Source organism: Frankia torreyi, from assembly GCF_000948395.1.
Taxonomy (GTDB): domain Bacteria; phylum Actinomycetota; class Actinomycetes; order Frankiales; family Frankiaceae; genus Frankia; species Frankia torreyi.
In genome coordinates, this window is the sequence record NZ_JYFN01000057.1 from 1 (window position 1) to 45,770 (window position 45,770).

39 protein-coding genes and 4 pseudogenes are annotated in these 45,770 nt (G+C 72.1%); 16 read left to right on the forward strand and 27 right to left on the reverse strand.

Annotated elements, in window-relative coordinates:
- The 6 genes and pseudogenes from FF36_RS24975 to FF36_RS24995 all read right to left on the reverse strand — a co-directional run.
- A partial coding sequence (locus tag FF36_RS24975; protein WP_277912989.1) for a TCP-1/cpn60 chaperonin family protein occupies positions 1 to 558 on the reverse strand: 558 nt, incomplete at its 3' end.
- A gap of 300 nt (positions 559 to 858) precedes the next feature.
- Positions 859 to 1,347 carry a universal stress protein gene (locus tag FF36_RS24980; protein WP_044887621.1) on the reverse strand — a complete coding sequence of 163 codons (489 nt, stop codon included), beginning with the start codon at positions 1,345 to 1,347 and terminating at the stop codon, positions 859 to 861.
- A 1-nt stretch (position 1,348) separates the two neighbouring features.
- Positions 1,349 to 2,365 (reverse strand): MFS transporter (locus FF36_RS24985; RefSeq protein ID WP_242422830.1); only part of this gene is annotated, 1,017 nt, incomplete at its 5' end.
- A gap of 1 nt (position 2,366) precedes the next feature.
- Positions 2,367 to 2,848, reverse strand: a pseudogene (locus FF36_RS38965) (MFS transporter); the annotation flags it as partial.
- 818 nt (positions 2,849 to 3,666) lie between these two features.
- The gene (locus tag FF36_RS24990) at positions 3,667 to 4,281 is read right to left on the reverse strand and encodes a class I SAM-dependent methyltransferase (RefSeq protein ID WP_044887623.1); all 615 of its coding nucleotides are present in this window, start codon (positions 4,279 to 4,281) and stop codon (positions 3,667 to 3,669) included.
- Between the two features lie 193 nt (positions 4,282 to 4,474).
- Positions 4,475 to 5,137 carry a TetR/AcrR family transcriptional regulator gene (locus tag FF36_RS24995; protein ID WP_044887648.1) on the reverse strand — a complete coding sequence of 221 codons (663 nt, stop codon included), beginning with the start codon at positions 5,135 to 5,137 and terminating at the stop codon, positions 4,475 to 4,477.
- Positions 5,138 to 5,233: 96 nt separating this feature from the next.
- Here FF36_RS24995 and FF36_RS25000 point away from each other — a divergent pair, with 96 nt between their 5' ends.
- Positions 5,234 to 5,599, forward strand: coding sequence for a DsrE family protein (locus FF36_RS25000; RefSeq protein WP_044887624.1), 366 nt, complete (start codon positions 5,234 to 5,236; stop codon positions 5,597 to 5,599).
- Between the two features lie 73 nt (positions 5,600 to 5,672).
- Here FF36_RS25000 and FF36_RS25005 read toward each other — a convergent pair whose 3' ends face one another.
- The 3 genes and pseudogenes from FF36_RS25005 to FF36_RS25015 all read right to left on the reverse strand — a co-directional run bounded on the left by FF36_RS25005 (position 5,673) and on the right by FF36_RS25015 (position 7,032).
- Complete coding sequence (locus tag FF36_RS25005; RefSeq protein WP_044887625.1) at positions 5,673 to 5,975, reverse strand: type II toxin-antitoxin system PemK/MazF family toxin; 303 nt, start codon at positions 5,973 to 5,975, stop codon at positions 5,673 to 5,675.
- 80 nt (positions 5,976 to 6,055) lie between these two features.
- A pseudogene (locus FF36_RS25010) lies at positions 6,056 to 6,346 on the reverse strand (class I SAM-dependent methyltransferase); the annotation flags it as partial.
- Positions 6,346 to 7,032, reverse strand: a complete 687-nt coding sequence (locus FF36_RS25015) for a TetR/AcrR family transcriptional regulator (RefSeq protein ID WP_044887626.1) — start codon at positions 7,030 to 7,032, stop codon at positions 6,346 to 6,348. The gene FF36_RS25015 and the pseudogene FF36_RS25010, both read right to left, overlap by 1 nt.
- A 56-nt stretch (positions 7,033 to 7,088) precedes the next feature.
- Between FF36_RS25015 and FF36_RS25020 the strand changes: the two genes are divergently transcribed.
- From FF36_RS25020 to FF36_RS34485, 3 genes are all read left to right on the forward strand, one after another.
- Positions 7,089 to 7,328: a VOC family protein gene (locus FF36_RS25020; RefSeq protein ID WP_082122200.1), complete on the forward strand. Its 240-nt coding sequence runs from the start codon at positions 7,089 to 7,091 to the stop codon at positions 7,326 to 7,328.
- Positions 7,329 to 7,701: 373 nt separating this feature from the next.
- Entirely contained in the window at positions 7,702 to 8,922 is a 1,221-nt protein-coding gene (locus tag FF36_RS31745) for a GDSL-type esterase/lipase family protein (RefSeq protein WP_052681404.1), read from the forward strand.
- A 517-nt stretch (positions 8,923 to 9,439) separates the two neighbouring features.
- Positions 9,440 to 10,756, forward strand: a complete 1,317-nt coding sequence (locus FF36_RS34485; RefSeq protein ID WP_128423628.1) for an effector-associated domain EAD1-containing protein — start codon at positions 9,440 to 9,442, stop codon at positions 10,754 to 10,756.
- Positions 10,757 to 10,853: 97 nt separating this feature from the next.
- Here the strand turns inward: FF36_RS34485 and FF36_RS25035 are convergent, their stop codons facing one another.
- Positions 10,854 to 12,221: a phosphotransferase family protein gene (locus FF36_RS25035; protein WP_044887627.1), complete on the reverse strand. Its 1,368-nt coding sequence runs from the start codon at positions 12,219 to 12,221 to the stop codon at positions 10,854 to 10,856.
- 195 nt (positions 12,222 to 12,416) lie between these two features.
- Here FF36_RS25035 and FF36_RS31755 point away from each other — a divergent pair, with 195 nt between their 5' ends.
- The 3 genes from FF36_RS31755 to FF36_RS25050 all read left to right on the forward strand — a co-directional run bounded on the left by FF36_RS31755 (position 12,417) and on the right by FF36_RS25050 (position 14,607).
- Complete coding sequence (locus FF36_RS31755; protein WP_161849188.1) at positions 12,417 to 13,004, forward strand: TetR/AcrR family transcriptional regulator; 588 nt, start codon at positions 12,417 to 12,419, stop codon at positions 13,002 to 13,004.
- Positions 13,001 to 13,945 (forward strand): HEAT repeat domain-containing protein, encoded by a 945-nt coding sequence (locus tag FF36_RS25045; RefSeq protein WP_128423384.1) that lies wholly within the window; start codon positions 13,001 to 13,003, stop codon positions 13,943 to 13,945. The genes FF36_RS31755 and FF36_RS25045 overlap by 4 nt, the downstream gene beginning before the upstream one ends.
- Before the next feature lie 296 nt (positions 13,946 to 14,241).
- Positions 14,242 to 14,607 (forward strand): hypothetical protein, encoded by a 366-nt coding sequence (locus tag FF36_RS25050; RefSeq protein WP_128423385.1) that lies wholly within the window; start codon positions 14,242 to 14,244, stop codon positions 14,605 to 14,607.
- 87 nt (positions 14,608 to 14,694) lie between these two features.
- Here the strand turns inward: FF36_RS25050 and FF36_RS25055 are convergent, their stop codons facing one another.
- Positions 14,695 to 15,606: an LLM class flavin-dependent oxidoreductase gene (locus tag FF36_RS25055; RefSeq protein ID WP_052681407.1), complete on the reverse strand. Its 912-nt coding sequence runs from the start codon at positions 15,604 to 15,606 to the stop codon at positions 14,695 to 14,697.
- A 246-nt stretch (positions 15,607 to 15,852) separates the two neighbouring features.
- On the opposite strand from FF36_RS25055, the gene FF36_RS25060 reads away from it, so the two are divergent.
- Positions 15,853 to 16,203, forward strand: coding sequence for a MarR family winged helix-turn-helix transcriptional regulator (locus tag FF36_RS25060; protein ID WP_277912990.1), 351 nt, complete (start codon positions 15,853 to 15,855; stop codon positions 16,201 to 16,203).
- Positions 16,204 to 16,511: 308 nt separating this feature from the next.
- A complete protein-coding gene (locus tag FF36_RS25065) occupies positions 16,512 to 17,321 on the forward strand; it encodes an SAM-dependent methyltransferase (RefSeq protein ID WP_236705542.1) in 810 nt (269 codons plus the stop codon).
- Between the two features lie 609 nt (positions 17,322 to 17,930).
- Here the strand turns inward: FF36_RS25065 and FF36_RS38970 are convergent.
- The 3 genes and pseudogenes from FF36_RS38970 to FF36_RS25080 all read right to left on the reverse strand — a co-directional run.
- Positions 17,931 to 18,983 (reverse strand): annotated as a pseudogene (locus FF36_RS38970) (glycoside hydrolase family 3 protein); the annotation flags it as partial.
- A gap of 496 nt (positions 18,984 to 19,479) precedes the next feature.
- Complete coding sequence (locus tag FF36_RS25075; protein WP_044887631.1) at positions 19,480 to 20,268, reverse strand: SDR family NAD(P)-dependent oxidoreductase; 789 nt, start codon at positions 20,266 to 20,268, stop codon at positions 19,480 to 19,482.
- Positions 20,269 to 20,485: 217 nt separating this feature from the next.
- Complete coding sequence (locus FF36_RS25080) at positions 20,486 to 21,331, reverse strand: enoyl-CoA hydratase-related protein (RefSeq protein WP_044887632.1); 846 nt, start codon at positions 21,329 to 21,331, stop codon at positions 20,486 to 20,488.
- 338 nt (positions 21,332 to 21,669) lie between these two features.
- On the opposite strand from FF36_RS25080, the gene FF36_RS35575 reads away from it, so the two are divergent.
- Positions 21,670 to 23,331: a DMT family transporter gene (locus FF36_RS35575; RefSeq protein WP_157866987.1), complete on the forward strand. Its 1,662-nt coding sequence runs from the start codon at positions 21,670 to 21,672 to the stop codon at positions 23,329 to 23,331.
- Here the strand turns inward: FF36_RS35575 and FF36_RS25090 are convergent.
- The gene (locus tag FF36_RS25090; protein WP_044887633.1) at positions 23,328 to 23,924 is read right to left on the reverse strand and encodes a dihydrofolate reductase family protein; all 597 of its coding nucleotides are present in this window, start codon (positions 23,922 to 23,924) and stop codon (positions 23,328 to 23,330) included. The two genes, FF36_RS35575 and FF36_RS25090, sit on opposite strands and share 4 nt — an antisense overlap.
- A 16-nt stretch (positions 23,925 to 23,940) precedes the next feature.
- Entirely contained in the window at positions 23,941 to 24,504 is a 564-nt protein-coding gene (locus FF36_RS25095) for a metallophosphoesterase family protein (RefSeq protein WP_044887634.1), read from the reverse strand.
- A gap of 154 nt (positions 24,505 to 24,658) precedes the next feature.
- On the opposite strand from FF36_RS25095, the gene FF36_RS25100 reads away from it, so the two are divergent.
- On the forward strand, positions 24,659 to 25,957 hold the full coding sequence (locus FF36_RS25100; protein WP_242419570.1) for an MFS transporter: 1,299 nt from the start codon (positions 24,659 to 24,661) through the stop codon (positions 25,955 to 25,957).
- Between the two features lie 12 nt (positions 25,958 to 25,969).
- Here the strand turns inward: FF36_RS25100 and FF36_RS25105 are convergent, their stop codons facing one another.
- Positions 25,970 to 30,577, reverse strand: a complete 4,608-nt coding sequence (locus FF36_RS25105; protein ID WP_242422832.1) for an AfsR/SARP family transcriptional regulator — start codon at positions 30,575 to 30,577, stop codon at positions 25,970 to 25,972.
- An 821-nt stretch (positions 30,578 to 31,398) separates the two neighbouring features.
- Between FF36_RS25105 and FF36_RS25110 the strand changes: the two genes are divergently transcribed.
- A complete protein-coding gene (locus FF36_RS25110) occupies positions 31,399 to 31,959 on the forward strand; it encodes a hypothetical protein (RefSeq protein ID WP_236705530.1) in 561 nt (186 codons plus the stop codon).
- Between the two features lie 185 nt (positions 31,960 to 32,144).
- On the opposite strand, the gene FF36_RS25115 is transcribed toward FF36_RS25110, so the two are convergent.
- The 5 genes from FF36_RS25115 to FF36_RS25135 all read right to left on the reverse strand — a co-directional run bounded on the left by FF36_RS25115 (position 32,145) and on the right by FF36_RS25135 (position 39,751).
- Complete coding sequence (locus FF36_RS25115; protein ID WP_044887638.1) at positions 32,145 to 32,432, reverse strand: hypothetical protein; 288 nt, start codon at positions 32,430 to 32,432, stop codon at positions 32,145 to 32,147.
- A 71-nt stretch (positions 32,433 to 32,503) separates the two neighbouring features.
- Positions 32,504 to 32,773, reverse strand: coding sequence for a hypothetical protein (locus tag FF36_RS25120; protein ID WP_044887639.1), 270 nt, complete (start codon positions 32,771 to 32,773; stop codon positions 32,504 to 32,506).
- Between the two features lie 13 nt (positions 32,774 to 32,786).
- Positions 32,787 to 36,776 carry an FtsK/SpoIIIE domain-containing protein gene (locus FF36_RS25125; RefSeq protein ID WP_242422835.1) on the reverse strand — a complete coding sequence of 1,330 codons (3,990 nt, stop codon included), beginning with the start codon at positions 36,774 to 36,776 and terminating at the stop codon, positions 32,787 to 32,789.
- Positions 36,777 to 37,599: 823 nt separating this feature from the next.
- Positions 37,600 to 38,730: a GGDEF domain-containing protein gene (locus FF36_RS25130; protein WP_044887641.1), complete on the reverse strand. Its 1,131-nt coding sequence runs from the start codon at positions 38,728 to 38,730 to the stop codon at positions 37,600 to 37,602.
- Between the two features lie 367 nt (positions 38,731 to 39,097).
- Positions 39,098 to 39,751: a DUF305 domain-containing protein gene (locus FF36_RS25135; protein ID WP_242419565.1), complete on the reverse strand. Its 654-nt coding sequence runs from the start codon at positions 39,749 to 39,751 to the stop codon at positions 39,098 to 39,100.
- 1,378 nt (positions 39,752 to 41,129) lie between these two features.
- Here FF36_RS25135 and FF36_RS38975 point away from each other — a divergent pair.
- The gene (locus FF36_RS38975) at positions 41,130 to 41,561 is read left to right on the forward strand and encodes a hypothetical protein (protein ID WP_242422836.1); all 432 of its coding nucleotides are present in this window, start codon (positions 41,130 to 41,132) and stop codon (positions 41,559 to 41,561) included.
- Positions 41,562 to 41,754: 193 nt separating this feature from the next.
- Here FF36_RS38975 and FF36_RS41155 read toward each other — a convergent pair.
- Positions 41,755 to 42,021: pseudogene (locus tag FF36_RS41155) on the reverse strand (pentapeptide repeat-containing protein); the annotation flags it as partial.
- Positions 42,022 to 42,249: 228 nt separating this feature from the next.
- Between FF36_RS41155 and FF36_RS25150 the strand changes: the two are divergent.
- Positions 42,250 to 42,630, forward strand: a complete 381-nt coding sequence (locus FF36_RS25150; protein WP_044887644.1) for a DUF2255 family protein — start codon at positions 42,250 to 42,252, stop codon at positions 42,628 to 42,630.
- 902 nt (positions 42,631 to 43,532) lie between these two features.
- On the opposite strand, the gene FF36_RS25155 is transcribed toward FF36_RS25150, so the two are convergent.
- Complete coding sequence (locus FF36_RS25155; protein WP_044887645.1) at positions 43,533 to 43,787, reverse strand: hypothetical protein; 255 nt, start codon at positions 43,785 to 43,787, stop codon at positions 43,533 to 43,535.
- A 117-nt stretch (positions 43,788 to 43,904) separates the two neighbouring features.
- Between FF36_RS25155 and FF36_RS31775 the strand changes: the two genes are divergently transcribed.
- Entirely contained in the window at positions 43,905 to 44,426 is a 522-nt protein-coding gene (locus FF36_RS31775; protein WP_052681413.1) for a hypothetical protein, read from the forward strand.
- Between the two features lie 178 nt (positions 44,427 to 44,604).
- On the opposite strand, the gene FF36_RS25165 is transcribed toward FF36_RS31775, so the two are convergent.
- Both FF36_RS25165 and FF36_RS35580 read right to left on the reverse strand, forming a co-directional pair.
- Positions 44,605 to 44,829 carry a hypothetical protein gene (locus FF36_RS25165; RefSeq protein WP_044887646.1) on the reverse strand — a complete coding sequence of 75 codons (225 nt, stop codon included), beginning with the start codon at positions 44,827 to 44,829 and terminating at the stop codon, positions 44,605 to 44,607.
- A 228-nt stretch (positions 44,830 to 45,057) separates the two neighbouring features.
- Entirely contained in the window at positions 45,058 to 45,243 is a 186-nt protein-coding gene (locus tag FF36_RS35580) for a hypothetical protein (protein WP_044887647.1), read from the reverse strand.
- Positions 45,244 to 45,284: 41 nt separating this feature from the next.
- On the opposite strand from FF36_RS35580, the gene FF36_RS35585 reads away from it, so the two are divergent.
- Positions 45,285 to 45,434, forward strand: a complete 150-nt coding sequence (locus FF36_RS35585; protein WP_157866986.1) for a hypothetical protein — start codon at positions 45,285 to 45,287, stop codon at positions 45,432 to 45,434.
- Here FF36_RS35585 and FF36_RS25175 read toward each other — a convergent pair.
- A partial coding sequence (locus FF36_RS25175; RefSeq protein ID WP_044887660.1) for a transposase occupies positions 45,431 to 45,770 on the reverse strand: 340 nt, incomplete at its 5' end. The genes FF36_RS35585 and FF36_RS25175 overlap by 4 nt on opposite strands.

The following is a 45,770-nucleotide window of genomic DNA, read 5'->3' on the forward strand; positions in this document are numbered from 1 at the left end:
CTCAAGCTCCAGGCCGAAGGTGTTGCTCTCCTCGACGGTGACAACACCTTCCTTACCGACCTTGTCCAGCGCCTCGGCGATCAGACCACCGATCGCCGAGTCACCGGCCGAGATCGAGGCGGTGGAGGCGATCTGCTCCTTGGTCTCGACCTCCTTGGCCTGCTTCGACAGCTCCTCGGAGACCCGCTCGACCGCGACCTCGATGCCCTTCTTCAGGCCCAGCGGGTTCGCGCCGGCGGCCACGTTGCGCAGACCCTCCCGCACCAGCGCCTGAGCCAGGATCGTCGCGGTCGTGGTGCCGTCACCCGCGACGTCGTTGGTCTTCTTCGCGACTTCCTTGACGAGCTCCGCACCGATCCGTTCGTAGGAGTTCTCCAGCTCGATCTCTCTGGCGATGCTCACCCCGTCGTTGGTGATCGTGGGGAGACCGAACTTGCTCGCCAGAACGACGTTGCGACCCTTCGGACCGAGCGTGACCTTGACCGCATCGGCCAGCTGGTTCATGCCGCGCTCCAGGCCGCGCCGAGCCTCCTCATCGAAGGCGATCATCTTTGCCATGCGTGATGGGTCCTCTCAGGGGGGCAAGCCTGCGCGGAGAGGTACCAGTCATCGATGGGGTGCCCGGCACCGCGGATGGTGCTCCCGTTTCTGCAGGCACCCGTCGCACCGAGGATTGGCACTCGACCTCGCTGAGTGCCAGCCACTGTATAGCGCGCAGAACCCCCGAAAACGAGGTCACCACCACGTCGGAGCCGGGTCCGCCGTCATCTCACCCCGAAGTGGGGCCTTCCTGCGGAGGCCGATCCGCGGCTGCGGGAAGCCTGCCTGGCCTGACCTGCCTGGCCTGACCGGCCTGGATCAGTCGCGCTGGTGGACGACCAGCACGGCGCCGGGGGCATGGGCGACGACGGAGCTGGCCACGCTGCCGAGCAGGTGGCCGGCCAGCCGGGAGTGCCGATGGGCGCCGACAACGATGAGCTCCGCCTGGCGCTCGGTGGCGGTGGCGACGATGCCCTTCCAGGTCGGTGCCGCCTGGACGGTGGCGCTCTGGGCGCGGAATCCGGCGGCGTCCGCGAGGTGGGCACCGTGCGCGGCGATGTCGGCCGCGGCCTTCTCGACCTCGGCGGCACTGTTCGCGTCGAAATGCTGCGAGCCGACCGGGGTGAATCCGACATCGGCCGGCTGCCAGGCGCACAGGATGAGCGCCTCGCGTCCGGGCGGAAGCTGCGTTGCGGCGTACTGGATGGCGTGGCCGGCGACGTCACTGCCGTCATACGCGAACAGCACCAGGCCGGTGTGGCCAGCTCGGGCATCGGGCTGCACGGCGTCAGTGTGGGGTGAGGTCATGTCAGTCGACGCTTTCCGGGACGGGGAGGGCGAGGTCCAGATCATCCAGGTGGGTTCGGCGGACTCTGGCCAGCAGCGGGGGAGAGTACCAGGCCGGACGCAGCGCACCCAGGAACGTGTCGACGTCGGGGGCCTGCGGGCGGGCACCGCTCAGGGCGTAGATCGCGACGCCGATGGCGCCGCCGACGAGGGCCAGGCCAAGGCCGATCCACAGGGCGATGTTCGTTCCCTCGTTGAGATCGCCGGTCACCGTGGCCGCGAAATGAGCGAAGATCGGTGCGATCATGAAGGCGGCGACCGCACGTAGCAGTTCGACCAGGGCGAACACGCGCTGAAGGTTGGCGGACGGCAGGGAGAAACCGGCCACGAACAACGCCGGAGCGACCGTGGCGCCGAGGGCGAGCCCGGTCAGTGCCGAGCCGACCAGCGCCAGCGGCTGGCTCGCCGGCATCGCGAACCAGAAGACCAGGATTCCGGCGGCAAGCAGGACCATGCCCACGAGCGGCATGTAGTGCACGGAACGCCGGGTGATGACGAAGCCGAACGCGATCGCGGCGATCACCGCGCCGCCGAGTTCGGGCAGGTAGAGCAGCCCGACGCGCACCGGGCCGTATTTCTCCGCGAGCACCGCGGCGGTCAGTCCCGTCGCGGACACCGACGCCGCCGCAGCGAACAGCGCGATCACCACGCCCGCGACCGGGATCGAGCTGGTGAGCATCTCCCGGACCATCAGCAGCGGCTGCGCGGCCCGGTACTGGTAGACGACGAGAATGACGATCAGTGCCAGCCCGCCGAGCAGCGGCGCGATCACCTCGACGTCCAGGAAGCTGTGGCTGGTCAGTTCGGACGCGCCCAGGAAGGCCGCCAGGCTGCCGACCGCGGACAGCGCGATCGCCGGCAGGTCGCGCGGGGCGTCGGGGTTCGCCGGCGGTGCGTCCTCGAAGGTGAGCACGACCAGCAGCAGCGCCAGCACCGAGACCCCGGTGACGACCCAGAACAGCGGTCGCCAGGCGTTGGCNTCAGCCTGCAGACCACCGATGAACGGCCCGAGCGCGACCGCGCCGAAGATACCCATATTCATGATCATGACGGTGGTGCGCAGCTTCTCGCGCGGGTAGCCGATCGCCAGCGCAGGGGCCGCAGCGATCAGCAGCATGCTGGTGGCCAGGCCCTGCAACAGGTGGCCGACGATGAACATGGCGGCGTCCTGCGCCGCCGCCGTCAGCACTGATCCGACGACGAGCACGACCGCGTAGACGAGCAGCATCCGCCGTTGCGGCAGGTGCAGACCCAGCTGGACGGCGAGCACCGTCCCCAGCGCGTAGGCCGCGTTGCCCAGGCCCGAGCTGATGCTCATCGTCTGCGCGCTCATGTGCAGTTGCTTGGCGACGATCGGCGCCAACGGCTCCAGCGCGGCCGACAGAGCCAGGTAGGGAATAAGTGCGAATATCACCATGGCTGCGGAAGCAGCGTATCTGCCAGCAAGAGGACCTTGACGCATCAATACCTTCTGATTTTAGGCGTGCGGGATCCAGGGGAAAGATCGGGATGCGAAAACGGGGACTTTCCCCCTAATACCCTTACTCGTCCTCGGCCGGACGAACAGAGGGGCGGGCGGACTGTGAGAATCGTTACCATCGGCTAAAGGCTGGCTTTGTCAGGAATACCCGACGCGCCTCCGGCATTCGCCTCTCGCCGCCGGCCCGGGCCTCGGCTTCGGTCCTCGCTCTGGTCGGTCCGGGCCTCGGTCCATGGCCCGGCTCTGGTCTCAGCTCAGGATCGGGCTGCGACCTCGGCCTTCGCTCGGCCGTGTCGTCGCTTGGCGGGACGGGGGTCGTCCGGCTGGGCGGTTGGTGGGCGGGGTGGGTGCCGTGTGCATCCGCCAGCGCGGTGACGGCGGACCGAGTGGTCCCGGCCAGCCGGGCCGTTGTCGCCCGGAGCGGAGTCCACGCACGTGGCGCACGGATGGTGGTTATTTAGTGACTTACTGAGACGGTGGTCCGTGGTGTGGAGCGACCACCGCGTCGTCGGGCAGGTCGTAGTTTGCCCAGTGCAGTGCGGCCATCGGTACAACCAGTCCCGCGAACACCGGCAGTCCCGCGAACACCGGCCGACATCAGCGGACCGCGGTTGACCTGGCCGCACGATCGGTGCCGCCTGCGCCGGTCGTGGGTCTATCCCCAAACCCCCGGCCCGCCGGGTAGGGGCGCCGGGCATTGCTGGGATGCTGAACGCCGAGGCTGATGTTCTGCATTGTGGGGTCTCGACCATTGTCTTTGCGTCCGCGGGCGGCGCCTCCGTAGCCCCGCGCTCGGGGCATCAGGTCGGTTTCGACGCGATGCCCTCGTAGGCGAAGCCGAGTTGGGCCGTCCCGCGCATCGGATAGGTGCTGGCCGACTGCAGGGCCAGTCCGGACTTCTCGACCAGGTCGTCGATCTGGCGGTTGAGGCGGCAGCCTCCGGCGATCCTGCTCCAGATGGGTGTGAGCCGGTCCTGCCAGTGGGCGACGGTGGGCCGGGGCGAGCGGCCGTGCTCGGTGAAGTGCAGGGTGCCGCCGGGCCGCAGCACGCGATGGATCTCGCGTAGTGCCCGTTCGGTGTCGGGGATGGTGCACAGTGTCCAGGTGGTCAGGACGTGGTCGACCGACGCGTCCGGAAGGTGCAGCGCCTGACCATCGTCGCCGACGAACTCGACCGTGACGGGTGCGGCGGCGATGCGGGGTGCGGCGAGTGTGCGTCCGGCGGCGGCGGGCTCGACCGCGAGCAGGCGGGTGACTGTCGCCGGAAGGTGCGCGATGTTGCGTCCCGACCCGAAGCCGATCTCCAGGATCTCGCCGGACAGCCCGGCCGTGACGCGCGCCCTGGCCTTCTCCACCGGCCGGCCGAGGACGAGATCGACGATGCGGGGCAGCACCTGGTCGTCATAGAAGCCCATCACGACTCCTTATCGGGGGCCTGGGCGGCCGTTGCGCCGAGCAGTGCCGGTAGGAGGGATCATGCCGGACCTCGCAGCTCCCGCCGGGTCGATCGTAAGAAGCCGGGTTTCGACCCGTGAGCTGGCCTTGTGTGGTCAAGGTGATCTTCTGGGGAAGTAGTCGGGCGGCGATGCGGTACTCGTCACCGAATACTTACTGCGGATTACTGGCTTCCTCTGGTGATTCGTTTCGTCTCGCCTCGGTGAGGCCCAGGCGACGGCGCACCACGCGGCGGCCCAGGTCCAGTACCGAGGGATCGTCGTACATCACGAAGCTCGCGTCGGTGGCCAGGAGCGTGCCGTTGAGCTCCAGGGCGAGCCCCGCCGGGTCCTCGTCGAGCGGCAGTTGCCGAAGTCCGATCGCCGTTCGCACGAAGTCGCGGATGAGCTGGACGAATCCGGAGTGGAACTCGGCGACCTTCTCCTGTACCGGTCCGCGGTGCGTCCCCATCTCCAGCGCGGCGCCCGCGAAGAAGCACCCGCCGGGGAAGACCCGCCGTTCGAGATGATCGAAGAAGGCGTCGCAGAACGCGAGCAGCTGCGGCACCCCCGGGTCGGCCACCACCGCCGGCGCGATGACCTCCGACTGGAAGACGGCGCCGGCCGCGTCGACGGTGGCGAGCTGCAGGTCCTGCTTGGAGTCGAAGTGGGCGTAGACGCCGCCCTTGCTCATGCCCAGGTCCTTGGCGAGGTTGCCGATGCTCAGGCCCTCGAGGCCGTCGACGGTCGACAGCCGCATCGCCGCGTCGAGGATCGCGGCGCGGGTGCGCTCCCCGTCGGCTCGCCGCTGGCGTGTGTGCGCTGCCCTCTCCGCCATGACCCACATCCTAGTTGACGTGCAAGACGATCGTTCGTACTCTAATCTAGTAAACACGAACGTTCGTTCTGACTCTTCCTGAAGGAGGGTTCGCCGATGGCGAGCAAGGCGGTTATCAGCCTGACCACGGGTCTCGAGGACCTGGAGAAGGTCACCGTCGCGTTTCTCGTGGCGGTCGGCGCCGCGGAGACCGGCAAGGAGACGCTCATGTTCCTGACCCAGGAGGCGGTCCGGCTCGCCCTGCCCGGCGACGCGAAGGGTGAGGGGTGTGCTGGCTGCCCACCGCTGGAGTCGCTTGTCGAGCGCTACCGGATCGCCGGTGGCCGCTACTTCGTGTGCCCGATCTGCGTCGACGCCCGCAAGATCGACGCCAGCGTGCTGATCGAGGGCGCGGAGCTGAACGGCACGGTCCCGATGTGGAACTGGATCGGCGACGACGGCGCGACGACCTTCAGCTACTGAGCCGTCGGCCGCGACGGCCACCTCATCGCCCTGTGGGTAGTCGGCGGCGGAGACTGGCGCGGCCTGGCCTGCGTCAGTGACCGAGGAGGCGGCGCAGGACCTGGTCGGCGCGTTGCCAGGCTTCGGGCGGGACGGCGCCGAGCCGGTGCGACAGGCCTGAGGTCGGCATCCAGGCCACGAGCTCGGGCAGCACCGTGCCCGAGACGGGAACCGTGATCCCGACGTCGGCGGCGTGGTTGTCGAACGGCAGCGGCTCACCCGGCACGACGGGGCAGACCACGACTCGGCCGGTGTTGGCGTTGTTGTACAGGTCGGCGGACACGATCAGCGCGTGCGCGGGAGCGTCGGCCCGCGCCCACACCTCACCCTGCCGCACGGCGCCGCAGTTCCTCGAGTCGGGCGAACTCGCCGTTCAGGTACTCGGCGGTGACCCCTAGGGCGGCGTTGCGTTCCTGCCGACGCGTCCGGAAGGTGCAGTGCCTGGCCGTCGTCGCCGACGAACTCGACCGTGACGGGTGCGGCGGCGATGCGGGGTGCGGCGAGTGTGCGTCCGACGGCGGCGGGCTCGACCGCGAGCAGGCGGGTGACTGTCGCTGGAAGGTGCGCGATGTTGCGTCCCGACCCGAAGCCGATCTCCAGGATCTCGCCGGACAGCCCGGCCGTGACGCGCGCCCTGGCCTGCGCCACCGGCCGGCCGAGGACGAGATCGACGATGCGGGGCAGCACCTGGTCGTCATAGAAGCCCATCACGACTCCTTATCGGGGGCCTGGGCGGCCGTTGCGCCGAGCAGCTCCCAGACGAGCAGCGTGACCGTGGCGCTCTGCCAGCGTTCCGGCGACCAGCCGAGGGTACCCGTGGCGACGATGTAGTTCTCGGCGCTGGTGATCAGGAAGGCCAGATCGGCGGCGTCCTCGACGGTGAGCCCCGGGCGGAGGGCCGCGCGGTCGGCGAGCAGGTCGGCGAGAGCGCGGAACGCGACGCGGCGCTGGCCCTCGTTCACGCCCCACTGCGCCGCGAGGTCCGGATCGGTGCCGACGGTGCCGCGAACTACGGCGAGCAGCGGCGCCACCCGCCCCATGATCTCGCGGCTGCCGTTCGTCCAGAGCTCGATCACACGGACTGGGTCGGGCTCGGCGGTCAGCTCCTCGAGCCACGGCCGGTCAAGTAGCGCGACCGGCTCGTCGTCGCCGACGGCGGCCACGTCGAGCGCTTCCTTGAGCAGCGTCGCCTTGTTCCCGAAGTGGAAGTAGACGGTCTGCACGGCGACGCCCGCGCGCGCCGCGACCTGGTCGAGCGTCGTCGCGCCGTAGCCCTGGTCGAGGAACAGGTCCGCCGCCGCGGCGATGATCCGTCGCCTGGTCAGCCTGGTCTTCTCGGCCCGACTCGGCCTGTTCTTGACCCGACTCGGCCTGTCCTTGACGGGATCACTCACTCGCTAGAGACTACTCCAGTAACTCGCTAGAGTCGGCTCTAGCTAAAGGAGGGATCATGCCCGACCTCGCACCGATCCACCACGTGAAGATCCCGATCAGCGACGTCCGCGCCAGCAGCGAGTGGTACCTACGGGTGCTCGGGCTGGAGGTGGCGATCGAGTTCACCGAGGACGGTGAGCTCCGTGGCGTCGCCCTCAAGGCCCCGGACGGCACGACCCAGATCGCGCTTCGGCACGACCCCAAGCGCGCCGCCGCCCTCGCCACCGTCCTTCCCACCCCGACCCCCACCTTCTGACCGGTCCGACCGCGCGGTGCGCGGTCCCTCGACGAGCACTCGGTGACCGCGCCTGCGCCCGCACCGCCCGCACTGCTCACTCCGTATGCAGTCCCCGCCGGCGCGCAACCGATCATGGTGCGGCTGTGCGCCCCGGATCGCTCGACCAGACCGGCTTCACGGGATTCGAACGGTTCGGGCTGGAGCATTCCGCCGTGCTACCCGGCCGAACGCCGTAGGGACCAGGATTTTCCCGCTTGGACGCCGGGTATTACCCGGCCTTTCGGGTGATCTGGCTCGCCTGCTATCATTCTTCCCGCAACGGACTCTGTGCCGGGTCCGCTGGGAGCCGGGGGAAAGCGTGAGAAGCGCGAGAACACGCCGGCATGGCCGAATGCGCCGGTACGCCCTCGTCGCTGCCGTGGCGGCGGGGCTCAGCTGTCTGTCCACGACGGCTGCCACGGCCGCGCCCACGGCGCTGGCCGGCAGCGAGACGCTGTGGCCGAGGCAGAGCATTCATTCGCCGGACGGCGTCTGGGAACTCACGATGCAGGACGACGGAAATGCCGTCCTGTTTGGCCGCGGGCACGTCGCCAGATGGTCGACCGAAACCGATGGAAATACCGGCTCCACGCTGGAGATGCAGCCGGACGGCAATCTCGTCGTCTACGCGCCGGGCCACCGGGCCATCTGGAGTACGGGTACGGACGACCACCGCGGCGGGCAGCTGGAGCTTCAGAACGACGGCAATCTCGTCCTGTACGCGCCTGGCCATGTCGCCGTCTGGGCGACCGACACGCACGCTCCTACGACCTATGTCGCCCTCGGCGACTCCTATTCCTCTGGCGAGGGCAACCCACCGTTCGACGACGGCACCGCGACCACGAAGGATGACTGCCACCGCAGCCCGCAGGCGTGGCCCCGTCTGCTCGGCGTCGACGGCTCCGGCAGCATCGCCGGGAATGGTCATCTCGCCTGCTCGGGGGCCGAGATCGACGATGTCCTGTTCCGCGGCCAGCACCCGGGCGGACTCGACTCCACCTCCCAGGTGTCCCGGCTCGAGAAGATCAACCGGGATAAGCCGGTGGGCGTGGTGACCGTGACCATCGGTGGAAACGACCTCGGATTCAGCTCCACGCTGGAGACCTGCTTCGTGTGGCAGTGCGTACAGCAGCCGGAGAAGGAGGAGCGCAAGATCGACGACGTGGCCGCCCGTGTTCAGCAGGAGGTGATTCCCGCCATCCATAAGGCCGCGCCGCAGGCCCGCGTCGTCGTGGTCGGCTATCCGCGGCTCTTTCCGCGGCTCATCGCGGACACGACGCGCTGCGGGTGGCTGACGCCCACCGAGCTGACCCATCTGAACCAGGTGCAGGACTACCTCGACGGCCGCCTTCGGGTCGCCGCGACCACCGGCGAAGCCACCTACGTCTCCGTGGCGGACGCGCTGAACGGCCACGAGCTGTGCAGCCGCGATCCGTGGATCTACGACCTCGGCCGCAACGGCGGCAACCTGCGCGGCCACCCTCTCGCGGACGGCCAGCGCGCGATAGCCGCCGTCGTGGGTGCCAGCGCCGGCGCGCCGCTCCGCCCGCCCCCGGTGGTCCCGACCTTCTAAATCGTTCGTGCCAACCCTGATCGAATCATGGTTCGAGTGAGTTCCGTGGACCAGATCGTGTCGGCGCGACGTCGCCGGCGGCCGGGACGTCCGCACCGGACTGGCGTCCGTCGACCCCTCGACATCCGAGACGGGTAGCCCGAGAGCCGTGCCAGTGGCTGGCCCGGGAAGGCCGGCGAAGATCAGCCTGGAGACGGTCGGCAGGGCCCCTTCAAGATCCCTAACGTGATGGTTGTCCGATGACGACGCCCTGGGCCCGCTCCACGGTTCGGCGTCGACGGCGAGCCCCGCCAGCCGAGGCGATCCGGACGGCCCGTCGCTCATGTCGTCCGGATAGGGATGACGACATTCGTGGGAAAGCAGCATGACAACCCCGCTGCCAGGTGTCGTTTCCCTATCTTCCGACCGCGTACGATCGGCGGGCATGGTCCGTCCGGGAGGGGCGATGGTGCGCGGCATCCACCGTCGCGGGCGTTCCACGTGACGGCCTGGTCTCGGGGGAATGGTGACGGACAGGTTGACTGAACAGGAGGTGCGGGAGCTCGCGCGTGCTTTCCACCTTCCGGAAAACGCCAGGTCCCTGCTCGAGCAGGCCGGGTTGGAGCGGTCGCAGCAACCGGTGTGGACCTCGCAGCGTCCGCTGGACTATTGGCGTGAGATCAACGTGCGCCTTGGCTGCGGGGCAGTCGTTGACGGACGGCGCCAGATCCTCCTCGCCGCCAGCCGGGTCTACCCCGCCAACAAGGTCTTCGCCGCCATAGCTGCCAAGGCCCGCGATGCCGAAGCCGGCGCCGACGGTGAACCGGCAGCCGACGCCGCCGCCACGCGGCCGGCGTCCGGTCATGCGGACGATCCTCCCGACGGCGCGCAGACAGCCGCCCCGGCGAATGTCGACGGGGTCTCCGGGCCGGTGCCGTTCCCCGGCCGGCTGTTCTCCCCGGAGGCGGTGCGAGCCGGCTCGACGAGCGCGTCGCACGGCCGCGGCCGGCCGACGCGGCGTGGCGTTCTTCTGATGGCGGGGCCCGTGGTGGCCCTGGGGGCGACCGTTGGCGCTGTGGCCCTGACCAGACAGGGTGGCTCCGGGCAGGCCGCCGACCTTCCCGACGTGCAGAACGCGGCAGTTTGGGCGGCGCCGGTGCGTGGTGCTCGCCCGCTCGGCCCGACGCTTCACGGGCATTCGGAGTCGGTGTTCTCGGTCGCGTTCTCTCCGGACGGCACGACGCTGGTCAGCGGCAGCGACGATCACAGCGTGCGGCTGTGGGACGTGCGCCACCCGGAGACCGCTCATGCGCTCGGTCGACCCCTGACCACGCACAGCGCGGCGGTGACCTCGGTTGCTTTCACTCCGGGCCGGCCGATCATGGCCAGCGGGGGAGCGGATGGAGCCGTCGAGCTGTGGAGCCTCGCCGACCCGAGCACTCCTCGGCCACTCTGGGATCCGCGCCAGCCACTGGCCGACCCGGACAATCCGCTGTTCGCGGTGGCGTTCTCGCCGAACGGGACCATCCTGGCGACCGCAGGGCAGGACCATTCGGTGCGACTGTGGGACGTCACCCGTCCTGCGCAACCCCGCCCGCTCGGCCAGCCGCTGCCCGGACACGACGACACCGTGCGGGCGCTGGCGTTCTCCCGTGACGGAAAGATCCTTGCCAGCGCCGGCGCCGACCGCACAGTGCGGCTCTGGGATCTTGACGACCGGAAGAACCCGCGGGGGTTCGACACGGCGCACATCACGCACGACGACGCAATCTGGACGGTGGCGTTCGACCCGCGGGGACGTTTTCTGGCCAGCGCCAGCGGTGACGCGACCATCCGCCTGCACGCCCTGGAATAGCCGCCGCACGCCTGGGTGGCGAACTGTCATGACCCGTCACTCGGTCTGTGTGTGGGTGCGTAGCGCATCGCGGCTGGGCGCCCGACCCATCATGAGTTCAGCCCAGCCAGCGGCCGAAGGGCTGCATCGTGTGGTGGGCGGCCATGGCGGAGCCGGCGGGGCCCATCAGGGCCTTGTAGCGCTGCCAGCGCCGGTGGAACAGGACGACGAGTTCGGCGTCGTGGCGTCCCTCGTCGGCGAGGACGAAGTTCTCCAGCGCCGTCTCGCACTCGTCCCAGTTCTTCGGCGCGTGGCCGGTGAGCCGGGCGAGGTCCTCCCGGTCGGCTTCGGTGACGGCCGCGCCGATCTGGTCGGCGCGTTCGAGGTGGCGGGCCAGGCGGAAGGCGATGCGGATCTGGTAGGTGACGTACGGATCCTCGACGGAGATCGAGCGCAGCGAGCGGGACAGGTGCTGGTGCGGGGTGGAGACGGGCGAGGACACCGGCTCGGGGATCTCGACGGGTTCGAGGTCGATGCCCAGGTATTCGGCCAGGGTCTCGACGGCGTGCAGGTTCGTCTCGCTGACCCACTGGGCGTAGGTCATGTAGTCGGTGTCCAGGGTCGGGCGGGCCAGCGGGTTGTGGAAGGACAGCTGGTTGGTGAGGGTGAAGAACAGGTGGTGCCACTGGATGGCGGCGAGGTCGACGGGCCGGCTGGTCAGCTCGGCGTACCGGTCGTACAGCGTGGTGAACTCGCCGTAGGGGATGACGGTGTCGCGCATCCGCCAGGCGGCGAGGTCCATCATCGGGTCGCCGATGTGGCCGATTTCGACGTCGACGAGGGCCACGAGGTGGCCGTCGGCGTGGTGGAACTGCCCGGAGTCCCAGACGATGGGGGCCTCGCGGTCGGAGGCAGGCAGCGGGTGGCGGCGCAGCCAGCCGAGGACGAACTCCATCAGCGGGTCGGGGCGCACCTTGCTCGATCGGTAGTGCTGCTCGAACCGGCGTACTCCGATCATCGCGGAGTCGTTCGGCGACGTTCCGGAGATGACCCCGGCGGCCTTGAACGGCTCGACCGGGAGCTGGTGCATCCGCGCCAGGGCCTGCAGGTACTCGTCGACCACCACGCGGCGCTGCTCGGTGGTCGTGTCGGCGAAGTCGGGTCGGCCGGGGACGGCGGCCATCGCGTACGACCGCGGTTCGTCGCACCAGCCGTGCACGTGCGGGACCGGGATACCGTGCTCGTCGAGAAGTCGCTGGAACAGCATCTCGTGTTCGAGAGGGAAGATCAGAGACGTGTCGGACCGTTCGCCACGCACGACGACGCGTTCGGTGGCGCCGCCGCGGTCGATGTCGACGAACCACATGGGCCGCCATCTCGGCTGCCGCTCCCACGACACGACCTGGCCGCCGAGCAGGGACTCCAGCCAGGCGATGACGCGGCCGTCGTCCTTTAACTCCGTGTCGCGGGCATCCGATGCAGCCATGATCGTCCCTCCGGTGTCCAGCAGTCCTCGGCGCGGCTCCCCTCACCCTCGCACGGGCAGTCGCGTCGGTCTCCTGACATGCGCGCCCGGCACGCGCCGGCGGCTCGCCGACGACAGTAGCCTAACGATTGTTAGGCTGCTAGCCGGAGCGGAAAGGTGCCTCCTGCCGGCCACGTACCCCGGGCGGGCCCGGAGGTGAGCCAGGTAGCGGGCCGGGTGAACAAGCGCGACGTGGTGCTGCGGGAGAGCGCCCGCCTGTTCGCCGAGCGAGGCATCGAGGCCACGACGATGCGCGTCATCGCCGATGCCTGTGGCATACAGGCCGCCAGTCTCTACCATCACTTCGCGTCGAAGGACGAACTCGTCGCCGCCATTCTGACCCGCAGCGACGCGCACATCACCGGCCTCTACGACGCCATCCTCGACGCCCCGCTGGAGCCTGCCGACCGGCTTGAGGCGATGATCCGGGCGACGCTCGACAACTTCGTCCACCACCGGGACGCCGCGCGGATCTACTACCGCGACCGGGCGTATGTCGCCCAGTCGCCGCTGCTCACCCGGGTCCGCGACAACGCGGTCGCCCATGACGAGCTCTGGGATCGGTCCATTGAGGCGGCCCTCGCCGCCGGGCGCGTCTCCCCGCGGTTCGCGGCCATCGACCTGCGGAGACTTCTGCAGGAGCTGATGTGGTCGACCGCCCGGCTGCGCGGAGACGCCGTGAGCGCCGACGACATCGTGCACGTCCTGCTCCACGGGATCCTCGCCCCGGAGCCCGGCCTATGACGGTTGGTGGTGCGGGGCGGTCAATCCTTGCCTTCGAACGGCGTTACTCGGCTCGACTCACAGACGCGGAGTTCGACCGACTCGCCAGGCAGGTGGGAAAGGCCGCCGCGGGCCGGGAGCCCGCAGCGTGCGAGCTTCTGGGGAAATGGCTCGCCGATGAACAGTCGGACACCCGCAGGGTCGTCATTCTCGACGCGATGGCCGCATCGTCGTGCCTGCAGGCGCCGAGTGACCTGTTGGTCGAACTCGTGAAGGTGCGCCATGCCGACCTCGCCTCGGCCGCCGCACGGCTCCTGGTCCTCTCGGGCGCGGAGGGCGAGGCAGCTCTGCTGCGTGCGCTCCCGGCCATAGGATCCTATGCAAGGTACCGCTGTCTTTCTACTTTGCTCTACGGCCGGGAACAGCTGGGCGAGGAGGCGGTGCGGGCAGTCGCCGACCTGACGGAGTACGGGGATCGTGATCTGAGAACGGCCGGATTGACTGTACTCGCGTTGCGGGGGGACGGTTCCTGCACCGATCGGCTGATGGGGAGTCTGCGGCGGCGAGATCCGGCCACCCGCGAAGCGGCGCTGAAGGCCCTTGCGGTGGTCGGCGACAGCCGTGCCGTCGACGCCGTGCTCGCGCGGCTCGAGAAAGATGTGGTACGTGGCTCCGATCCGCACTCGCCCATGATCGATCTGGAGTTGACCTACCTCGCGCGGCACGCGGAGCTCCACCCGGAGGCATTCGAACGCGCCTGCGCCGCAGTCGCGAAGAACTGGCGACGGCGCGACAGTGCCGAGCTCGAGTGGATCCGATCCTTCCTGCACCAGACCACGCCCGAGGGTCTGCGATCTGTCGGTATTCCTGCCGACGCCGAGCTCCAGCGGATGCGCGGCCACGTGGTGGACGGAATGCGAGTGAGGGAATTTCCTGGGACAATCGAGGAGATTGATAGCTGACGTCATCGTGGGCACCGTACCCGTGGGTTGTACGGCCGCCCAGCGGCCGGCCGCGCAACGGTCCGAGGGGTGAACCTCGCGTAGTTGCCCGACCGTACTGCCCGGCTGGATGCTGCTTACACTGATATTTTGTGATGACGAGGTTTCGCGGCCGAACCACAACAGTTATGATCACTGCCTGTGCGCTGCTGGGCGTGTTCTCGGCGGCTGGTTGCTCGGGGCTCTTCGCTTCATCACCGGAGGTCGGGTGTACGGACAGGAGCGCGCGGCTCGCCGGAAGGCTGGACGACCTCGCCGTGCTCGAGCTGCGTCCGGCTGCCGCGAGTCTGCGAGAGCAGGGCTCCGGCTGCGATGCGAGTTCCGGCAGCTCACACGCGGAGCGTGTCTACCGCTTCCCCGGCACGGCCGACGAGGTGACGAACTTCTACCACGACGCTCTGCGCGCGGCCGGCTGGAAACAGTGGGTCGCCGACGGTTCCCCGAACGACCCTCATCAACTCGCCATGGCCGGCCTGTGCTTCTCCAGGCCCATCGAAGGCACCGCCACGCTTCTGCACGTGTCGTTTCGGAGTGAATCCGGCGAGGCCGACAGGTCCGACCCGGGTATCCGCGGCCTCGCCTTGACCGCGACGGCAAACAGCGACCACGACATGCGATGCTAGTTCTTCGGCAATGGGCATCTCGCGATTCCGTCCGTCTGCGCCCAACCCGAGCGCGAAGGGTTGGGCGCCATGACGACCGGCTGGTTGTCAGCCGACGTGGGTGGGCGGTAGGCCGCGGGAGGCGACCTCGGCGCGGACGGCCGGGATGATCTCGTGGGCCACGACCTCCTGTTCGGCGACGGTCGGGATGGCCAGCAGCAGGGCGGTGAAGCCGACCGCCACGATCTGCAGGAGCTGGTCGATCACCTCCTGGACGCCGCCGGTCACCGCGCCCGAGCCCGGCTGCGGCGGCGGCCCGACGCGCACGATCACATTGCAGGCGCAGGTGATCGCGGCGGGATCGCGGCCTGCGTCGCGGGCGGCCGCCAGCACGGACTCGCGCATTCGGCGGGCGCCCTCGAGGCCGATCCGGCCCACGGACGGCAGCCAGCCGTCGGCGAGCTCACCGGTCAGCGCGAGCGCCCGCGGCCCGTACGATCCGAGCCAGATCGGGATCGGATGGTCGGGTCGAGGCTCGATGCGGGCGCCGTCGACGGAGAACTCGCGGCCGTGCACGGTGGTCGACTCGCTCGACCAGAGCCCGCGGATGATCCCGATGGCCTCGCGCTGGCCGGTGATCTTCTGTCCGGGGGTCCGTTCGGTCAGTCCGAAGGCACGGAACTCCTCGTCATATCCGCCCCCGCCCAGGCCGAGGACGAACCGGCCGCCGGAGAGCCGGTCCAGCGTCTCGGCTGTCTTCGCGACCACCGCCGGCGGCCGGTAGGGCAGCGCGAGGACGTTCGTGGCCAGCTCGATGCGGCGGGTCTGGCCGGCCAGCCAGCTCAGGGCGGCCAGCGGCTCGACGGTCCGGCTGTGACCGTGCAGGTGGTCGCTCAGGCTGAACAGGTCGTAGCCGAGCTCGTCGGCGCTCTGGGCGAGGTCCAGGGTCTGCGACGCGGACAGCCCGCTCACCGCACCGCCGGCGCCGAACACCAGTCGGGACCCGTCCAGGCCGCTCACTGTCCATTCCCCCAGACGGGGTGGTGTCGAGCTCGCATCGCGATCATTTTTGTTTGTAGCACGTATAGTATGTATCACTAATCAATAAGGTCGGCAATGCAAACTGCCGGCGGTACAGTGTCTGCACGGCGACGCGAGGGGAGATCCNCGGTGGGCGCGACGTTCACGACACCGGTGGCCCTGGTGCGGCTGTCCTACCTGGTCAACTCGATCTACGCCGACGTCTGCGCCGGTCACGGGTTGTCCGTGCCGCAGGCCCAACTGATGTGTGTGCTCAAGGACCAGTCCCGCGGCATGGGCGAGATCAGTGTGATGCTGCGGCTGGACAAGTCCAGCGTCACCGGCCTGGTCGAGCGGGTGGAGCGCCGCGGCTACCTGCGTCGCGCCATGTCGGCGACCGACCGGCGCGCCATCACCGTCTCCCTCACCCCGGACGGCAAGCGGCTCACCGACGCCTTCTACGACGAGGTCAGCCAGCGGCTGGCCGACCTCGTCGTCGAGGTCCCGGCGGCCGACCGAGCCCACCTCACCCGCATCGCCACCGGCATCGTGCTCGATGAGGCCGTCCCCGACGTCTTCGGCGCCCTCGTCTCGTAGCGCCGCGGCGCAGCCGGCCGGCTGGCGACGGAACTGCTGACCCCTACCAGGCGGGAATTCGACGGCATCGCGTTGCGCCGTCAATTCCTGTTGCCCTGTCGATTCCTGAGGGTGGCCGGCTCGAGGGACGGGGGCGCCGGGAACCGGGGACGAACCTCTCCTATTGTCGGCATGGGCACCCGTGGCCGTTGGCGCCGATCGGGGCGGATCAGCGCAGTGGAGGGCAGTGGAGGGCAGTGGTGAACACGGAGATCGGCACGGATCCGCACGGGTCCGAGGGCTCGGAGGAGACGCCGTGGTGGCGGTCCATGGCCGACGACCCGAAGCCGGTGGACCTGCGGGTGGACCTGCCTCACCCGGCTCGGATGTACGACTACTACCTGGGCGGGAAGGACAACTTCCCCGCCGATCGGGAGGCCGCCGAGCAGGCCCGGGCTGTCGCGCCGAACGCGAGCATCGCCGCCCGTGCCAACCGGGCGTTCATGGCCCGGGCGGTGCGCCACCTGGCCGGCGAGGCCGGCATCGACCAGTTCCTCGACATCGGCACGGGGATCCCGACCAGCCCGAACCTGCACGAGATCGCCCAACAGGCCGTCGAGGGCGCGCGGGTCGTCTATGTGGACAACGATCCGATCGTGCTCACCCACGCCCGCGCGCTGCTCACCGGCACCCCGGCGGGGCGGACCGCCTACCTCGACGCCGACGTGCGGGACGTCAGGCGGATCCTGACCGCCCCGGAGGTCACGGACACCCTCGACCTGTCCCGGCCGGTGGCGCTGTCGCTGCTCGCGGTGGGCCACTTCCTGCCCGACTCCGACGACCCGGGCGGCATCGTCCGCCGGTTCGTCGACGCCCTGCCGGCCGGCAGCTACCTCGTCCTGTCCCATCTCACTCCCGACCACGACCCGACGATCGAGGCCGGCGCCAAGGCCTACCGCGCGCGTGGCATCCCGTTGCGGCCCCGGACCCGGGCCGAGGTCGAGGCGCTGTTCGCCGGGCTGGAACTGCTCGACCCGGGGCTGGTCTCCGTGCACCGCTGGCGGCCCGACGCCGCCGTGCCGGCCGACCTGACCGACGCGCAGGTCAGCGCCTACGGGGCCATCGGCCGTAAGCACTAGCCCGCCTGCCGCCGGCAGCCCCGCCGCCCACGCCCGGCCCGGCTCGGGGCGCGGGGGTCAGCAGGGGCGCAGCGTGGTGAGGCCGGAGCCGCGGGGGAGGGGACGACCCGAGGGGGCGGTCGCGGTGACAGGAAGGCGGCCGCGCGGCGGGGCGGTGCCGGTGAGCACGGCGGCCAGGGCCGCGATGGAGGCCGGATCGGTGGAGTAGACGGCCAGCCACGCGGCGGCGGCGGTCGGCGGGTGGTAGGGCGTGGCGGTGGAGACGACGACCGTGCCGGGGTCGGTGCGGGCGGGCGGCCCGGCGCCTCCCGCGAGGACGATCGTCACCGGGGCGGATCCGCCGGCGCTGCCGGGCCCCGTGGCGGCGGATCCGCCGGTGGTGCCGGGGGGCGTCGCGGCGGTCCCGCCGGCGGCGCCGGGTGCCGGGGCGACGACTCCCCGGGCGGCCAGGGCCGCGCGCAGACGGGCGGCCGCGGTGGACGAGCCGGCGACCGTGACCGGGGCGCCCGCGCGCAGGGGGAGGATCCCGCAGTCCTGCGTCAGGAGGGTGACGGACCGGGACGCGACCCGGGCGGCCACGGCGGGTCCGTCGCCGGCCGGAGCCGGGGNGGCATGCGCGAGGCGCCACTTCAGACGTAGCACGCGCCGCGCCGAGTCGTCGATGCGGCTGGCCGGGATCCGGCCGCCGCGCAGCGCGGCGAGCAGGCCGTCGCGGGCCTCGACCAGCCGCGGTGGCATCAGCAGCAGGTCGTCGCCGGCGAGCACGGCGCGCACGGCGGCCTCGCCGGGCGAGTACCGCTTGGTGATCGCCGCCATGTTCAGCGCGTCGGTCACGACCACGCCGTCGAAGCCGAGCTCCCGGCGCAGCAGCGAGGTCACCACCGCCGGGGACAGCGACGCCGGGGACTCGCCGTCCAACGCGGTGGCGAGCAGATGCCCGACCATCACCATCGGCGCCCCGGCGGCGACGGCGGCCCGGAACGGCGCCAGGTCGACGGCGTCGAGCCGCTCGCGGGACGACGCGACCACCGGCAGGTCGAGGTGGCTGTCGACCGATGTCGAGCCATGCCCGGGGAAGTGCTTCGGGGCGGCGGCCACCCCCGCCGAGGCGAACCCGCTCACGGCCGCGGCGGTGAGGCGGGCGACCGCGGCCGGGTCGTCGCCGAACGACCGCTCGCCGATCACCGGGTTGGCCGGGTTGGTGTTGACGTCCGCGTCGGGGGCGAAGTCGACGTTGATCCCGAGCGCGCGCAGGTCCGTGCCGGTCACCCGGGCGGCGTCGCGGGCGTCCTCGACACGGCCGCTCGCGCCCTGCGCCATCGCGTCGGGCAGCAGGGTCACCCCGTCGCGGATCCGCATCACCGGTCCCTGCTCCTGGTCGGCGGCGACGAGCAGGGGGATGGCCGCGGCGCCCTGCAGCCCGGCGGTGAGGCCGAGGACCTGGCCGGGGGCGACGACGTTGTCAGGTAACGCGCCCGGCCCGGTGCCCCCGGCGTCGAACAGGACGACGCCGCCGAGGCCGAGATCGCGCACGGCGGCGGCGGCCGTGTCCGTGCCCGCGACCGTCCGGTTGCCGGCCAGCGCGCTCGGCGCGCGGTCATCCGCCGACGTCCCGAACACGTAGCCCATGAGCAACTGGCCGATCCGCTGTTCGGGCGTCATCCGCGCGAGCGTCGACTCCACCCACGCCGTCTCCGCATCGTCGACCGTCGGCCCCGGGGAGGGGCTCGCCGTTGCGGAGGGCGCGGGGGACGAGGTCGGCTGCGCGGCCCCGACGGCCGCGGCGAGTGCGTCCCGGGTCGGGGGCGTGGCGCCGCGGGCGCCGTCTCCGCCGGCCCGCTCCGGACTCCGCCCGAGGCAGCCGGCGACCAGCAGGAGGCAGGCCAGCAGCGCGATGACGGCCCGCGGCGGCCGGCGCTGCCGTCCGCTCACCACAGATCGGGTCACCACAGATCCGCTCAGCACAGAGCGGGCCTCGCGTCCGGCGGAGCACCGGGGCTCATCCCATCGATGAGTGATCGACCGCCTTCCTGATCATTTGGGTGAACGAGGACGGCCGTGGGCCCGCCCTGCGCGGGCCGACCCGACGTGGTGGCTCAGGTACTGGGGTACTCGGGCTGGCTCAGGTACTCGGGCTGGCTCAGGTACTCGGGCTGGCTCAGGTACTCGGGCGCAGGCCGCCGTCGACCTCGATGACGGTGCCGTTGACGAACGACGAACCCGGCGCGGCGAGGTCGCGCACCACGGTGGCTATCTCGGCGGGCGCCCCGCCGCGGCCCACCGAGATGCCCGCGACGATCCGTTCGTGCCACTCGGCCGGGATCGCCCCGGAGTACAGCTCGGTGTCCGGCACATAACCGGGGGCGACCGCGTTGACCGTCACCCCGTCGGGGCCGTAGTCGTTGGCGAGGCCGACGACGATCCGGTTGAGCGCCGCCTTGGTGGCGGCGTAGCCAGGGTCGCCGCCGGCGCTGCGCGCCGACCTGGAGCTGATCATGATGATGCGCCCGCCCGGCCGCCGGATCGCGGGGCCGAGCGCCTGCGTGACCAGCAGGGCGCTGACGACGTTCTGCAGGTAGAGGGTCGTGTGCCTTGCCGCGAGGTCGCGCAGCGAGGTCACCGGCGCGGGGTGGGTGCCGCCCGCGTTGTTGACCAGCACATCCAGGGTGCCGAACTCGCCGGTCACGAACCCGGCGAGGCGTTCGACCTGGTCGGGATCGGTGACGTCGGCGGCGAAGGGCAGGACGGGCGGCCCGCCGACCTCGGCGTTGATGTCCTTGGCCGCGGATTCCAACCGATCGGGGCGGCGCCCGACGATGACGACCCGGTCGCCGCGTTCGGCCAGCGCCCGCGCGATCGCCCGGCCGATCCCCGTCCCGCCGCCGGTCACCACGGCCGTCCCCGTCTGCTCGCTCCCCGTCTGCTCGCTCGCTGCCCGCTCGCTCATCGCAACGCCTCCTCGCGCCGGTTTGATGTCGCAATGCATCGGCTTGTACCCAGACGTCTCCAGTCTGGTCGATGCCCCGACGCGGGGCGCCCGTCACCCCCCGGCGGCCGCCGGGGTAGCGGTGCGGGTGGGGGACCGAGGTGATCCGGTAGCGCGGGCGGCGGCGATGATCTTGGCGGTGCGTGGAGGTGGCTGACGCCGCCCGCGTCGGGTGCCGTCAGGCCGAGGCGGGACGGTCCGTGTCGCCGGGGACGCGTTCGTGGAACTGCGGGGCGCGCTTCTCCCGACGGGCGGCGACGCCCTCGTCGAAGTCGAACGCGCGCAGGCCGGCGCGCATCACCGGCACGGTCGCCGCGTAGTGCGCCGCCAGGGGCGAGACGGCGGCGTCGTCGATCATGCTGCGGATCATCGCCAGCGAGTCCGGTGAACAGTTCAGGGCCAGGTCGCGGGCGTAGTCCAGGGCGGCTGGCAGCACCTCGGCGGCGGGCAGGACCCGCTGGGCGAGGCCCAGCTCGCCCGCCTCGGCGCCGAGGAAGACGCGGCCGGACAGCAGCAGGTCCGCGGCGGCGCCGGCACCGATCAACCGGGGCAGCAGCCAGGCCGACCCGTACTCCGAGTACAGGCCCAGCCGGGAGAACGGCAGCGACAGCTTCGCGTCCACGGCGACGAACCGGACGTCGGCCGCCAGGCTGACCGCGAACGCCAGCCCGGCCGCCGGACCGTTGATCGCCGCGATCACCGGAAGGCGCAGCGAGCGGATCATCGCGGGGCCGTTCTCCGGCGAGACGATCAACGAATCCCGACCCTCGACCGGCGTGTGTGCCAGCATGGCGAGGTCCGCGCCGGCGGAGAACGCCCGCCCCGCCCCGGTGATCACCACGGCCCGGACCCGGGGGTCGGCGTCGGCCCGCCGCAGCAGCGCGAACAGCCGGTCGCCCATCGCCACGGTCAGCGCGTTCAGCTTGTCCGGACGGTCGAAGGTGATCGTCGCGACCTGGTCGGTCACGTCGTACCGGACCGGGGCATCGTCATGCTCGAGGGTCGTCCGGGTGTCCACCGGCATCGTCCACCTGTCTCTGTCGCTTCTCTGTGACTCGGTCGCGTTGTCGCTCCGGTCACATCGGGCTGCCGTCCCTTCATACCGCCCGCGATGTTCGCGTGCGCGCTGTCCCGGGGTGCCCGCGAAGCGGTCGCGGTCGGCGTCCAGTGTGAGATGTAGCGCCTGCGGCGCCCGAACGGGGACGGATGAACGACCGCTGACNGCCATCTGGCCACCGGCATGACACCCTGTGGGGAACCGGCCGCCGATGCGGCCGGGCACACGCCGGGGGCCGGCGCCACGAGGCGACGGACGGACCGTCGCCGACGGGCGCGACGGGACCACGGCGGGATCGAGGAGGAGTGGCGACCTATCTGCTCGGCCTGGGAGCCGCCGTGTGCTTCGGGGTGGCCGCCGTCATCCAGCAGCGGGTGGCCTTCCGTGCGCCACCCGGTGACGTTCTGCGGCTGCGGCTGCTGCTGTGGCTGGTCCGCCGGCCGCTGTGGGACTTCGGCGTCGCCATCGGCGCCCTGGGTAGCCTGCTGGCCGGGGCCGCGCTGACCCACGGCGCCGTCGCGCTCGTCGAACCCCTGCAGATCTGCCAGCTCCTGTTCGCCCTGCCGCTCGCCGCGTTGCTCGCGCGCCGCGTGGTGCCGCGGCGGGACTGGTTGGCCGCCGCCGCGACCGCCGTCGGGCTCGCCCTGTTCGTGTTCGCCGGCAACCCGGACGCGGGCGATTCCGAGACCGCGACCTCCGGCGGCTGGGTCCTGACGGGAGTCCTCGTCGGGCTGATTGTGTTCGGCGCGGTCTGGGGGACGCGGGGGCTCGCGGCCGTGCGGCGCGCGCCGCTGCTGGCCGGCGCCGCGGGCCTGCTCTCCGCGCTGCAGGCTGCGCTCGTCAGTGCCGCCGGCCACCTGCTGACCGCCGACGGCGTCAACGCCCTGGCCCGGTCCTGGCTGCCCTGGGCGGTCGCGGCCGTGGCAGTGATCAGTGCGTTGCTCGCGCAGAGCGCCTACGAGATGGCCCCGCTGCCCGCGTCGCTGCCGGCGTCGGTCAGCGTCGAGCCGCTCGCCGGCGTCGCCATCGGTGTGGGGCTGCTCGGGGGCGGGCTGCGGCTGACCCCGCTTGCGATCGCCGGCGAGCTGCTCGGCCTGATCGTGATGACGGTCGGCGTCCGGGCGCTGGCGCGCTCGCCGTTGATCACCGGTCAGCTCTCGCGGCTCGCGGCGCGGCAGGCGCAGGGCCGGTTGTCCCGGCTGGAGGAGCAGGTGCACCACGACCTGGAGCGGCTGCGCCACGATCTGCGGCGCAGCCGGCAGGCTGGAACGAGCGGCCCGGCGGTACGACGCCTGCGCCGGCGACTACAGCGCGACCTGGACCGCATCGGCGAGGAGCTCGCGAGCCTCGCCGACGAACGGGACCGCTTCGAGGAACAGCTACGGCCGCGACGGCCGGCGCGGGCGGTCGCCGCGGTCCGGGCCGTGAGCCCCGAGTCCCACCGGCGGCGCCCGATGCCGCGCGCCGCCGGTGCCGCCGATGCCACCGATGCCGCCGGTGCCGCCGATCTGGCCGGCGCCGGCGTTGCCTGGGCCGGCGCCGGCGCCGTCCTGACGGATCTCGACGGCCGGACCGTGAGCGCCGATGCCCACTCGCCGATGCCGGGTGCCGCGGTTCCGACGGGCTGGGCGGACGCCGACGGGCCGGCCCGCGGCAGCGGACTTCCGACCGAAGCGACCGCGGCCGCCGCCGGGCCGGGCGCGCTCCCGTCCGGTTCGAGCGTGCCCGTTTCCGTGCCCGTTTCCGTGCCTATGCCCGTGCCGGGGCGGCCGCGGGACGCGCTCGGCGGCGATGCGGTGCCGCCGGAGGGCCTGATCGCGGCGCGGCGCGAGCTCGACGCGAGGGCTGAGGAACTGCGGCGGCAGGCCGACCGGCTGCGTCGCGCCACCCGCCGGATCCTCGCCGCCGACGCCGGTGGCCTGAGCCCCGGCCGGTCGCGTCATCGTCTGCAGGGAGCGCGTCGCTAGAGGGTGCTGGTGGCACGGTGGTGCAGGTGCACCACGCCGCTGGCGAACCGGCGCTCCCCGAGCAGCTCCAGCCGGACCCGGACGCCGTCCGGCAGCGCGCGCACGCCCCCGCCGACCACAACCGGCGTGAGGAACAGGTGAAAGTCGTCGACCAGGCCGGCCCGGATGGCGTGGCCGGCGAGGGTGGGCCCGCCGATGGAGACGTCGCCGTCGGCCGACGCGACCAGCCGGCGGACCACGTCCGGGTCGAACCGCCGCTCGATCCGGGTCCGCGACGTGGACGCGCCGTCGAGAGTCGTCGAGTACACCACCTTGTCGGCCGCCTGCCAGATCCGCGCGTAGTCCAGCATGACGGGACGCCGATCGCCGTCGGTGGGGCGGGTGTCGGTAGGGCGGGTGTCGGTGGGCATCGCCTCCCAGGCCGCCATCACCTCGTACAGGCGGCGCCCGTACAGGTAGGTGCCGATCGTCCGCTCCAGATCGTTGACGAAGGCGTGCACCTCCTCGTCGGGTACCGCCCAGTCGAAGCGTCCGTCGGCGTCGACCACGTAGCCGTCGAGCGACGTGATCACCGAGTAGATCAACCTGCCCATCATGCGCTCCCTCGGTTCACCCGGCCGTCGGCAGCGGGTGCAGGACGACGTCGTCGGGGCGACCGCGGGCGACCACCGCGGTCAGGTATGTGGCCGCGGGCTGGCGGCGACGGTCGGTGGGGGAGCCGGGATTGAGCAGGCGCAGCGTGCTCGGCGCCGCCGAGGGCGTCCGCGCTGCCGGGCCGGCCGCGCTCGCCGGCCCGGCAGCGCGCGCGACCGTCGAGTCCCACGGCACGTGCGAATGACCGAAGACCAGCACGTCGGCCTCGGGGTAGGCGGCGGCCATCCGACGTTCCCGTCCCCGGGCCGGGCCGGTCTCGTGGACGACCACGAAGCGCAGGCCGCCGAGCGTGGCCCGGGCGACCTCCGGCAGGACCGCGCGGACGTCCGGGCCGTCGTTGTTGCCGTAGCAGCCGATCAGCCGTCCCGCCCGCGCCGCGAGCTCGTCGACGGCGTCCCGGCTGATCCAGTCGCCGGCGTGCAGCACCACGTCCGCCTCCGCGATCGCGGTCCAGATCTCGGCGGGCAGTGCGCGTGCCCGCGCCGGAAGATGCGTGTCGGACAGCATGACCAGCCGCATCCGGCCAGTATCCGATGCGGCGTCGGAGCCGGCCGGGTGACCCCGCGGGCGGGCGACCGGCTGGAGACCGGGTGACCGGATGGGGCGTGCGGCCGTGACCGGCGGGACCGGCCCGTCGCGGCGTCGGAGCCTGGGCCGAGCTCGGGCGGCGACCATGATTGCGCTGTTCGTCCTGGCCCTGGTGTTCGCGAGCTGGGCGCCGCGGGTGCCACAGATCAAGACCGACCTGCGCCTCGGTGACGGGCGGCTCGGGTTGGCCCTGCTCGGCGCGCCGGTCGGTGCCGTCCTGACACTGTGGCTTGTCGGCCTCGCGGTGTCCCGTTTCGGCAGCGTCCGGGTGGTGCGTGCGGCCCTGCCCAGCTACTGCGCCGTCGGGGCGTTGTTCCCGCTGGTGGCCGGACAGTGGTCGCTGTTCGCCCTGCTCTTCCTGTGGGGTGCCACCAGCAGCGGCCTCGACATCGCCGCGAACGCCCAGGCCATCGGGGTCGAGCGCGGCTACGGTCGGCCGATCATGGCCACGGCGCACGCGGCCTGGACGGCCGGCGCGCTGAGCGGCGCCGGAATCGGTACCGTCGCCGCGGCGCTGGCGGTGCCCGTCGGCGCCCAGTTCGCCGTGCTCGGCGGGATCGGCCTGGCCGTTGCCCTGCCGGCCACCTGGTGGATGCTGCCGGACCCGGCGGGGCCGATGGCCGAAGCGTCCGGCGAGCGGTCGGGGGCGCAACCCGCGGCCGGGTGGTCGGCGCCGGCCGCGGTGGCCGAGCAGTCGCGCGCGCGGGGCCGTCGCCGGTGGTCGGCGCGGTTCGCCGCGCTGTGCGCCGTCTCGTTCGGGAGCTTCCTGTGCGAGGGGGTGGCCGCGGACTGGAGCGCCGTCTACCTCGCCGAGGTGACGGGGGCGGCCGCCGGGGTCGCCGGTGCGGGTTTCGTGGCGTTCACGGTGTGCATGTTCGCCGTACGCCTGGTCGGCGATCGCGCGATGGCGCAGTACGGGCCGCCGCGGACGGTGCGAGGCTGCACGGCGGTCGCGGGCGTGGGGTTCGCGGGCGCGCTCGCGGTCGGCACCCTGTCGTTCGGTTCCGCCGCCGGTGTGATCGGGTTCGGCGCCCTGGGCGTCGGCACCGCCTGCGTGGCGCCGGCTGTGTTCTCCACCGCCGGCCGGCTCGGCGAGTCGGCGGGAACCTCGATCGCCGTGGTGAGCACGGTCGGCTACACCGGCTGGCTGGCCGGACCGCCCGTCGTGGGCGGGCTCGCCGAGCTCGTCGGCCTCCACCGTGCCCTGACGATCGTGCTCCTCCTGCTCGCGACGATCGCCGCCTTCGCGCCCGCGCTGCGCTCTCCCCGTGCCGACCCCGCGGCGGACGAGCGAGTCTCCGGCCCGCCAGCGACCGACACCGGCGGGCCGGAGACCGACGTTGGCAGGCCGGGAACCGACGTCGGCAGGCCGGGAACCCCGTGATCCGCCTGCGCCTTACTTCCGCGCGCGCCTGAACCCGGGCAGCAACGTCTGGACCAGCGCATCCGTCTCGGCCTCGGCCCGGCCCCCCCGGCGTCCCCCACCGGCGCCGATGGTCCGGTACATCTCCGTGGTCACCGCCTCCAACGTGCGGCGATCGCCTCGGGCCGACACGGTACGCAGCAGGTCGCGCCACAGCACCTCGGATGCCGGCACCGCCCGTAGGCCGGTGCGGCAGGCGGCCATGGCCGTCATCGTGTCGCCGAAGCCCAGCGTGAGCTCGGCGAGGCGGTGGGCCACGTCGACGACGCCGGCCCGGGTGCTGCGCGCGATGGGGCCGGTGGTCGCCCACCGGTACCGGCCGGCGGGCAGGTTCGTCCACAGCGGCCCGCTGACCATCCGCAGGGCCGTCGTCAGGTCCGCCTCGGTGTCGCCCCCGGGCATGCCGGCCCGATGGGTGTAGGCGACGAACAGCTCCCAGTCACAGCGCACGTCCGGGCTCAGCCGCCACCGACCCTGCGGATCGACGGACAGCCGGGGCCGCCCCTCGGCGTCGGCTCCCAGCCAGCGACGGACCTCCCCCAGCGCCGCGTCCACGGCGATGTCGTCGGCCTCGGCGTCGGTGGGCCAGATCTCCTCGGCGAGCAGCCGGCGGTGCGCGCCCTCACGGTGCAGGGCAAGGTATACGGCAATGTCGGTGAGGAGATCGAGGTCGTCCGTCGGTTGCCGGCCGGGTCCCTCGACGGTGGGCACCCCCAGGACGCGGACCTGGGCCTCCCCCGTGGCCATCGGCTCGTCGGGCCGCGGCTCACGCACGGGCGGGAGTCCCATGGCAGGTGGCGGTTCTGGCGCTACGGTCGGTGGCGCCGCGGTCGGTGGCGCTGGTGACGGTGGCGCTGGTGACGGTGGGGCCGTCCCGGGCGACGGCGGGACCAGGCCGGCTGGCCACATGCGGCCGCGCGGAATGGTCGTTTCCCCGTCGGAATAGGCGGCCGGCGCCTGCGGGCGCGAGGTCTGCGCGGGTGGCGGTCCGGGGGGTTCGGGCGCTGTCGATGATGGTTCCCGGGGCGGCGAGGCGGCGGGATACCGCCCGCTCGGCACCTCGTTGGGCGGCGGAATCGGCGGGCGTGGCGGGGGCGCCGGGTGCGGTGGAGGCGCTGGGCGTGGCGGGGTCGGTACCCGCTCAGGAGGTACCGCGAACCGCGCGGACCCGGGCGGCAGGCCTGGCATCGCGGCGGCCGGCGCTGGCGCCGCGGGCTGCGGCGCCGTGGTGGGCGGCGCCGTGGTGGGCGGCGTTGTCGCGGCCGGCGTTGTTGCGGCCAGCGGTGGTGGGGGCGGCGCTGCGGCCGGAGCGGCGTGCGCCGGGGCCTGGGGCTGGGATTGGGCCGCACGGTTGGCCCGCATCCGTGGGGTCTCGAAGTAGAGCACGGGCGGCACGCGGGGAAGGTCGGTCGGCCGGATCAGCGGACTGCTCGGATGGGACAGCAGCGTGGAGTCGGTGTCGTCCGGGCCGGCATCGCCGGGTGCTGCCAGGTACGGCGTGGGCGCCGGGGCGGATGCCGGTGCCCTCCCGGGCGCCGGCTCGGCGCCGGAGGCTGCGGAGTCCGATGGTGCCGTCGGTCCGGACGCCCCCGGACCGCTCGGGGAGGTGAGGGGAACGGGCGGCGGTCCGAGCGGCGCCCGGCGACCGTTCGCCGGCGGCCGGGTGCGATCCTCGTCCGTCGCCGACGGCGGAGCGGAAGCCTGCGGGCCGGTCGGGGGTGGGATCGCTGCGAGCTGCGGCGTCCACGGCAGGACGCCGGGAACCGAGTCGGCTCGGGCCGGCGGTCGGGTGATCTCGTCGTCCGGCGTGAGGTGTCCCGGCGCGAGCTCCGCCTCGCCGGGCTCCGCCTGCGCCGCCCCGACGGCGTGTGCAGGATCGGTCGTCGCCCGTGGCGGTAGGGGCGGCGGCGACGGCGGGGCCGCGATGGACGAGGCAGGCGCAGGCGTGGCCGGCGGCGGCGGGTCGTCATCGGCCGGTCTGGCGGGAGTCGGAACGGCCGTCGCGTCGGCCGCGCGGAACAGGGCCGCGATCGCCCGGTACTCCGGCCCGGTGATGGACTGTGCCCACACCTCGACACCCAGCACGCCCAGCGACATCCGGCGATCCGGTCCGACCGTGAACCGCCACCGGGCGGCCGGGGAGTCGCCCACGGTGAGGACGCCGACCGCATGTCGGCGTCCCTGCGCCATTCTCATCAGCCGAGCGGTGTCGGCCTCGGCCGGCGGCGCCGCGAGGACGAGCAGGTCCGGGGCTAGTGCCCCGGGGTTGCCGGCGATCCGCTGACCCGCTTCGAGTGGAAAGTCGTCCCCGTCGGCTCCGACTTCGTAGACCGCATCCTCGTCGTCGGGACCGGACAGCTCGTCGAGAGCTTCCGCGACGCTGACCGCGGTCCACAGCCGTTCCGGAGCGATCGTCAGCAGCTCGTCGAGGTCGTCGTCGGCGGGAAAACCGATCAGGCAGACGCGCAGGTCGTCCGACCAGACGTTGGTGGCCAGCTCGAGCGCGACGGCGATCACCACCTGCGTCGCGATGGTGCGGTCGCCGAGGAGGCTGATCACACCGGGCGCGCCCTCGAGGTCGACGAGAATGCGCGAGCCGGCGTCGTCGTGGCCGAAACTGACCAGCGCCGGGAACGGCGCGGGTACCCCGGGGGCCGGCTGGGCGAAGGAGCCGCCGCTCGCCTCCGCCAGGAGTCCCGGTGTGCGCTCGATCCACCAGGATCCGGGAACCTCACCGACCGCCCAGGGCGGCGGTGGCGGCTCCTCCTGCGCCGGCGCCATGTGCAGGATCAGCGCCTCCTCGGTGAGGATGGCCGCGTAGACCGCGGGAAGCAGACGCGCCTGATCCGTGAGCGAGGCGGACAGCACCCGCAGTGACCGGTCGATGAAGCGGGCCGCCTCGGTGTCCGCGGCGAGCAGCAGCGCTCGTTCCGTGGCGTCCTGGGGTGGCTGCGCCGGACCGCTCCGGCGCCCGGCCAGCGCCACCATCACCCCGGCCGCGAGCAGGCTGGCGGCCGCGACTCCCAGGAAGTCCTGTGGCGGCGCGAGGGAGGCGGCCAGCACCTGACCCGCCGCCTGTTCCGGTTCATCCGGCACCGCCGGCAGGCGCGATGCCTCGTACCGGTCGTCTTCTGCGTACTGGTCATCGGCTGCGTACTGGTCATCGGCTGTGGACCGGTCATCGGCTGTGGACCGGTCATCGGCTGTGCCGGGCCCGGCGTCGAAAACGGCGTCGTCGGCGTCCGCGGCGTCGCCGAAGCTGTCGTGATCGAAAAGGTCGTCCAGGTCATCGTCGCCGTCGGCGCCCGCCGAGGTCTGCGGCCAACCGGGGGTGCCTTCGGGCATCCGCAGGACGCGCAGCCCGTCGCCCTGGGCGTCGGCGGGCAGTAGCAGGACCCACCCGGCGTGGATGAGGGACGGCTTTGACAACGTTCGGCCGTCCGGTTGGGTGCGGCCCTCGTTCAGATCGAAGATCTCGCGGTACCGCAGCCCATCGCCGAGAAAGCGCTCGGCGATGCCCCAGAGAGTGTCGTGATGACGCCCCTCCGCCGGGCGCACCTCGTACAGCTTCACCACGCGCTCGCCGAGGACCAGGCGGCTGTGCTGGTCCGCGGCCGGACTGATCAGCTCCGGGCGGTCGGCATGCCAGGGCGGCGACAGCTCGTCCTGGCCGGCGACAGGCTCCTGCGCCGGGGGAACCGACCCCGCGAACTCCGCCGTCCGCACCCCGTCCGAGCCGCCGCCGCTGTCCGGGGTGACGCTGTCCAGGCCGACTCCACCCAGGCCGACTCCACCCAGGCCGTCGACGCCGGCATACCGGTCGCCGGGATAGGGAGCGTGCTCATATCCACCGTCGCCCAGGGGCTCGTCAGGAGCCGAGATGCCATCACGCGGCGAGGCTCGATCGGAGGCCCAGGCGGGGCGCGCGCCTGACGGGACGGGCAGAGCGGCCCATCCACGGGGGGCCTGGGCCGGTGGACCCGCGCCGTCGGGCGTGCCCGCGCCGTCGGGTGTATCCGTACGGTTGGGCGTATCCGTGTGGTCGGGGGCGCCGAGGCCGTCTCTGCCGTTCGTGGCGCCGCCCCGCGGGTCGGCGCCGTCCGCGACCCGGGGAGGCGCCAGCTCTGGGCGCGGATCTGGCGCAGGAATCCCTCGCGGCATCTCGGCCGGCCCCGGGCGCTGTCCGCGGGCCGCCTCCTGGCCATAGGTCACCGGAACAACGAAGGCTGTGGTGCCCGAGAGCAGCAACGCGGTGACGACGAGGCGGCGGGCGAGCATCTGCGGGGCGCCGCCGAAGGGAATGCGCGGAGCCAGACCGCTGCCGCGAACCTCCGCGCGCCACTCCGCGACGAGGCAGGCGATGAAGTGCGCCCACGCCGCCCAGAACAGCAGGGAAAGGACCGCCCGGACGACCCCGCCCGCCCCGCCACCGCTCCGGATCGGCGGACCGAGCACCAGCGCGAGAATCACGGGGATGCCGAGGACAGCCACGGCAATCGCCGCGAGCGCGCCCGCTGCCTGCAGCCGCTCTCGCGCGCGATCCTCCGGCGGGACCGTCGGCACTGCCTGCCGGGTCGGCACGGCCTCGCCGCCGGTGGCGCGCCCGCCGCCCGCCGCCCGGCCGCCCGCAGCCCTGGTGACCGGGCCGCGCCGCCGCTTCGCAGCCGGCCGCGGTGTGCCTGGCCGCGGTGCGGATTCCGGCGCGGCCGGCGGAGTCCCCGTGGGGTCAGGCGGATGCGAGGGCGATGGTGCCGAGGGCAACGGTGTGGTCGACATGGTTCGTCCCCGATCAGGCGCAGGGTCGGGCGCACGTGCGTGCCGGGCGAGGGGCGGCGTCGGTCCGCGGGGCACGTCGCGTGGCGCTCATGCTAGGTCGACTGGCGCGGCGACCCGGGGCGAAGTGAGAGTTTTCTGGCCTTCTTGTGACGATTAACCAGATCGCGATCCTGGGTGCCCGGATCGATGGACGCACAGGCCCTCCGGAGCGACGGACGGGAAACGCGGCGCGGCCGTCTCGACTACCAGGCGACGTCCGGGGCTCCCCACGCGGGCGGCGCGCAGTGGGCATCCGGCCTCCTCACGCTGCTGCGCCGAGACGGCGACAGCGGGACGAACCCGGTGTAACCGTACCAGTGCGATCGCGGAGCGGGAACGTAGGGATGACAGATCCGGGATCTCTCACGCACGATGAGCATTCGGTACCCGATCCAACGCTAAATGTCCGGATTCAACCTTGCGCTGAGCAATCTCCGCATCCTGCGGCTGCGGTATTGATCGGCGCGTGTCGAGTACAGGGATGTGGCTTGAGTGGATACGCGGCGGCGAGCCGGCGAGCTCCGGATCGTTTCGCCATCACGATGCCGGAGAGCTGGTTCACGTTGGATCTGAGGTCCGGCACGGCCATGCGTTCGATCGATCCTCTCGTTCACGCCCGTAGTCGCGGCACGCCGATGCTGGCCGGCCGCCGGGCGGTCATGTCCGCAGTGCTGCGCGACGCGGCACGGAGCGCGACGGCAAGCGGCGCGGTCTACTGCGGCGTGATGGTGGAGGCCATCGACGACGCCGGCCTGTCGGCCACTGTGTCGGTCTCCTCTTTCCGTCATGACGCGGGGCCGGGGGAGTCGGTCCCCACGGTGAGTGCGCTCGTGTTGGGGTTACAGGAGGAGCCCCTGCCGTCCTTGTCGGGCACTTGGCGCAAGGTGCAGATCGTGGATCTTCCTGCCGTCGGCCTGGCCGCCCGCGTGCTCGGCGTGCTGGCCTCCGGCGGTGGATTGGACATCGAGCCGACCCTGGTCGCGAGCATGCGCACGCTGATCCCCGTGCCGGGTGCGCCACGCGTGGCCCAGGTTGAATGCCGGAGCCCGAACATCGCGGTGACCAACGCGCTGCACCGCCTGTTCGACGCCGTGACCGCGACGTTCCGCTTCGTTCCCGACGGCCCCGACTTCCGGGCACCCGTCTGACTGGCTGGCGACGACACAGATCGGCGGAGGCGTGGCCAGATTCCGGTGCCTCCAGGGCCGCCGTCCGTGGCGCGGGAGCGCCGGTCCGGGAGGGAACGGTCCAGAAGGATGCAAAGCGTGACCGTCAGCTTATGGTGCGAGTCCCTGAACTGGCGAGGTCCCTGAACCGGCCGGCCTGGCATCGGTCATCCGGCGCTCTGGATCTCGTTCTGGATCTCGGCAAGCCGGGTGCGTAGCTGGTCGAGTCGGGCGTGCAGCTCGGTGAGCGTGCGTTCGTAGCCGGGCCAGACGGTCGTCCGGAACTCGGTCGCGCCGCGCCCGTCCCAGCTCTCCGGGTCGGTGAGGGTTCTCGCGGTGGACCGCAGTTCGTCGAAGTGGGTGAGCAGCGGTCCGTTCACGATCGAGGCGAGGTCCGAGATCGCGGCCAGGGCCTGCGGGGTGCTGCGAACGGTGACGTCGGACGACGGGGTCACGGTGTCCTCCAGGGGGATTTCGGTCGACAGGCGAACGGCGGCCGAGGGTGACGCGGGTCCGGGAACGGTGATCAGCTTCCCGCTGCGGCGGTCCGCCTGTTGATCTCGGTGATGCCGCGGGCCAGCTCGGTGAGGTTGGCGTGCAGGTCCGTGAGCGCGTGCTGCACCTCCGGCCAGATCTGCGCGCGGAAGACCTGGGCCTTCGGGCCCTCCCAGTTGCGCGGGTCAGCGAGGGTGTTGCCGTGGTCGATGAGGTTCACCGCCGTCGTCTGCAGGCCGGGCAGTAGCTGACTCATCCGGGCGGCGGCCTGCAGGGCCGCCGGCGTCGTGACAGTTCTCATGCGATTCCCTTTCTCATGCGATTCCCTTAGCGCTGTGTCGCGGCTGGAGCGGATGTCGAGGGTGGGGCTGGTGTCGGGGGTGGAGCAGGACGGGAACGGTGGCTGGTGGGCAGGCGACCTGGACGGGCAGCGGGATTCCACGCCGGATGAGCACTCCCCGACCCGCCGGCACGGGGCCGGGGCTCGTCCGGGGGAGCCGGACGCCGAGGAGCTCTCCGTCGCCCGGCCGTCTCGGGGCGAGGAGCAGCCCGTGCCCCTCACGACGGACGTCGACGACGACGCCGCGGTACTGCAGCACCAGCTCCTCCGTCGAGCCGGCGATGACGAGCGCGCCCCCGGTGCCGCGCGCCTGCTGCCAGAAGCTCGCCAGCTCGGTGGCCGCGTGCTCGCCGATCAGCTCGGCGTCGTCGACGAGGACGACCGGCGGCCGTCTCCCCGGCGTGACGGCCCAGGGCGCGGTCACGCCGCCGAGGTGGGCAGTCCCGGGAGGTAGGACCGGCCGGCCCGGGCCGCTCACGCTGCCGGCTTCGGCAAGGTGGCCCAGAACGGAATCCACCACGGCCAGAACACCCGGATGGCCCGCAAGCGCGCGTAGCGCTGAGGGACGCGGTGTCACCGCGACGACGTAGGCACCACCGGCCAGCAGTGACAGTGCGATGGTGAGCAGTGCCGAGCTGCGTCCCGAGCGCGGCGGCCCGCCCACGACGAAGCCGGGCTCCTCGTCAAGGTCAAGGTCGACGATGTCCAGTTCGTCCCCGCCGAGTCCGAGAGCGGCCCGCAGCCGGGGCGCGGGTGAGCGGCGGGGGGCGGTGGCGGGCCGGCGAGCCTGGGCGGTCGCCATCCGGGCGCTGGTGACGCACTCCGGGAGCGCTTCGACGCGGAAGGGGCGGTTGCCGCCCCGATCCGGTCCGATCGCGTCGGCGCCGGTCCGCAACCGTGCACCTACGGCTCGTAATGCCGCCACCTGCGCCCGGCCGGCCGCTTCCGCGGCGAGCACGGCGACCTGGATCTCGACGGGAGTCGGAAATCGGCCTCCGACCGCGACTCCCCGCCCGGGAGACAGCCGCTCGGGCATGTCCGCGACGGAGATGCCGGCCAGCGCGTAGTCGCCGGGATCGGCCAGCCGCAGGATCAGCCGCTCGTCGATGAGGGAGGCCAGCCGGCCGGTCAGCCCGCGCCGGTCCGTGGAGAGGATCACCCGCAGCCCGGCCGCCGGGCCCTCCCGCAGCAGCCGGAGGAGGCACTCGACGAGGTCCCCACCGTCGGCGTCCTCGGACGCGGCGAGCAGAGCCTCGAAGCCGTCGACGAGGAGCACGAGGTAGGGCGGGCGGACCGCGGCACTGCCTTCGGCCAGGGTGACACTGCGCCGTGCCTCCCGCAGATCCGCCACCCCGTCCGCGGCGAGTCGCCGGCGGCGTTGCTCGACGGCGACGGTCAGCCGGGCGAGCATCCGTCCGACCCGCTCGGGATCATCCCGCCCGACGAGTGCGCCGGTGTGCGGCAGGCTGGTCAGGGCGGCCAGCGCGCCGCCGCCGTAGTCCAGCCCGTAGATGTGGACGTCGTGCGGGGACATCGCGCCGGCGATCGCGCCCGCGGCGGTCCGCAGGACCGTGGAACGACCCGACCGTGGCGCGCCGACGACCATCAGGTGGCCGCCGTCCTCCAGGTCCAACGCAAAGGGCTGTTGCAACTGGCGGTCACAGCGGTCGGACAGGCCGATGGCGACCGGGGTGAGCGCCGTGTCGGGAAGGTGGGGCCCGCCCCGGCGGGGCCCGGGACGGCGCCCCGGCGGACCCACCGGGTGCGTGTCCAGCTCGTCGGAGCCGGTGACGGCCGGTAGGGCGGAGAGGTCGATGCGCTCTGGCAACGGTGGAAGCCAGGGACTCGGCTGGGCGGGGATCCCCATGGCCGCGGCGGCCTCGCGGACCGCCCGCACCAGAACGGTCAGCTCGGTGTCGCCGGGTGCGATATCTCGCGACGCGGCGCCGGGATGTGGCCGGCCCGGTCCCGACTCCGGGGCGTCCGGCCAGGGCCACGCCAGCAGGCTCACGCGCGGCGCGACCTCGCCGATGTCGTCACCCTCCGCGTGGGCCGGGCCGCCCACCCAGGCGGTCTGCACGGTCGTGACCCGCTCGGGCCCGGTGCGCACCACTGCCCGGCCGGGGGTGGCGGCGACGATCGCGGCGGCGTCCGGACACCCGACGACGTCCTCACTTTCGGCCACATCGGTCACTCGCAGCGCGATGCGCAGGTTCGTGTTCGCCCGGATCTCGGGGGAGACGACGCCGCTCGGACGCTGGGTGGCCAGGAGCAGGTGAATACCGAGGGAGCGCCCGCGCTGGGCGAGGCTGACCAGGCCGGTCACGAAGTCGGGTAGCTCCCGGGCGAGGGTGGCGAACTCGTCGACGACGAGTACCAGCCGGGGCGGGACCGTCAGCTCGCCCGGACCTGTACTCGGCGCCGCACGACGCAGGGCATCGAGATCCTTGGCGCCGAACCGGGCGAGGAGCGCCTCCCGTCGGTGCAGCTCGGCGGACAAGGAGATCAGGGCCCGGCGTACCAGGTGCGGGTCGAGATCCGTGACGAGACCCACAGTGTGCGGCAGGGCGGCGCATTCGGCGAACGCGCTGCCCCCCTTGTAGTCGACGAGCACGAATACCAGCTCGTCCGGCCGGTAGGTCACGGCATGTGCAGCGATGATCGTCTGCAGCAGCTCCGACTTGCCCGATCCGGTCGTGCCCGCGATCAGCCCGTGTGGGCCGTCGCGAGGAAGATCGATAGTGAACGTCCCGCCGCCGGCGACTCCCACCGGGACGGGACGGCTTGTCTGCGGGGTCCCCGAACCCGGGGCGAATGACCATGCCCGCCGGATCGCCGATGCGGCCTGCCGGCCCCCGCCGGTGATGTCCGACAGCCTCACGGCCACGGGGAGATCGGCGTCGTCATCCGCCGCCAGGCGAAGCGGCGCGAGTGCCCGCGCCACCGACTCGTACCAGCGAGCCGCTCCGGACGGCGCGTCGCCGCCGTCCCCGGCCGGACCGACGAGGTCGGGGTGGACGTGTCTGATCACCCCCGCCTGATCCCGATGCACCGTGAGACAGCCGCCATCGGGTGCGACGACGGCCCGGCATTCGGCCGGGAGATCCCGGACGTCGGACTCCAGGCAGATCGCGTGGATGCCCACGGCCGGGCCTGCGCGCAGCACCGGGATCAGGCCGGGAACGGATCGCAGCGAGCGTGCACCGTCCAGTACGAGCAGGATGTCGGGGCCGGCGGGGCGGCGGTCGGACGGCAGACTCTGGCGGCGTTGCATCAGGGACCGGAGTTCGGCGACGCGGGCGACCCGGCCCGCCGCGTCCCCCGCGAACCATGCCGCCGCGTCGGCGGCAGCGGAACGGCAGTGCGGCAACCAGCGAAGCCAGCGCCACCTGGCGGCGCGGCCGGCATCGGCGGCCAGCACGCAGATCGCCAGCTCCTCGGGGCTGTGCAGAACGGCGGCCTGGGCGAGGAGCCAACAGCCGAGTTCCTGGGACCGGGCGCCCGCGACCCCGACGACGCCGTCCTCGCTCAGGGCGACCACGGCGGGCAGATCCGCGCGCATCGGGTCGGCCGGGTGGTCGGCGCGGGTGATCATGACCGCGCTCGGCTGGTTCGCGATTCCGACGCGCAGCCGCAGGTAGTCGGCGTCGCCTCGGCGGCGCCGCCAGAGCCCGGAGTCCCGCTGCCAGGCCGTGGCGAACAGGCTTGCCGGGTCGGGCTGGTCAGCGTGGCGCTCGGCACACTCCGTCTCGAGCGCCGCCTGCGCCGCGTGTTCCACCTCGTCACGCAGCCGTCGATGGCGCGCGGTGGCCTCGCGGAACTCGCGGCGGTCCCGCCGACGCCCGCTCGCCATGGACAGGGCCAGATTCAGCGGTCCGAGGACGGCGAACAGCAGGACGTAGACCGTCCGCAGCACCGCGGCCATGCCCAGGGCGGCGAGCAGGGGGAGGAGCGTGGCCAGCACGGGGACGGGCGTTCGGCGAGGCTCCTCGGGCGCCGCAGGCAGAGCGAAGGCGGCCGCCCGCTGGGGTGGGCGCAGCCGAGGCGGCCGGTTGACGTCGAGCCTTCCCGTAACGGCGGTGGNGGGNAGCGCCNGGGGGGCAACCGCCGCAGGACGCAGGAGCCGCAACGCCGTGCTGGGAGTGTGCACGGAGGCGAGGATCGAGCCGTCGCCCTTCACTCGGTCCCACCCGACGATCCTTGCGCCGGGGCCGGGAGTGACCGAACAGCTTCCATCGGCGGCGACCCGCACCGTCAGCACAGGTTCATCGGTGGTGGCAGGGCCGGCAAGCAGGATGGCGCTGCCGGGAGCCGAACCGATGGTGTGCTCGCCGACCGGCAGCGGATGGATGACGCCGGCGCCGGGACCAGCAGTGATCATCAGCTGGACCATGCCCGCGCCAGTGGCCCGCCGGGCCGGCGGCGCGTCGAGGATCACGACCGCGCCCTCGGTCAACGGCGAGCGGGCGAGCGGCAGACTCGGGTTGAGCGGGCGGCCACGGCCGGCGAGGGTCAGCGAGGGGCTGGCCCTCGCCGAGGCACGGCCCGGGTGGGGCGGCCGGACGACGGTCGCCAGCGCGTCGGCCACGACGCCGAGCGGAGTTTCGGCACCGGCGCGCAGAAGCACGTCGACGTTCTTTCCGGTGCGGAAATCGCGAATGGTGAATGCGAGCTGCATGGGCCGAAGATACGACCCGAAACGCCCCCCGTCGACATCGGACGACGCTGCGTATACGAATTTGGCCTTGTGGTCGTCAACCTATACTTTCGACGACCGGAAAGCCGAATTACTGACCGGAGCGGGATCGGCGGTCGTGGCCGGCCCGTAGCCTGGAGCGGGCGCGGGTCACTTCCGCTCCGGCTCGTGCGACCAGAACGTCCCCGTCCTCGGTCGGGGCGCCGGCGGCCCCCCGATTTCCCGGCTGGCGTCCCTGTTCGCGCTGCTCAGGATGGTTGTCGCCGGAGTGGGGCGGAGCTGCGCCCACCAGGGCGACCCCCACGCTTACCGACAGCCGGATTCGGTGGCCGTGCACGTCGAGCGGTTCGTCGAGGGCCGCCACCAGCCGCTCGGCGAGGTCGGCGACATCCGGCGCGGCCCCGGAGCCGGCGAGCACGACGAACTCGTCGCCATCCCATCGCCCGAGGACGTCGGCGGCGCCGAGTACGCTCGAAAAGCGGCGGGCGACGGCACGTAGGGCGGCATCACCGGTCGGATAACCGAAGGAGTTGTTGATTCGACGAAATGCGTCCAGATCCAGGAAAAGAACGGCGGTCCCGGCCCGTTCCGGGGAAGGAGGCGTCAGTGCGGATGAGGCCGCGCTTCCGGCCCGTGCTCTGGTGGCGTCCGACGCGCCGGATCCGCTGGGGGTGAGTCTGGCCGCGAGCAGGGCTCGCAGTGCTGTCCGGTTCGCCAGACCGGTGATCGGATCCGTTGTGGCCTGACGGCGGAGGTCCTCTTCGCGATGGCGCCGTTCGGTCACGTCCTCGACGACGACGATCAGCCCGTCGCCGCGGATGAGGGCGCTCAGACGGACGTCAAGCCAGCGGTGACCGCGCGGCGCTGGCTGCGGCAGCTCGATGCGGGCCCAGGTCCGCCGTCGGTCGATCAACTGCCGCGAGAGAAACGCCAGGGTCCGGACCGGCGTGACCGGATCGAACGCGGTGAGGTCGACCGGGCCGGCGGGCGAGGAGCGGGCCTGGTCCACAGAGGTGCCCGCCGCCCGCGCCGCAGCCTCGGCCGCGTGGTCGCAGGCCGCCAGCCAGCTCATGCCGGGCCGCACGGGGAGCAGGGCCACCCCGGTCGCGGCGCTGCGGCGCCATGCCTCGTTCAGGCGGGCCACCGTGCCGTCCGGGCCGAGTACCGCAACGGGCGAGGGGAGGGAGTCGAACACGGCCGCCGCGATGTCATCGGTGGGCACGGAGTTGGAATCCTTCCGGCTGCCGCACCGTGGTGTCGGTTGGGCGCGGGACGCGTCCTCGACCCGCACGGCGCGGGTGATGTGCCGTGGGACCGCCCCGGGCGGGTGTGTCTCCCGCGCCGAGCAGGGCTGCCGCGGCGGTGCCTTTCCGATCCTCGGGCGGCTACCGACGGGTGGATTCCGTTTTGTCGAACGGTGTGCAGTGAAAGGTGGTGGCGAGAGCAGTGGATGCGTGGGGGTAGTGAATTCCCTGGTGGGCTGGCGCCGCCCGTCGCTCGATGCAGGCTCGAGGGAAACTGGGTGCGGGCTCGGCGCGGCGGGATGGTGGCCGGCGTCGCAGCCACCATCCCGTCCTGCACCGGGCCGGTCAGATCCTGGTAAGCAGGTCCTGCATGCTGACGATCTCGGCCGCCTGAGCGCGTTGAATGTCCTCGGCAAGGTGTTTCGCCGGCGTATGGCGGCCGTCACGGATCTCGGCCTTCGCCATGGCGACGGCGCCCTGGTGATGCTCGATCATCATGGCGAGAAACATCTCGTCGAAGGCCGGTCCGGTCGCGTTCCTCAGGGCGGTCATGTCCGCGCTGGACATCATTCCTTCCATGGCGGCGTCCGGCGCCTCGGTCTGCATCCCGTGATCGCCCATGCCGTCATCGCCCATGCCAGTGCCGGCCGTGCCGTGGTCACCGGTGCCGTGGTCACTCGTGCCGTGGCCGGAGACGCCCGCGTCGGCCGGGGGAGCGGTGGGCTGCCCCCATTCGGTGAGCCAATCCGCCATGGTCGCGATCTCCGGTGCCTGCGCGGCCCGGATCTGCTGCGCGAGGGATCTGACCTGCGGGTTCTGTGTGTGGGACGGGGCCAGCTCGGCCATCTCGATGGCCTGCCGGTGATGGGGGATCATCTTCTGGGCGAAGGTGATGTCGGCCGCGTTGTGGCTGCCGGTCGCCGCTGTCGTCGTGGTCGTTGCCGTGCTGGTAGGTGCGCCGGTGCTGCTCCCGCTGCCGCAGGCGCCGACGGTGACCACGGCGAGAAGCGCCGGGATGAGCAGGATGAGTCGTCTCATGCTGAAGTTCCTCGTCGTCCAGATGCGTGCGGACTCCGGATGCGTGCGCAGCCGAATACCGGTCCGCCGGGCGGGAGTCGTCGAGAACCCACGTCGGCGGAACGGTCGGTCTACACGCGCAGCACGCAGAGGCGGGCGAGTGAGGGCGCGCGGGGGCGAGGTAGTCCCCCAGGTGGTGACCGCTCGGGGCGGAAGAGCGCCGGGCGCGAGTGGGCTCGTGCGCCGACGGCCGTCCGGACGGCGCGGGNGAGCAACAGGGCGACGAGCAGGATGCCTGTCACGCGAAGGAACGCCAGGCACAGCTCGCCGACGTGCCCACCGTGATGACCAGCGGTCGGGTCCGGCGTCAGGATCGCGGACGCGCCCTCGAGGCTGCCCGGGTGGCCGGGGGTGGACTGCTGGCGTGGTGCCCCGTCGTGCGGCGTCCCGTCGTGCGGCGCGCCCGGCCGGCTCCTGGCCGCGACCAGCAGCCCGTCAGAGCCGCAGAGTCCGCCCGGGTGGCCGTGACGGCCGTGATGGCCGGCATGCGCGGACAGGCCGCCGTGCATGAGCAGAATGCCGAGGAGCATGGGCACGAGGAGCACCAGATACGGCCCCCGAGCGGAGATCTGTCCGCGGGTCCCGACACTCACCGCGCCATGATGCCTGAGGGGGCGTGCGGCGACGGGATCCGACGCCACCTCCGATCCGCGCCCCCGTGATGGTCCGAGGGTCCGGCCTGGTCATCGGCACCGAGCGTGCCGGCCGGCCAAATGATCGACGTGGTGGGATGCGTCACGAGATCAGTCGCCACTCGCCGGTGCATAGGGGGACGGGACCCGAGGACGCCAGGTCCGCGGGCCCCGCCATCAGTCCGGCTACCGGCGCCGCGGCCGGCGGGCGGCCGCCTGGCCGGCGTGCGGCCATGGCCCGTCGGCCTGCGTGGCACCGCAGGCTGCCGTCAAGGGGATGAAGTTTCCGTCTCGGGATGCAGCCGCCGTCAACCGGATGACATCGTCAGGCCGCGACCCAGCGCCAGCCGTTGTCGTCCGCGCAGACGATTGCCCTGCCGTCACCCGCGACCCCCTGCACGCCATGGTCGACATTGCGGCAGATCTGGCCGGGCTTGTAGCAGTTTCCGCTGGCGGCCAGTGGGTGACAGGCGGGAGCAGCCGCGGCCGGCGGGGCAGCTGCGGCGGGTGGCGCTGCTGCCGGTTGATGGTTGGCCGGCGGCTGTGCGGCCGGTGCTTGTGCTGTTGGTGGTTGCGCGGCTGGTGGTTGCGCGGCTGGTGGCGCTGCCGCACGGGTCGCGGGCGGTGGGGCCGGGAGCTGGGTGGGGCCTGAGGCGGTGACCCTACGTGTGCTGGGCGCGGCGTGCTCCACCGAAGCCGCTGTCGCCCGAGGCGCCGGAATAGCCGTCGTCGAGGCCGGAATAGCCGTCGTCGAGGGAGGCATCGCCAACACCGGTGCCGCGGATGACGTCGGGACTGCCGACGGCGTCGCTGTCGGTGTGGCGATCGTCAGCGACGCCGGCCGCATCGACGCGGTCTGCTTCTTGGGCGGATCCGAGGTCGCACCGATGATGATGAACAAGGCGAGCAGGACGGTGACCGCCCCGCTGGTCTTGGGATGGCGCCGGCACCAAAGCCAGGCGCGCCGAAAAAAGACCACCGTTCCCCCCGAATGTGGCTCCCAGTCAAACCGGGGTGGGACGTTACGCTCTTCCCTGAAGGAAGTAGAAGAAAAGGCGCACCGGATCCCCTCGCGAGGGAAAATTTGGTGTGTCCATTGAGATGGGAGGCAGGCTGTTGTGCCGTGCGGCGCTCACTCTTCGTGCGGTGACTCCGTCCGGCCCCACGACGCCGGGCGTGTAATCCAGGTCGGCAACCGCGTCGATCTGTCCCGCGGGCGGCGTCTACCTGTTCCTGCGACAGCGCGCCCACGTGGGTGAGGTCGGTTCGACTGAGCCGGGTGTTGGTGAGGTCTGCCTCGTCGAGCCAGGCGCCGCTCAGATTCGCGTCGCGCAGCCGGGCGTCGGAAAGGTCCGCCCCGCTCAGTACGGCGCCGGTGAGGTCCGCCTTGCTGAGCATGGCACCGGCGAGGTGGGCGCCGGCAAGGCTGAGGTTGGCCAGGCTGGCGGGTCCGCTGAGCTCAGCGCCGTTGAGGTCGGAGCGTGGACGGAACAGGTGACCCGTGCAGGTCCAGGTTCCCACGATCGTGGTTGTGACGGCGAGCGGTCCGCGAATCCACATGCCCGGCGAAGTCCCGGGCGTCGTGCAGCCTGGCCGCGGCGGGCCGGCTGACGGATGCCGATGACGGATGCCGATGCAGCTGGCGCAGGTTGGCGCGGCATGAGTCCGGCCCGATCACCGTGGCCCGTGTCCATCCGACCAGGGTGGCGCTCCATCGATACTCGAGAGGTATCGCCGGTGTACCCGGACAGTGTTGGTCCATGGCCGGGGCAAGGGCACGATCGAGGCATGAACGAACTGACCTGGTCCGCGGACGCCTTGGAGCGGATCGACGCGGCCCGCGAACTGGAGATCGCGGTCAGGCGCGCCGACGGGGCCCTGCGACAGCCGCTGCCGATCTGGGTCGTCCGCGTCGGTGACCAGGTGTACGTGCGGACCTGGTACCGGCGCGACACCGGCTGGTTCGGTCACGCCCTCGCCTCACGCCGGGCCCGCATCCACGTCCCCGGCCTCGACGCCGACGTTACCGTCGAGGACGTCGGTGAAGGCACCGCCCAGCAGCGCGCGGACATCGACGCCGCCTACCGCACCAAGTACGGCGACGCGGGCGCCGAATCCATGGTCACGGACTCCGCCGCGATCACGACCCTGCGGCTCGGTCCCGCGTAGGAGGCCCGGCGAGCAGGAGCGACAGGCCGGCCCAGGATCGCCACCCAACGCCCGCTGCCGCCGAGAAGGGCACACGGCTCCTGGAAATTCTGGCCAGCCTGCCGGTCGGACCCGACGCGCCTGGGCTGCCTGCTGCTGACCGGGTCTACCCCCGGCTTCACCAGCCACCGTGGAGCCGCGTCGCGCGGCGAAGCGGCTCCTCATCGGAAGGAGTTCTCGACGAGGAGGTAAGGACAATCAAGAAGGCTGATCTGATCTGGTCAGCGGGCCAGCCTGAGAGGCTGGCCGCGCGGACGAGGGGCGGAGGCTCCGGGATTTGAACCCGGGCAGGAGCCGAGCGGGGACAGTCGGGGATAGCCGAAATCCCTTATGCCGCAGCGCCTTTCGGAACGCCGATGATCGCTGACAGTCGGCCGGAAACGGAAGTTTCGCCGCGCGGCGCGGGCACCACGCGGGCACCAGCGCCGTGAGCCGGGCAGGGTTCCGTGCCTGGTCCGTTCTTCTTGGCAGCGGCCGCCGCCCGCCGGTCTGACGCGCCGGCCGCCTGGTGCCGCAGCCGGCCCCGGGCTGTCTCTTTTTTTCGCCGGCTCGTATAGACGTCCCTCTCTTCCCGCCCGGTGCGTACCCCCGCCTACAACCGTCCTGACCTGCGGAAACGGGGGGTACGCGGGAGTGCGTACCCCCTGGGCGGTGAGCGGGCGGCCGGCACTGTCGTGGGGCGTCCGGTGTAGTGATCGGACCGGCGAGGATGGCACCCGTGGGGCTTGCCGGTGCTGGTGTAGCCCACAGTGGGCGGATGCCCGTCTCACCCGGCTCAGCCGGCTCACGGGCTGGCGAGGATGGTGCGGCGGGCCCCTGCTGGGGCATCCCCGAAAGACCCGGAACCCGCAGGTCGGACCGCCCTAAGCGTCGTTTACCCCGCTGCCCGCCGGCTTGGGTCGCAGGTCGGTCCGCTTGCCCTGGCCGGGCCTGCCGGTGAGCCACTGGTCGATGGTGGACTGCCGCCAGCGGGGCCGGTCGGGGACGGTGGTGTCGTCGGGTTCGGGGAGTAGGCCGCGGTGGCGGTAGTTCCGGACGGTCTGCGCCTTCATGGCCTGCCCGCGGCTGGTGGCGTGGTCGGCGATCTGGGCGTAGCCGAGTAGGGGGTCATCACTCATAGAACGTGAGTATGCCGCATCCCCAAGTTGTTGGACTGTTGGGCGGAAACGGAAGACTTAGGGTTACAGCAACCCTAAGTTAGGTGGTGTCGGAACACCGGACGCCAGGGGGCCAAGATGACCATCACCGCAGACACCGCCACCAGCATCACCACCGTCGCCCCGGTCCCCCCGACCGTCTCCGACCACACCATCTCCGTCGCCACCGCAGCCGCCGAACTGGCCGTCAAGGAAGACACCGTCCGCCGGTACGCCCGCGCAGGCCGCCTGGTCCCACTCGCCGGCGGCATCAGCGCCAACTCGGTCGCCACCTACGCTGCGGCCCGCACCGTGAACATCACCCGCACCCGCTTCAAGCCCGCCCACACCTACCAGCCGGCAACCCCGATCGAAGCGGCGTGCGTCGCCTACAACGCCGGCGTCGAGGCGCGGCGGGCAGCCGACCGGACACTCCGCCCGGCGCAGAAGACGCTGAAGGCTGTTGGCCCCGGCGAGTACGGCCCGTGGGCGGTTGAGATGGTGCCGTCCGGCCGGGAGACCGTGGACCTTGACGCGGTCACCCGCATCTTGACCGGCCTCGGCATGGACGTGCCGATGAAGGCGGTCGCGGACACGCTCCGGGTGACCTGGACCGGCTGACCTGCGGGCCGCTGTTGACCTTCGCGGCGCCGCGAAGGTCAACCCGTCAACAGTTCTGGTCAACATGACCATATGGCGGTGGCGGCAAAGCGAAGGGCCCGCGGACGTGATGTCCGCGGGCCCTTGCCCATCTGACGTCCGACCGGCAGCCGGCCGGGTGTCGCCTGCGGCGGGTCGGTTAGGACCAGCGGCCGACCTGGAACGGGACGGCGTCCGGGTACGTCCCGCAACGGTCGATCCAAATCTCGCCGTTGGCCTTGACGATGACCTCGTGCGGCTGGAGCCGGTCGGCCTGGTAGTCCTGGCAGACCTGGGCTGCGATCCGCTGCCTTCTCGCGGGATCGACGGCGTCCGCCTTGGCGGCGGGCTTCTTCGGTGCGGTGGGCGCCGGCGCCGGGTGCACAACCGTCGGGGACGCGGCCGCCTTCCTTCCCCTGCGGGCGGCGGGAGCCGTCGGTGCGGCGGTGGTCGCGGCCTTCTTCTTCCGCGTGGCGGGAGCCGGCGGGGCGGCGGCGGCGGGCTTCCTGCGCGCGGTGGGGGCGGCGGCGGTGGTCTTCTTTCCTTTCTTGGCTGGGGGTGCCGGCTGGTCGGGGCATCCGTCGGTTTCGGGCTGGTTCAGGGGGGCCGCCGCCTACTTGCGGCGGCGTACCAACTCGCTGTCGATGACCTCGATCGCCATCTCGTTGACAGCCACGGCGTCATCGCTGATCTTGCCTGCGTCAAGGGCGGCGGCGATCTCACCCTTGATGCGACTCAGACTCGCCGTCTTGTTCCGCTTCACGCTGTTCTCGAGCTGCTTCTTCGAGGGGAGGGCCATGGGCTTCGTCCTTTCAGGGGGTGGCCGGCGGGTAGCCGTCGGTGCAGACCGCACCGCGGCTGGTGACGGTCAGCGGGCCGCGGGTGCCGCATCGGTCGCAGCCCGGCATCAGCGGCACCCGGGCGGTGGGCTTCTTCCTCGCCGCGGTCGTCTTCTTCGACCGTGGCGCCCTAGTAGACCGTCGCCACTAATGTTTGGGGTATAGGTGGCGGAGTTTGGTGCGGGCGTCGGCGGTGGTGAAGTGCCAGTGGACTTGGCGCTGGTCGGTGTTGACGGCTGTCTGCCAGGCGGCGAGTTCGGTGTTGAGCACGTCGAGGTCGTCGATGCGGCGGTCGAGGCATTGGCGGGTCAGTGCGGCCAGTTCGATCTCGGCGATGTTGAGCCAGGAGCCGTGTTTGGGGGTGTGGTGGATCTCGAGGCGCCCGGCGAGAGCGAACGCGACGGCGGGGTCGAAGGCCTCGTAGAGCGAGGCGATGCCGTGGGTATTGAGGTTGTCCATGACCAGCACCACCCGCTCGGCGTGGGGG

Bases quoted from the DNA above. Each gene is read 5' to 3' on its own strand.
- FF36_RS24980 (WP_044887621.1), bottom strand. From the start codon at position 1,347: ATGACCTCACCCCACACTGACGCCGTGCAGCCCGATGCCCGAGCTGGC.
- FF36_RS24990 (WP_044887623.1), bottom strand. From the start codon at position 4,281: ATGGGCTTCTATGACGACCAGGTGCTGCCCCGCATCGTCGATCTCGTC.
- FF36_RS24995 (WP_044887648.1), bottom strand. From the start codon at position 5,137: ATGGCGGAGAGGGCAGCGCACACACGCCAGCGGCGAGCCGACGGGGAG.
- FF36_RS25000 (WP_044887624.1), top strand. From the start codon at position 5,234: ATGGCGAGCAAGGCGGTTATCAGCCTGACCACGGGTCTCGAGGACCTG.
- FF36_RS25020 (WP_082122200.1), top strand. From the start codon at position 7,089: ATGCCCGACCTCGCACCGATCCACCACGTGAAGATCCCGATCAGCGAC.
- FF36_RS31745 (WP_052681404.1), top strand. From the start codon at position 7,702: ATGCGCCGGTACGCCCTCGTCGCTGCCGTGGCGGCGGGGCTCAGCTGT.
- FF36_RS25035 (WP_044887627.1), bottom strand. From the start codon at position 12,221: ATGGCTGCATCGGATGCCCGCGACACGGAGTTAAAGGACGACGGCCGC.
- FF36_RS25045 (WP_128423384.1), top strand. From the start codon at position 13,001: ATGACGGTTGGTGGTGCGGGGCGGTCAATCCTTGCCTTCGAACGGCGT.
- FF36_RS25065 (WP_236705542.1), top strand. From the start codon at position 16,512: ATGGCCGACGACCCGAAGCCGGTGGACCTGCGGGTGGACCTGCCTCAC.
- FF36_RS25075 (WP_044887631.1), bottom strand. From the start codon at position 20,268: ATGAGCGAGCGGGCAGCGAGCGAGCAGACGGGGAGCGAGCAGACGGGG.
- FF36_RS25080 (WP_044887632.1), bottom strand. From the start codon at position 21,331: ATGCCGGTGGACACCCGGACGACCCTCGAGCATGACGATGCCCCGGTC.
- FF36_RS25090 (WP_044887633.1), bottom strand. From the start codon at position 23,924: ATGGGCAGGTTGATCTACTCGGTGATCACGTCGCTCGACGGCTACGTG.
- FF36_RS25095 (WP_044887634.1), bottom strand. From the start codon at position 24,504: ATGCGGCTGGTCATGCTGTCCGACACGCATCTTCCGGCGCGGGCACGC.
- FF36_RS25100 (WP_242419570.1), top strand. From the start codon at position 24,659: ATGATTGCGCTGTTCGTCCTGGCCCTGGTGTTCGCGAGCTGGGCGCCG.
- FF36_RS25110 (WP_236705530.1), top strand. From the start codon at position 31,399: ATGCGTTCGATCGATCCTCTCGTTCACGCCCGTAGTCGCGGCACGCCG.
- FF36_RS25120 (WP_044887639.1), bottom strand. From the start codon at position 32,773: ATGAGAACTGTCACGACGCCGGCGGCCCTGCAGGCCGCCGCCCGGATG.
- FF36_RS25150 (WP_044887644.1), top strand. From the start codon at position 42,250: ATGAACGAACTGACCTGGTCCGCGGACGCCTTGGAGCGGATCGACGCG.
- FF36_RS25155 (WP_044887645.1), bottom strand. From the start codon at position 43,787: ATGAGTGATGACCCCCTACTCGGCTACGCCCAGATCGCCGACCACGCC.
- FF36_RS31775 (WP_052681413.1), top strand. From the start codon at position 43,905: ATGACCATCACCGCAGACACCGCCACCAGCATCACCACCGTCGCCCCG.
- FF36_RS35580 (WP_044887647.1), bottom strand. From the start codon at position 45,243: ATGGCCCTCCCCTCGAAGAAGCAGCTCGAGAACAGCGTGAAGCGGAAC.